33 protein-coding genes are annotated in these 53,610 nt (G+C 72.8%); 15 read left to right on the top strand and 18 right to left on the bottom strand.

The window, feature by feature from the left end:
- Positions 1–98: 98 nt before the first annotated feature.
- A complete protein-coding gene (locus tag ACFQ80_RS13970) occupies positions 99–1,610 on the bottom strand; it encodes a S8 family serine peptidase (protein WP_430564075.1) in 1,512 nt (503 codons plus the stop codon).
- A 303-nt stretch (positions 1,611–1,913) separates the two neighbouring features.
- Between ACFQ80_RS13970 and glf the strand changes: the two genes are divergently transcribed.
- From glf to ACFQ80_RS13950, 4 genes are all read left to right on the top strand, one after another.
- The gene (gene glf, locus ACFQ80_RS13965; protein WP_430548970.1) at positions 1,914–3,071 is read left to right on the top strand and encodes a UDP-galactopyranose mutase; all 1,158 of its coding nucleotides are present in this window, start codon (positions 1,914–1,916) and stop codon (positions 3,069–3,071) included.
- Entirely contained in the window at positions 3,068–5,029 is a 1,962-nt protein-coding gene (locus ACFQ80_RS13960) for a glycosyltransferase (protein WP_430564074.1), read from the top strand. Before glf ends, ACFQ80_RS13960 begins: the two co-directional genes overlap by 4 nt.
- A 52-nt stretch (positions 5,030–5,081) precedes the next feature.
- Positions 5,082–7,658, top strand: coding sequence for a polysaccharide pyruvyl transferase family protein (locus ACFQ80_RS13955; RefSeq protein WP_430564073.1), 2,577 nt, complete (start codon positions 5,082–5,084; stop codon positions 7,656–7,658).
- A gap of 80 nt (positions 7,659–7,738) precedes the next feature.
- The gene (locus tag ACFQ80_RS13950) at positions 7,739–8,977 is read left to right on the top strand and encodes an ATP-grasp fold amidoligase family protein (RefSeq protein WP_430564072.1); all 1,239 of its coding nucleotides are present in this window, start codon (positions 7,739–7,741) and stop codon (positions 8,975–8,977) included.
- Between the two features lie 10 nt (positions 8,978–8,987).
- On the opposite strand, the gene ACFQ80_RS13945 is transcribed toward ACFQ80_RS13950, so the two are convergent.
- Positions 8,988–11,096: an acyltransferase family protein gene (locus ACFQ80_RS13945; RefSeq protein WP_430564071.1), complete on the bottom strand. Its 2,109-nt coding sequence runs from the start codon at positions 11,094–11,096 to the stop codon at positions 8,988–8,990.
- A 444-nt stretch (positions 11,097–11,540) separates the two neighbouring features.
- Between ACFQ80_RS13945 and ACFQ80_RS13940 the strand changes: the two genes are divergently transcribed.
- Genes ACFQ80_RS13940 through ACFQ80_RS13925 form a run of 4 tightly spaced genes read left to right on the top strand, consistent with a single transcriptional unit; the run spans position 11,541 to position 18,501 of the window.
- Complete coding sequence (locus ACFQ80_RS13940) at positions 11,541–12,800, top strand: nucleotide sugar dehydrogenase (protein ID WP_430564070.1); 1,260 nt, start codon at positions 11,541–11,543, stop codon at positions 12,798–12,800.
- Positions 12,801–12,853: 53 nt separating this feature from the next.
- Positions 12,854–13,924 carry a class I SAM-dependent methyltransferase gene (locus ACFQ80_RS13935; RefSeq protein ID WP_430564069.1) on the top strand — a complete coding sequence of 357 codons (1,071 nt, stop codon included), beginning with the start codon at positions 12,854–12,856 and terminating at the stop codon, positions 13,922–13,924.
- A gap of 39 nt (positions 13,925–13,963) precedes the next feature.
- Complete coding sequence (locus ACFQ80_RS13930) at positions 13,964–16,075, top strand: acyltransferase family protein (RefSeq protein ID WP_430564068.1); 2,112 nt, start codon at positions 13,964–13,966, stop codon at positions 16,073–16,075.
- On the top strand, positions 16,072–18,501 hold the full coding sequence (locus ACFQ80_RS13925; RefSeq protein WP_430564067.1) for a glycosyltransferase family 2 protein: 2,430 nt from the start codon (positions 16,072–16,074) through the stop codon (positions 18,499–18,501). The genes ACFQ80_RS13930 and ACFQ80_RS13925 overlap by 4 nt, the downstream gene beginning before the upstream one ends.
- A 1-nt stretch (position 18,502) precedes the next feature.
- Here the strand turns inward: ACFQ80_RS13925 and ACFQ80_RS13920 are convergent, their stop codons facing one another.
- From ACFQ80_RS13920 to ACFQ80_RS13890, 7 genes are all read right to left on the bottom strand, one after another.
- A complete protein-coding gene (locus ACFQ80_RS13920; protein ID WP_430564066.1) occupies positions 18,503–18,859 on the bottom strand; it encodes a hypothetical protein in 357 nt (118 codons plus the stop codon).
- 94 nt (positions 18,860–18,953) lie between these two features.
- Complete coding sequence (locus ACFQ80_RS13915) at positions 18,954–21,167, bottom strand: CDP-glycerol glycerophosphotransferase family protein (protein WP_430564065.1); 2,214 nt, start codon at positions 21,165–21,167, stop codon at positions 18,954–18,956.
- A gap of 112 nt (positions 21,168–21,279) precedes the next feature.
- Positions 21,280–23,349, bottom strand: coding sequence for a CDP-glycerol glycerophosphotransferase family protein (locus ACFQ80_RS13910; RefSeq protein ID WP_430564064.1), 2,070 nt, complete (start codon positions 23,347–23,349; stop codon positions 21,280–21,282).
- A 252-nt stretch (positions 23,350–23,601) separates the two neighbouring features.
- Positions 23,602–24,630: a sulfotransferase family 2 domain-containing protein gene (locus ACFQ80_RS13905; RefSeq protein ID WP_430564063.1), complete on the bottom strand. Its 1,029-nt coding sequence runs from the start codon at positions 24,628–24,630 to the stop codon at positions 23,602–23,604.
- A gap of 16 nt (positions 24,631–24,646) precedes the next feature.
- Positions 24,647–25,960, bottom strand: coding sequence for a sulfate adenylyltransferase subunit CysN (gene cysN / locus ACFQ80_RS13900; protein WP_430564062.1), 1,314 nt, complete (start codon positions 25,958–25,960; stop codon positions 24,647–24,649).
- 3 nt (positions 25,961–25,963) lie between these two features.
- Positions 25,964–26,866, bottom strand: a complete 903-nt coding sequence (cysD, locus tag ACFQ80_RS13895) for a sulfate adenylyltransferase subunit CysD (RefSeq protein ID WP_430564061.1) — start codon at positions 26,864–26,866, stop codon at positions 25,964–25,966.
- Positions 26,863–27,750: an inositol monophosphatase family protein gene (locus ACFQ80_RS13890; protein ID WP_430564060.1), complete on the bottom strand. Its 888-nt coding sequence runs from the start codon at positions 27,748–27,750 to the stop codon at positions 26,863–26,865. The genes cysD and ACFQ80_RS13890 overlap by 4 nt, the downstream gene beginning before the upstream one ends.
- 130 nt (positions 27,751–27,880) lie before the next feature.
- Here ACFQ80_RS13890 and ACFQ80_RS13885 point away from each other — a divergent pair, with 130 nt between their 5' ends.
- On the top strand, positions 27,881–28,837 hold the full coding sequence (locus tag ACFQ80_RS13885; protein WP_430548954.1) for a sulfite exporter TauE/SafE family protein: 957 nt from the start codon (positions 27,881–27,883) through the stop codon (positions 28,835–28,837).
- Positions 28,834–30,135, top strand: a complete 1,302-nt coding sequence (gene cysC / locus ACFQ80_RS13880) for an adenylyl-sulfate kinase (RefSeq protein ID WP_430564059.1) — start codon at positions 28,834–28,836, stop codon at positions 30,133–30,135. Before ACFQ80_RS13885 ends, cysC begins: the two co-directional genes overlap by 4 nt.
- A gap of 24 nt (positions 30,136–30,159) precedes the next feature.
- Here the strand turns inward: cysC and ACFQ80_RS13875 are convergent, their stop codons facing one another.
- From ACFQ80_RS13875 to ACFQ80_RS13855, 5 genes are all read right to left on the bottom strand, one after another.
- The gene (locus tag ACFQ80_RS13875) at positions 30,160–32,796 is read right to left on the bottom strand and encodes a glycosyltransferase (RefSeq protein WP_430564058.1); all 2,637 of its coding nucleotides are present in this window, start codon (positions 32,794–32,796) and stop codon (positions 30,160–30,162) included.
- On the bottom strand, positions 32,789–37,873 hold the full coding sequence (locus ACFQ80_RS13870; RefSeq protein WP_430564057.1) for a CDP-glycerol glycerophosphotransferase family protein: 5,085 nt from the start codon (positions 37,871–37,873) through the stop codon (positions 32,789–32,791). The genes ACFQ80_RS13875 and ACFQ80_RS13870 overlap by 8 nt, the downstream gene beginning before the upstream one ends.
- Before the next feature lie 14 nt (positions 37,874–37,887).
- The gene (locus tag ACFQ80_RS13865; protein ID WP_430564056.1) at positions 37,888–38,226 is read right to left on the bottom strand and encodes a hypothetical protein; all 339 of its coding nucleotides are present in this window, start codon (positions 38,224–38,226) and stop codon (positions 37,888–37,890) included.
- 219 nt (positions 38,227–38,445) lie between these two features.
- On the bottom strand, positions 38,446–39,414 hold the full coding sequence (locus tag ACFQ80_RS13860) for an ABC transporter ATP-binding protein (protein ID WP_430548949.1): 969 nt from the start codon (positions 39,412–39,414) through the stop codon (positions 38,446–38,448).
- Positions 39,407–40,405, bottom strand: coding sequence for an ABC transporter permease (locus ACFQ80_RS13855; RefSeq protein ID WP_430548948.1), 999 nt, complete (start codon positions 40,403–40,405; stop codon positions 39,407–39,409). The genes ACFQ80_RS13860 and ACFQ80_RS13855 overlap by 8 nt, the downstream gene beginning before the upstream one ends.
- Positions 40,406–40,570: 165 nt before the next feature.
- Between ACFQ80_RS13855 and ACFQ80_RS13850 the strand changes: the two genes are divergently transcribed.
- Positions 40,571–41,839, top strand: a complete 1,269-nt coding sequence (locus tag ACFQ80_RS13850; protein ID WP_430564055.1) for a CDP-glycerol glycerophosphotransferase family protein — start codon at positions 40,571–40,573, stop codon at positions 41,837–41,839.
- Positions 41,840–41,945: 106 nt separating this feature from the next.
- On the opposite strand, the gene ACFQ80_RS13845 is transcribed toward ACFQ80_RS13850, so the two are convergent.
- Genes ACFQ80_RS13845 through ACFQ80_RS13835 form a run of 3 tightly spaced genes read right to left on the bottom strand, consistent with a single transcriptional unit; the run spans position 41,946 to position 45,471 of the window.
- Positions 41,946–42,641, bottom strand: coding sequence for an NTP transferase domain-containing protein (locus ACFQ80_RS13845; protein WP_430548946.1), 696 nt, complete (start codon positions 42,639–42,641; stop codon positions 41,946–41,948).
- On the bottom strand, positions 42,638–43,936 hold the full coding sequence (locus ACFQ80_RS13840) for a CDP-glycerol glycerophosphotransferase family protein (protein WP_430564054.1): 1,299 nt from the start codon (positions 43,934–43,936) through the stop codon (positions 42,638–42,640). Before ACFQ80_RS13840 ends, ACFQ80_RS13845 begins: the two co-directional genes overlap by 4 nt.
- Entirely contained in the window at positions 43,933–45,471 is a 1,539-nt protein-coding gene (locus ACFQ80_RS13835; RefSeq protein WP_430564053.1) for a glycosyltransferase, read from the bottom strand. The genes ACFQ80_RS13840 and ACFQ80_RS13835 overlap by 4 nt, the downstream gene beginning before the upstream one ends.
- Before the next feature lie 157 nt (positions 45,472–45,628).
- Between ACFQ80_RS13835 and ACFQ80_RS13830 the strand changes: the two genes are divergently transcribed.
- Both ACFQ80_RS13830 and ACFQ80_RS13825 read left to right on the top strand, forming a co-directional pair.
- Positions 45,629–48,091 carry a hypothetical protein gene (locus tag ACFQ80_RS13830; RefSeq protein WP_430548943.1) on the top strand — a complete coding sequence of 821 codons (2,463 nt, stop codon included), beginning with the start codon at positions 45,629–45,631 and terminating at the stop codon, positions 48,089–48,091.
- A gap of 79 nt (positions 48,092–48,170) precedes the next feature.
- Positions 48,171–49,292 (top strand): acyltransferase family protein, encoded by a 1,122-nt coding sequence (locus ACFQ80_RS13825; protein WP_430564052.1) that lies wholly within the window; start codon positions 48,171–48,173, stop codon positions 49,290–49,292.
- Position 49,293: 1 nt separating this feature from the next.
- On the opposite strand, the gene ACFQ80_RS13820 is transcribed toward ACFQ80_RS13825, so the two are convergent.
- Positions 49,294–50,148: a TylF/MycF/NovP-related O-methyltransferase gene (locus ACFQ80_RS13820; protein WP_430548941.1), complete on the bottom strand. Its 855-nt coding sequence runs from the start codon at positions 50,146–50,148 to the stop codon at positions 49,294–49,296.
- Positions 50,149–50,272: 124 nt separating this feature from the next.
- Here ACFQ80_RS13820 and ACFQ80_RS13815 point away from each other — a divergent pair, with 124 nt between their 5' ends.
- Both ACFQ80_RS13815 and ACFQ80_RS13810 read left to right on the top strand, forming a co-directional pair.
- Positions 50,273–51,289 (top strand): hypothetical protein, encoded by a 1,017-nt coding sequence (locus ACFQ80_RS13815; protein ID WP_430564051.1) that lies wholly within the window; start codon positions 50,273–50,275, stop codon positions 51,287–51,289.
- A gap of 133 nt (positions 51,290–51,422) precedes the next feature.
- Positions 51,423–53,534, top strand: coding sequence for an acyltransferase family protein (locus ACFQ80_RS13810; RefSeq protein ID WP_430564050.1), 2,112 nt, complete (start codon positions 51,423–51,425; stop codon positions 53,532–53,534).
- Positions 53,535–53,610: the final 76 nt, after the last annotated feature.

The following is a 53,610-nucleotide window of genomic DNA, read 5'->3' as shown; positions in this document are numbered from 1 at the left end:
CGGGGTTAATCCCCCGGCCACGGGCCGTGGGCGGCCCCCAGCTGGCTGCGGGCCGCCCTCGGCTCCCTTCGTGTTCCGTCGTGATCCGTCGTGATCGATCAGCCGAGCGTCACGGCGTCGAGCGCGTCGACCATCCCGTCGCCGAAGAACGAGTTCTCCTGCGGCGTCCCGACGCACGCCGGCCCGACGGCCGTCGTCCCGCAGGGACGGTCGTCCGCCTGGTCGCGCACGGCCTGCGCGAGCTGGGCCGGCGTCCAGCCCGGGTGCGCGGACTTCATGAGCGCGAGCACGCCCGCGACGTGCGGCGACGCCATGGACGTGCCGCTCTTGGTGTCCCACGTGCCGTTCAGCTCGGTCGAGACGATGACGCTGCCCGGCGCCGCGACGTCGATCTTGCCGAGGCCGCGGTTGGAGAAGGAGCTCAGCGCCCCCGTGCTGGTCACCGACGAGACCGTCACGACGCCGTCCGCCTCGGTGGGGATGTCCTCGCAGCCCGAGTTGATGGTGCGGGCCACGGGGGTGGAGTCGTTGGGGCTCGCGGTGTCGCGGGTGTTGTTCGCCAGGTCGGTGGACGAGTTGCCGGCCGCCGCGGCGTGCACGGCGCCCCGGTCGGTGGAGAAGTCGATCGCGCGGCGCACGGCCTCCTTCGCCGCCGCCTGGTCGGGCTGGTCGTCGCACCAGAACTCGAACGGGTCGATGTAGTAGGAGTTGTTGGTGACGTCCACGCCGTGCAGGCCCGCCCAGACGAAGCCGCAGACGGCGTACTCGGGGTAGATGAAGCCGTCGTCGTTGACGACCTTCACCGACGCCATCTTCACGCCCGGCGCGACGCCCACGATCCCCAGCCCGTTGTCGGCCGCCGCGATCGTCCCGGCCACGTGCGTGCCGTGGTCGGACGTCGTGGGCAGCCAGCCGGTGGGAGACGTGTCCGGGCGTCCCGCCGCCGTGCAGTTCACCGACGCCGCCGTGTCGACCTGCGTCGCGAGGTCGGGGTGCGTGACGTCGATGCCGGAGTCGAGGACACCCACCAGCACGTCCGGCGAGCCCGGGTTGATCTCGATCGCCTGGTCGGCCTTGATCATCGCCATGTCCCACTGGGTGGCCTCGCCCGGGTCCGGGACCGCCGTCGTGCCGGTGCCGTCCTCCGCGCCCGCGCCGGGCTTCTTGGTGACCTTCGACTTCCAGGGCCCGCCCTTGGCCCCCGGCACCTCGTCGGCGACGGCGGGCGTGCCCTCGCTCACCGGGACGGTGCGGGTGACCCCGACGGACTCGACGGCGTGCCCGCGCGCGAGACGGACGACGTCGGCGCGGAAGCCCGCTCGCGCCGCGTGCGCGACCACGACGCCGATCTCCGGCCACGACTGGACGACGACGCCGCCCGCCGCCTCGACGGCCCGCTCCGCGAGACGCGTCTGGCCAGGGTTCGCGTGCTTGGCGTTGACGACGTAGGAGAAGGTCTGGCCGTCGGGGGTGGCCACCGGGACCGGGGTGGACGGCGGTTCGGCCGCGGTGCCGGCGGCGACGGCGGCGCTGCCGGCGCCCGCGATCAGGAGGGCCGTGGCGGCGCCGACGGCGACCAGACGCGCGCGATGGGTGGTGCGCAGGCTCATGGTGTCCCCTTCGAGAGGTGCGGTCGCCTCGTTGCGACCGTCACCAGGTGACGTTAGAGCGCCCGGGCCCGTGGAGCCCGCCGAACGTGCCCCGGGTCGGCGTCGCGGGAGTTTCCTGACCTCCGGGTAACGCCCGGATGAACACTTTCCGATCATCAGGAGACAACGTTCAATTCGGGCCTTTGACGGCCTCCGGTGGCCCTAATCTCGAATCTCGTGACCAGCCCGGCACGCGCCTGGTGGTCATGCTCCTGCCGTGGACGTTCACGGCACCGCTGTCGTTCTTCTTGAGGAGGTCGTCGCATGACGGACGTTGTCGTGGTGGGCTCGGGGTTCTTCGGCCTGACCGTCGCCGAGAGGCTCGCCGAGCAGTACGGCGCGAACGTTCTCGTCATCGACAGGCGCCACCACGTCGGGGGCAACGCGTACAGCGCGCCGGAGCCCGAGACCGGTATCGAGGTCCACCAGTACGGCGCGCACCTTTTCCACACCTCGAACGAACGGGTGTGGGAGTACGTGAACCGCTTTACGGCGTTCACCAGCTACGTGCACCGCGTGTACACCACGCACCGGGGCGAGGTGTTCCCGATGCCGATCAACCTGGGCACGATCAACCAGTTCTTCCGCTCGGCGCACGGCCCGGACGCGGCCCGGGAGCTCATCGCCGAGCAGGCGGGCGAGCTCTCCGGCAAGGACCCCGAGAACCTCGACGAGCAGGGCGTGTCGCTCATCGGCCGGCCCCTCTACGAGGCGTTCATCCGCGACTACACGGCCAAGCAGTGGCAGACCGACCCCACGGACCTCCCCGCGTCGATCATCAAGCGGCTCCCCGTGCGCTACACGTACGACAACCGCTACTTCAACGACACGTACGAGGGACTGCCGGTGGACGGCTACACCGCCTGGCTCGAGCGGCTGGCCGACCACCCGCGCATCGAGGTCCGGCTCGAGACCGACTTCTTCGACGAGGGGCAGCCGGTCAACAGGACCGCGACCGTCGGACAGCTGCCCGTCGTCTACACCGGCCCCGTCGACCGCTACTTCGAGTTCTCCGAGGGCGAGCTGTCGTGGCGCACCCTGGACTTCGAGCAGGAGGTGCTGCCCGTCGGCGACTTCCAGGGCGCCCCGGTCATGAACTACGCCGACCTGGACGTGCCGTACACGCGCATCCTCGAGTTCCGCCATTTCCACCCCGAACGTGACTATCAGCGCGAGAAGACCGTGATCGTGCGGGAATACTCCCGTTTCGCCGAACGCGGGGACGAGCCGTACTACCCGGTCAACACCTGGGCCGACCGCGATCGGCTGCAGTTGTACCGCAAGCTCATGGAAGGTGAGAAGGACGTGTTCTTCGGCGGTCGGCTGGGTACTTACCAATATCTCGACATGCACATGGCGATCGGTTCCGCCCTCTCCATGGTCGACAACAAGCTCGGCGCGGTGTTCGGGGGTGCGGCATGACTCTCGTGGAAGAGCTCGAGGCGGCCGCGGAGGCCGCGGTGTCACGCCGCGTCGTGCACCAGGTGGTGCTGCCGCCGGACGCCGATCCGGACACGCTCCCGCTGTACGTGGACTTCACGATGGCGCGTGCGGCCGAGGAGGCGCACCCGGACGTCGCCCCCGCCGAGGCAGGAGCCGAGGTCCTGGGTCGCCGGTCGCTGCGTCTCGACCACGGCCGTGAGGCGTCGTTCGGCACGTACTTCGGCGCGTTCCCCGCCGGGTACTGGCGGCGCTGGACCGACGTCGCCGAGGTGCGGCTCAGCATCCGGCTCTCGGGCGCCGCGAGCGTCGCGGTGTACAAGTCGAACGCGCGGGGGAACCCGCAGCGGGTGCGACTGATCCACAGCGTGGACGGCGTCGTCGACGTCGACCTGACGCTCGCGTCCTTCGGCGACGGCGGCTGGTACTGGTTCGACCTGTACGCCTCCGACGGCGCCGTGACCCTCGAGTCCGCGGAATGGAGCGTCGACGGGGCGCACGCGCGCAAGCACGGCACGGCCTCCATCGCGATCACCACGTTCAACCGCCCCGACTACTGCGTCGCGCAGCTGCACGCGCTCGGCGCGGACGACGTCCTCAAGGACGTGGTCGACCGGATCTACGTGGTCGACCAGGGGACGAGGCTCGTCCAGGACCAGCCCGACTTCGCCGAGGCCGCGGCCCGGCTCGGCGGACGCCTGTCGCTCGTGCGGCAGGGCAATCTGGGTGGCTCGGGCGGGTTCTCGCGCGGCATGGCGGAGACGCTGCAGGCCGGCGAGTCCGACTACGTGCTGCTGCTCGACGACGACGTCGTCTCGGAGCCCGAGGGCATCGCCCGCGCGGTCGCCTTCGGCGACTTCGCCCGGACGCCCACGATCGTCGGCGGTCACATGTTCTCGATGTACGAGAAGTCGTGCCTGCACACCTTCGGCGAGCGGGTCAACCGCTACACGTTCTGGTGGGGCAAGATCGAGAACACCTTCGACCGTCACGACTTCTCGCTGCACCCCCTGCGCACGACGCCGTGGCTGCACCAGCGTGTGGACGTCGACTACAACGGCTGGTGGATGTCGCTGATCCCGGTCGAGGCCCTGCGCACGGTGGGCCTGTCGCTGCCCGTGTTCATCAAGTGGGACGACGCCGAGTACAGCCTGCGCGCCACCGACAAGGGCATCCCGACGGTCTCCCTGCCCGGTGCGGCGGTGTGGCACGTGCCGTGGGTCGACAAGGACGACGCGATCGACTGGCAGGCCTACTACCACCAGCGCAACCGGTGGCTCGCGGCCATGCTGCACTCGCCGTACCGCGGCGGCGGCGAGCTGCCGCGGGCGAGCTTCGTCGGCGACGTCAAGCACCTGCTGCAGCTGCAGTACTCGGCCGTCGAGCTGCGCCTGCGGGCCCTGGAGGACCTGCTCCGCGGTCCCGAGCACCTGCACGCGACGATCGGCTCCACGCTGCCCGAGGTGCGGGCGCTGCGGGCGCAGTTCCCCGATGCCGTGGTGGAGAAGGACCCGGGCGCCTTCCCGCTCACCAGGCGCCACCGCCCCTCCCGCAGGGGCAGGGTGCCGTCGGCTCCCGCGGGGAGGCCGGTCGCGGTCGCCTCGGCACTGACCGGCATGGCCAAGCAGCTGCGCTCGGTGCGCCCGGAGGCGCTCGACGTGCCCGAGGAGAGGGTCTCGACCTCCGCCGCCCGGTGGTGGCGCCTGTCGCACCTCGACTCCGCGGTCGTCACGTCGGCCGACGGCACCGGCGCCTCGATGTACGTCCGGGACCCGAAGAAGTTCCGCGCCTACCTGGTCCGCAGCCTGCGGCTGCACCGGCAGCTGCGCAGCCAGTGGGCGCCGCTGAGCCGGCGGTACCGGCAGGCCATGCCGTCGTTCACCTCGGTCGACGAGTGGCGCGCGACGTTCGACACCCACGGTGTCGACGAGAACGAGTGAAAACACGATGCCGGCACCACGCGGGCGTCACGAGCAGGCAGGGACACAGCGCATGACGGATCCGGCGAAGACGTACGACGTCGCCATCCTCGGATGGTGGTACGGCAAGAACTACGGTTCGATCCTGACCTACTACGGGCTGAACCGTGCCGTCGAGAATCTCGGCCGCTCGGTCCTCATGGTCCACGAGCCGCTCGGCTACAACGGCTACCGGGTGCACTGGCCCACGGACATCGTCTCCATGGAGTTCGCCCGGCGCGTCGGCTACGAGCACACCGACCAGGAGCACTACTCCGCGCTGCCGCGCCTGAACGACGTCGCCCGCACCTTCGTCGTCGGAAGCGACCAGCTGTGGAACCCGCTGATCGGGCGGGTGAACGACGACCTCTTCCTGGACTTCGTCGCGCCGGAGAACCACCGGGTGGCGTACGGCACGTCGTTCGGCAACCGCGGGACCGACAAGTTCAAGGTGCCGTTCGTCGCGAAGCACGCCGCGAACCTGCAGCAGTTCACCGCGATCTCGGTGCGCGAGGAGTACGCGATCGACACCGCGCGGGACGTCTTCGGCGCGAAGGCGGCGCTCGTCGTGGACCCCGTGTTCCTGCTGCCGAAGGAGCACTACGACGGCCTCGCCGACAGGGCGACGGTGGCTCCCGAGGGCGAGTACCTCGCGGTCTTCTACCTCGACCCCAACCCGGAGAAGGTGTCCGTCGCCCGGGCGATCGCCGACAAGCTGGGCTTCGACAAGATCCTGGTGATCCCCAACCCCGACGAGGGGCGCGAGAAGGTGACGTCCCTGTTCGCGGACGAGCCGCGGGTCGAGGTCCTGGCCGAGGACGCCCCGGAGAACTTCCTGCGCGCCTACCGCGACGCCGGCTATGTCGTCACCGACAGCTACCACGGCTCGGCCTTCGCGGCGATCTTCGAGAAGCCCTTCTCGTCGATCTACAACACCAAGCGGGGCGCCGACCGGTTCAAGAACCTCATGGCGGCGATGGGATTCGACGACCAGCGTCGCGTCCTGGAGACCGACACCGCCGCGACGATCGCCGAGAACGAGTACGTCACCCGGGAGATCGACTTCACGAAGGCCCGCGAGTACATCGGGTCCGGCCGGGCCTCGTCGCTGGACTGGCTGAGCACCGCGCTGGACCCCGAGACCGGGGGCTCCGCCGCGATCCGCCCGTTCCAGCGGTTCGCCCTCGACAAGCCCGCGTTCGCGGCCAACAGCAAGGCCTGGCGCGTCTCGCACCGGACGCGCGGCACTCGGCTGAAGGTCGCGCGGGACGGCGCGGCGGTCGGCCATCATGCCTGGACCGCCCTGCCGGAGCCGCTGACGCCGGGATCGGCGTACCAGCTGACGATCGACTGGACCCCTCGGACCGACGCGCCGGCCGTCAACCTCCACCTCCGCAACCCCGAGACCGGGCAGTTCCGCGCCGTCGGCAAGGTGAAAGTCGAGCAGGGCTCGGGCACGGCGCGCCGCGACGCGGTCACGTTCACCGTCTCCGACCCGGGCTTCTCCGAGATCATGCTGGGCGGGCTGCACTTCACCGGCCGCAACGCGGGCGCGGAGGTGCGCGGTATCGAGGTGGTCGAGGTGCCCGCAGCGGTCGCCGCCGCGTCACGACGCACGTCCTCGGGCAGGCCGCCGGCCAAGGGGTTCGCGGGGCAGGCCAGGGCGCTGGCGCTGGCGGACTACGAACGCCAGGTGCGTTCGTACGATCGCGCCCGTTCGGCCGACAGGATCTCCGGCGCCCGGGCGCGGATGATCTTCCACGCGCACGCGATCGAGAAGGGTCTGAGCCGGAGCAACTTCCGCGCGGGCTTCGGCAAGATCGCCGTCCCGGGGCTCGCCAAGGAGATGAACTCCTGGCTGGCGTCCGGGTTCAGCATCGACGATCCCTACCTGCAGAGCTCCGCGGCCGTGATGAAGACCTACTTCGGGCGGCACGCGGAGCTGAAGACCGACGTCTCGGCCTTCCGCCAGCTCTTCTCCGGCGCGGCGCAGGACCTCATCGACGCGACGCGGCACCAGGAGGGCGGCGTGCTGCCCGCCGAGCAGACCCGCGAGATCCGCCTCGAGGCGGACGACCGGCGCGGCTTCCTCGACGTCGTCTACGGGCGGCGCAGCGTGCGCGAGTTCACCGACGAGCCCGTCGCCGACGGGGACGTCACCCGGGCCGTGCAGATCGCGATGCAGTCGCCCTCGGTGTGCAACCGCCAGGCCGCCCGCGTGCACCAGTTCCAGGACCCGGACGTCATCAGGTCGGTGCTGGACATCCAAGGGGGGTTCAACGGCTACGAGATGCCGCCCCGCCTGCTGCTGGTCACGGCGGACCTCGACGCCTTCCTCTTCGCCCCGGAGCGCAACCAGCCGTTCGTCGACGGCGGGCTGTTCATGATGTCGCTGCTCCTCGGCCTGACCGAGGTGGGCCTCGGCTCCTGCTCGCTCAACACCGCGATGGGGAGCGCGAAGGACGCCGCGATCCGCAAGATCATCGACGTCCCCGACAACGAGGTGTTCATCTCGTTCGTCGCGGTCGGCCACTACGACCAGCAGGTCCTGGTGCCGCGGTCGAAGCGGACCCACGTCCAGGACGTCCTCGTCCGGCACACCGACAGCTGAGCGGCCGCCCGCGTCGCGGCGCCGGCCGGGCGGGGGGTGCCGGGATTGCCTCCCGTCGGCGCCTGTGGCATAACTCCGCCATGCCCTCCCCTCGTGCTGCTGTGGCCCGCGCGTTCGCCGGCCTGCCCCCGGTCGCGCGCCGCGACGCCGAGATCCGCCGCCTCTCCGGCGTGGTACGGAAGCGTGCGCGAGCGCTCCGCAAGCAGCGCGAGCGCGTCGCCGACCTCCAGGCGGAGGTCGCCGGCCTGCGGGCTCAGGTCCGGCGTGAGCGCGAGAAGGCGGTGGCCCACGACACGACGTCCCGGGAGCGTCTCGCCGCGCTCAGGTCGGCGAAGCGCCGGATCTCGCGCGGCGCCGAGCCGACGTTCAGCGCGCTGCTGGCGCAGCAGCGGTCGCTGTACGGTCGGCTCCGGGACACCGGCGGCCACGCCCACCACCCGATGGCACGCACCGAGTACAAGCTGCACAACGTCGCGTTCGCCCGGAGCCACGGGGTCCCGACCGCCCCGGTCTTCCAGGCGTGGGGCACCATCGACGAGATCGACCTCGGCTCCCTGCCGGACGAGTTCGTCCTGAAGGCGGACGGTGGTGCCAGCGCGCGCGGCGTCTTCCCGATCCGCCGCACGGGAGGCTCCCTCGTCAGGATCGACACCGGCGAACGGGTCTCGTGCGACGACATCAAGGACCGGCTGCGCGCCTTCGGCGACCGCATTCGCGGACCGTACTTCGCCGAGGCGCTCCTGCCGTCCTCCGGCGGGTCGCCCGTCCCCGACGACATCAAGGTCTACACGTTCTACGGGCAGCCCGCGCAGGTCCTGCTCATGCGTCCTGCCGGTCCCCGCCGTCGTGACGCCGGACGCCGCTACCTCGACCCAGTCACCGGCGCCGACCTCGGTGAGGTCCTCCCCGGGGTGACGTACCGACCGGACATCCCCGTCCCCGACCGCCTGCCGGAGATCCTCGCGGCGGCACGGCACCTCTCCCTGGCCACCGGGGCGGACTTCGGCCGGTTCGACTTCTACGACACTCCCGACGGCATCCGCTTCGGCGAGATCACTCCGGCCCCGGGCGACCCGCAGCAGTACCACCTCGACCACGACCTCGCACTGGGGTCCGCGTGGCTCGACGCCCGCGTACGGGTCCTCCAGGACGAGGCGGCCGGTCGTCCGCGCGGGCTCGTCTGGGGAGCGCATCCCTCCGCGTGGCTCTACCCCGCGGGCTCGGAGCCCGACGGCATGGAGAGCTGGCCGCGCACCGTCCCGGGCTGTGACCGGTGGTGCGTGCCGTCGTCGCCACGGGCGGTCGCGAGCCCGGTCTGAGGGGCTCCCCTCACGAGGAGGGCTTGGCCCGCAGGGCGGCCCGCAGGCCGTCGGTGACCTCGGGGGCGAGCGTGCGCGCGAACGTCGCGGTGAGGTGCCCGTGGTCGAAGTACGCGACGACGCCGCCGACCACGGGGTGGCAGACCTCGTCGTCGCACATGAGGTCGGTGACCTCGCGGACCGTGACCAGCCCGGAGCCGTCGGCGCGCCCGGCCGCGGCGAGGGGGTCCGGCTCGAGCGCCTGCGACGGCGGCGCCCCGCAGTCGTCCCAGGAGACGGGCCCGGTGGCGAGGCAGTCGGGGACGCTGTCCGGCATCGCGGGGGTGTCCCGCAGCACGAGCACCGGGATGCCGGCGTCGGTGAACGTGGCCAGCGTCGCGGCGTAGGCGTCCTGGGCGGCGTCCGCCTGCTCGCCCTCCGGGACGTCCGCCAGGAGCTGGTTGGTCCGCGCCGACATGACCACCAGGTCGTAGCCGCCCGAGACGACGGAGTCGACCGCCCACCGTGTCGTGTCGAGGCAGCCCTGCGCGTCCGCGGCGGCGTCGTACTCCAGGAGCAGCTCGACCGGGTAGCACGACGACTGCAGGTACGTGTCGACCTGCCAGTCCCCCGCGTCCTCCCCCGCCTCCAGGGCGGGGGTCCAGTGGCCCGCGTGCGAGTTGCCGAGCAGCGCGACCCGCACGGGGGCGTCGTCGGAGCCGTACGTGCAGCTGTGGCGGGTCGTGAACGGCGGGTCGTTCCAGCAGCCGTCGGCGTAGACGGCCGGCTTGTCCTGCGCGGCCGCCTCCGGCGGCGTGAGCAGGCCCCGGACGTCGCAGGACGGGTCGCGCACGGCGCCCGCCCCCGCGCACGCACCGGCGTCCGCGACCCGCGCCGGGGCGGAGGCGACCGCCTCACGGGTGCGCTCGTCGGCGGCCGACGCCGCCGAGACGCCCCAGACCGCGGAGACGCCGACGCACACCGCGAGCAGCCCGAACGTCGCGGCGCGCCGACGGACCAGCACCTGCTGGCGGCGCAGCGGGTCCTCGACCCACCGCTTGGTCAGGGCGGCCAGCACGAGCGACCCCACGACGACGGCCACCAGCTCGACACCGCCCAGCGCGCGGCCGAGCGCGTAGGGCACGACGACGATCAGCGGCCAGTGCCACAGGTACACGCTGTACGAGACGTCGCCCAGCCACTGCACCGGACGCAGCGCGAGCAGGCCGCCGGGCCCTCCGCGGGCGCCGTCGGCCGCCGCCGCGATCACGAGGGCCGTGCCCACCGTCGGCAGGGCGGCCGCGACGCCGGGGAACGGCGTCGTCCCGTCGAAGAGGACCACCGCCGCCACGACGGCGGCCAGCCCCGTCCACGCGGTCGCCGCCCGGACCGGTGCCGACCACCGCCACGGCCGCACGGTCACCGCCGCCGCGACGAGCCCGCCCAGCGCGAGCTCCCACAGCCGGGTCGTCGTGACGAAGTACGCCGCGGCCGGGTCGGTCGCCGTCAGGTGCACCGACCAGGCGAGCGACACGACGACGACCAGCCCGACGACCGCCGTCGGCAGCCACGCCGCGAGCCCCCTGCCGCGCCGGCGCAGGCGTACCGCGAGCCACGCCGTCAGCCCCACCAGGACCGGCCACAGCACGTAGAACTGCTCCTCCACGGACAGCGACCAGTAGTGCTGCACCGGGGACGCCAGCTCCTCGGCGGCCAGGTAGTCCGTCGCCGACCGCGCCAGCGCCCAGTTCTCCACGTACAGCGCCGCGGCCGCGACCTCCCGCGCCACGCGGGCGTGCACCGTCGAGGGCAGCCACAGCAGCGTCGCCGCCAGCGTGGCCACCAGCACCACGGTCGCCGCGGGGATGAGGCGGCGCACCCGCCGCGCCCAGAACTCCAGCAGGTCACCCACCCCGCGCACCGGGCGGCGCAGCAGGTGCGACGTGATGAGGAAGCCCGAGATGACGAAGAAGACGTCCACCCCCACGTAGCCGCCCGTCACCGTGCCCGGCAGCAGGTGGTAGACCAGCACCGCGCTCACCGCCAGCGCGCGCAGCCCCTGCACGTCGGTGCGGACCTCGGTGCGCGTCGACGTGCCCGCCGTCGAGCCGGCGGGAACGGGCGGGGACAGGGTGGTCACGCAGCGCTCCAGGGTCGGGTCGGTCCCGACGTGGCAGCTCGAGACGTGGCGGCTCGACGGGCCGGCGCACGGTCTCGCGGGGACCGCCTCGGAGGATAGCCCGACGACCGGTGACAGGCGCGGTCGGGCCCGTCCGCGGGCGCGGCGGGGCCGGGCCTTCACGACACGTCCCGGACGTCTCCACGCCACGTCCCGTCCATGGTCTCGCCGACCACGAGCAGTTCGTCCGCTTGGCGATGTTTCCGGGCGGACCGGGCCGGACGGGTGGTACACGGCGCCCCCTCGAAGGCGGGTATCCTCTCCTTCGACCTTCAGCCGTTCAGACGGCGTTCACCGGAGCTCCGCTCTGCGGTCCCCCGGCTGACCCACACATCGCCGTGGCCTGGTCCCGTTCGAGGATGCTTCCTCCCGGGCTCGACCACAGATCGAAAGGACCTGGGCCCCATGCCTCTCGACCTTGCCGTGATCGGCCTTGGTTATGTCGGACTGCCGTTGGCGCGTGAGGCCGTGCGCGCCGGCCTGCAGGTGCGTGGTTTCGATGTGACGACGCCGGTCGTGGATGCCCTCAACGAGGGTCGTTCCCACGTGGACGACATCTCGGACGCGGACGTGGCCTCGATGGTCGAGGCGGGTTTCCGTGCGACTGCCGACGTGGAGGACATCCGTGGTGCGGCCGCCGTGGTGATCTGCGTGCCGACGCCACTGGGCCAGGACGGTGGGCCCGACCTGGGTGCGGTGATCGCGGCGACCCGCACGGTGGCCGGTGTGCTCGAGCCGGGCATGGTCGTGGTGCTGGAGTCGACGACGTACCCGGGCACCACCGAGGAGGTCCTCAAGCCGATCCTCGAGGAGGGTGGCCTGCGGTGCGGTGAGGACTTCCACCTGGCGTTCTCGCCCGAGCGGATCGACCCGGGCAACCCGACGTACGGGATGAAGAACACGCCGAAGGTCGTGGGCGGGCTCACCCCGGAGGCGACCGAGCGTGCTGCGGCGCTGTACTCGCGGTTCGTGGACACGGTCGTGGTCGCCAAGGGCGCGCGCGAGGCCGAGACGGCGAAGCTGCTGGAGAACACCTACCGGCACATCAACATCGCGCTGGTGAACGAGATGGCGCGGTTCTGCCACGAGCTGGGCATCGACCTGTGGGACGTGATCCGGCTGGCCAAGACCAAGCCGTTCGGGTTCCAGGCGTTCTACCCGGGTCCCGGGGTGGGCGGGCACTGCATCCCGATCGACCCGAACTACCTGAGCCACAACGTGCGCTCGCGTCTGGGCTACCCGTTCCGGTTCGTCGAGCTGGCGCAGGAGATCAACGCGACCATGCCGTCCTACGTGGTGCGGCGTGCGCAGGACATCCTCAACGAGGACGCGAAGGCGATGCGTGGCTCGCGGGTGCTGGTGCTGGGCGTGACGTACAAGCCGGACATCGCCGACCAGCGTGAGTCGCCCGCGGTCGCGGTCGCCCGGGCGCTGGTGGCCCAGGGCGCGGAGCTGGTGTTCCACGACCCGCACGTGGCCCGGTGGCACGTCAACGGTGAGGTCCTGGACCGGGTCGCGGACCTCGACACGGCGATCCTCGAGGCCGACCTGGTCATCCTGGTGCAGAACCACAGCGCCTACGATGTCGATGTACTGGCAGAGAAGTCGGTGCGCTTCTTCGACACGAAGGGCGCGACGACGCACCCCGACGCCATCCGGCTCTGACCGGCGAGGGCCGGTCCGGACCGGCGCCGCACACCTGACGTCGAAGGAGCTCCATGCGCCCCCGAAGCCTCGCGGCCCTCTCGGCGATCGCCGTGGCAGCCGTGGTGGGCGTCGTCGCCGCCCTCCTGGGCAGCCTCGACGTCGCCCTGGCGGTCCTCGTCGTGCTGGTCGGCGGGGTCGCGGTGCTCGGTGTGCTGACCTACCGACGGGCCGGCGCGACGGCCGCCCGCGCGCACGCCGCCGACCGCCGGCTTCGGGAGCTCCGCGACGACCTGGCGCGCCAGCACCAGGCCACGTCGACGGCGACCGAGCAGATCCGTCGGCAGGTCGCGCGCACCGACAGGTCGGTCGCGCTGTGGCAGTCCGACCTCGAGGCGACGGTGCACGCCGGTGTCGCGCCACCGCTGGACAAGGTCTCGGCCAGGCTCGACGGCCTGGACTCCGACCTCCGGCACCTGCGGAGACGCGTCGAGACCGTCCGGAACCTCGTCAACGCCGCGCGGCCCGGGCCCCTGCTCACCCAGATGCAGGCGCTCGGGCAGCTCCGGGCCAAGTTCGACGTCTCCGGTCCCCTGCCGGACGTCGGGGGGTGGGCCCTCGATCCCACCGCGCTCCTCTGGCTCGTCGACGAGATCGAGCGTCGGCGTCCGGAGCACGTCGTCGAGTGCGGGAGCGGCACCTCCACCTTCTGGATCGCCATGGCCCTGCGCCAGAACGGCCGAGGGCGGGTCACCGCGCTCGACCACCTGGACGAGTTCGCCGGGCGGACCCGATCCACCCTGGAGCGGCACGGCCTGTCCGAGGTGGCCGAGGTCCGTCATGCACCGCTGGTCACGACGCCGACCCCTCGCGGCGAGTTCCCGTGGTACGACGTCGACCCCGCGACCCTCGGGCCGATCGACCTGCTCGTCGTCGACGGGCCGCCCGAGGCGACCGGTCCGCTCGCCCGGTACCCCGCGCTCCCCGTCCTGCACGGGGCGCTGCTCCCCGACTCTCACGTCCTGGTCGACGACGTGCACCGCGAGGACGAGAGGCAGGCGATCGAGCACTGGCTCGACGAGCTGCCGCGCCTCCGCCGCGCCGGCTACAAGAACGATGTCTCCGAGGTGCTGACCTATGAGTAACCTCGACTGCCCGCCCGTCCCCTGCACGAAAGCCTCCGTATGACCGTCGACTCGCGCGCCGTCCCGGACGTCGCGGCCTCCGCCGCGGCCTCCGCTGCTCCGCGCGCCACGCGCTTCCGCCCCGACGTGGAAGGACTCCGCGCGATCGCGATCGGCAGCGTGCTGCTCTATCACGCCGGGATCGTCTTCATCCCCGGCGGCTTCATCGGCGTGGACGTCTTCTTCGTCATCTCCGGGTTCCTCATCACCGGCCAGCTCGTGCGCGAGCTGGAGCGGAGCGGGCGCGTGTCCATGATCCGCTTCTACGCCCGTCGAGCACGACGCCTCCTGCCGGCCGCCGCGCTCGTCCTGGCCGTCACCGCCGCCCTGGTGTTCTTCGTGGGCAGCATCGTCGACCGTCGGGTCTTCGGCGGCGACATCGTCGCCGCGGCCGCCTACGTGGAGAACTGGCGCCTCGCCGGTCGCGCCGTCGACTACCTGGCGGAGGGTGTCAGCGTCTCGCCGGTGCAGCACTTCTGGTCGCTGTCCGTCGAAGAGCAGTTCTACATCGTCTGGCCGCTGCTGCTCGTCGTCGTCGCCTTCCTGGCGCGACGGTTCCACTGGCCCGCGCGGATCGTGATGGCCGCCGGCCTGTGCTTGATCGTGGTCCCGTCGTTCGTCTGGTCGATCGTGATGTCCACCGCGAGCCCGGCGAACGCGTTCTTCGTGACCACGACCCGACTGTGGGAGCTCGGGATCGGCGGCCTCGTGGCCGTCGGCGTCGCGATCTGGCCCCGCGTGCCGCGCGTGGTCGCGCTGATCCTCGGCTGGGGCGGCATCGCCGCCATCCTCGCCGGTGCGCTGCTCCTCGACGAGACCGCCGTCTGGCCGGGCTCCCTGGCCCTCGTCCCGGTCCTCGGCACCGCGGCCGTGATCATCGCGGGGGCGAGCAGCTCGGCCCCCGGGTTCCTCGGCAACAAGCTCATGGTGTGGCTCGGCGGGCTCTCGTACTCGCTGTACCTGTGGCACTGGCCGCTGCTCATCGCCGCGACCTGGGTGTGGGGCGAGCTCGGCCAGAAGCGCGGGCTGCTCATCGTGGTGCTCGCCGTCATCCCCGCGTGGCTGTCCTACAAGCTCGTCGAGAACCCCATGCGGCGGATCGCCCAGGAGCGCTGGTCCCCCCGGATGACGCTCTCCGTGGGTCTCAACCTCACCGCCCTCACCGTGATCGCCGGGCTCCTCCTCACGAGCAGCACCCCCTCGAGCGCCCCCGCGAACGCCAGCGTCGAGGGCAAGGGCGCGCAGAGCCTCGAGATGAAGGACGGCGAGGCCACGGGGATCCCCAACCCCGACTCGGTCGAGAGCTTCACCCCGCTCCCCCAGGACGCCGCGGCCGACAAGCCGGACGCGTACGACCGCGGCTGCCAGGTGGACCAGAAGGTGGCGGTGCCGAAGCCCTGCGCCTACGGCGACCGGGAGGGCGACACGCACCTCATGCTCCTGGGCGACTCCAAGGCCCTCCAGTGGATCGACGCGCTCGACCCGATCGCCAAGGACCACGGGTGGAAGCTCGACGTCGCCACCAAGAGCGCCTGCGGCTTCTCGAGCGCGCAGATCAACGACGGGCAGGGCGACCCCTACGTGAGCTGCACGCAGTACAACGAGGCGCTGCTCCAGATGGTGCTCGACGAGAAGCCCGACGCCATCATGGTCTCGCAGACCACGAGCTACTCCTACGACAGCTCGGGCGAGCGGACGCAGGAGGCGATGGTCGACTCGCTCGAGTCCACCTGGAAGACGATCGAGGACGCCGGGATCGACGTGATCGCCATCGCGGACAACCCCGATCCGGTCGATCTCCCCGCGGGCGACGGCGAGGTCTACAAGTGCGTCGCCGAGTACATGGACTCCCTGTCCAGCTGTGCCTTCTCCAAGGAGGCCGGCCTCGACAAGAGCGGCACCCCGGCGATGCTCGCGGCGGCCGACCTCCTGCCGTCGGTCGACGTCGTCAGCATGAACGACCTGGTCTGCACCGACGTCTGCCCTCCGGTGATCGGTGACGTCCTCGCCTACCGCCAGGGTTCGCACCTCTCCCGCACGTACGTGAAGTCCGCGACCCCGATCCTGGACAGCCGCCTGACCCCCGTGATCGAGGAGGCCCGCGCGTCGTGAGCGCCACGGCGTTCGTCACCCACCCCGACGTCGCGCTCGCCGCCGCGCGGCACGCCGAGGGCCTCGGCGGCACAGGTGGTCGGGTCACGTCCTTGGCGCTCGACATGCAGGCCGTCACCGCACGCGAGATCGTCGCGCGGATGATCGCCCCGGACGCCGACTACGCCACGGTCGTCGCGGCGGCCCTCGAGCCCTCGTCGTCCGACCTCCTCGACGCGAGGACCACGCGGACCGCAGAGCTGCTCTGCTCGCTCGCCCGGATGGTCGGGCACCAGCAGGGGGCCGAGGACGACGTGCCGCACGCGCTCGCGCTCTTCGCCGCCGCGCGGCGGTGCGCCCCCGTCGGCCGCTGGTCCGTCCCCGACCGCCGTGCGTTCGCCCAGCTCCTGTGGGCCCACGGCGACCGCGACCGCCTCCGGCGCGACGCCGCCCTGCTGAGGTCGCTCGAGCCCGGGACGCGAGCGTTCCTCAAGCTCGACCTCGAGGGGATGGACCACGGCGTCGGGTCGGACTCGTGGCTCGACACCCTCAACGCGTGCCTGCGGACCTACGGGGTCGCCCCCGTGGGACTGGCGCCACGGGGCGCCACCCCCTTCGACCGCCTGCAGCCCGGAACGACCCGGACCGCGGGCCCTGGCCCGCTGATCACCGTGGTGATGCCGGCCTACCGGCCCGGACCGGAGTCCGTCACGGCGGTGCGGTCCGTCGTGCAGCAGACGTGGCAGGACTGGGAGCTGCTCGTCGTCGACGACGCCTCCGGAGACGAGTTCGAGGACGTCTTCGCGCAGCTCGAGGGTCTCGACCCGCGGGTGCGGGTGCTGCGTCAACCCGTCAACAGGGGCACCTACGCGGCACGCAACCGCGCGCTGGAGGAGGCGCGCGGGGACTTCGTCACCTTCCAGGACACCGACGACTGGTCGCATCCCGAACGGCTCGAGCGGCAGGTCCGCCCCCTTCTCGAGGACCCGACCCTCGTGCGGACGCTCAGCCTCTCGCTGCGGTGCGGCGACGACCTCGTCTTCCAGCACCTGGGCAACAGCCCGGTCCACGCCAACGCGTCGTCCCACCTGTTCCGCCGGTCGGTCCTCGACACGGTCGGCCGTTTCGACTGGGTCCGCAAGAGTGCCGACACCGAGTTCGACCGGCGGCTGGAGGCCGTGTTCCCCGGCCGCCGGCTGGAGCTGCGCGAGCCGCTGGCCGTCGTGCGCCTCCAGGCGGACTCGCTCTCCCGCAACGACGTCCGGCCCGGCTGGATGCATCCGTCCCGCATGGAGTACCGCGCCGCGATGATCCACTGGCACCGGCAGATCGAGGCCGGTGCCAGCCCTCGGATCCCCGCTGACGTGACGCAGCGCCCGTTGACCGCCCCTCGACCGTTCCTGCGCGACATCGGGCTCCCCGTGCAGCCGATCGACGTCGCCTTCGTCGCCGACTGGACGATGGACGGCGCCACCCAGCGGTCCGCGGTCGCCGAGATGGAGGCGCTCGCGCGCACCGGGCTGCGTGTCGGTCTCCTCCACGTGCGCAGCGCGTTCAGCGACGCGCCGCGCCGAGCCCCGCTGTCCCTGACCGTGCGCGGTGCGCTCGCCGACCGCACGCTCACGTTCGCGTCGCTCGAGGAGTCCGACCACATCCCCACGATCGTCGTGCGTCAGCCCGACGTGCTCGAGTTCCCCACGTCTCGCCCCGTGTCGCTGACCACGGACCGTGTCGTGATCGTCTCGGACGCGGGAGGCGGCGCCCGCGAGGGCTCCGGCGTGCGCTGGGTCGCCGAGGACTGCGACCGGAACGCCGAGGCGCTCTTCCAGGTCGCCCCGGAGTGGATCACCCCGGACGACCTCCCGCGCGTCCTCGACGTGCCGTCGGGACCCGGCAGGCAGCCCCGGCGCTTCCGGAGCGACCGGCCCGTCGTCGGCTGGGTCTTCGGCGGCGAGGAGCCGACGACGACCGACGGGGCCGAGCGTCTGCGGCGTGTCTTCCCGGTCGACGGCTCGGTCGACGTCCGGCTCGTCGGCTGTCGCCGCGTCCTGGACGGCGCCCTCGGCGGGATCCCCGCCGACTGGCTCGTCTACGAGACGGGCGAGGTCGCCGCCCGCCAGTTCCTGCACCAGCTCGACGTCGTCGTCGCCTTCCCCCGGTCGGCGACGACCGGAGCGGTGCGCACGGTGGAGGAGGCGCTGGCCGAAGGGTGCGTGGCCGTCGTCGCGCCGGAGCTCGCGCCGTTCTTCGGCGACGCCGTGCTGACCTGCGCACCGGACGAGGTGGCCGGCCTCGTCGGTCGGCTGCGGGCGGACGAGGCCGCCTTCCGCGACCGGTCACGGCGCGGATGGCAGTGGGCGCACGACCGGTTCGACGGTTCCGGGCAGCGGTTCGTCGAGGCCCTGGGCACCGCGGCCCCCTCCTCCGGCCTGACCGCCCCCTCGTAGGTCAGCGGACGCCGTCGTGCCCTCGCTCGGCGGCCTCCAGGCGGGCGGCGCCGACGTCGGCGACGATGCGCCGCGCCATCGCGTCGGCGTGCTCGGCGTGCGCGGCAGCGGCCCGGTCGCTCTTCTTCTGCCCCGCCAGGACGAGGTCGGCCTTGGCCGTCAGCCGGTCGGTGCCCTCGTCGATCCGGGTGGCCAGGGTGCGGCCGACACTGTGCACCAGCCCCGCCAGGAGGACGACGGCCACGCCGAGCGCGGCACCGCCCACCTCCGTGCTGGAGATCGCGAAACCGACGGCGGCGACCACCCCGGCGAGCGCGGTGAGAGACGTGAGGACGTTCGTCCTCGAGAGCTGGGGCACGATTGCTCCTCGAACTCGGTCGACAGGGACTTCTGCTGGTGGTGCTGAGCGGACGCGGGGGCCACGCACCCGACGGGGGCGCGGCCCCTCGTGGTCATCGCGGCCGCGCGGGGATGCGTTCCTCGATCGCCGCCACGGTCCGCGCGCAGTTCCGCTGGTCCCGTACCGGGAACGCCGCGTCGATGCGCTTCTGGTAGAAGGGGTCGGGCCGGCAGTCGCGCTCGAGCAGGTCCTGCACGGCGTCGAGCGTCTCGTCGAGGGTGTGCACGACCGGGCCGAACCCGTCCCGCTCGTAGTCGAACCACGTCGGCGACGAATGCTTGCTCTCGAACTCGTCCTCGTCGAAGCGCGCGTACACGATCGGAGTTCCCAGGTACGCCACGTCGAACTGCACCGAGGAATAGTCCGTGACGAACGCGTCGCACCCTCGGATCAGGTCCTGGAACGAGACGGCGTTCGTGTCGGCGATCTCGATGCGGTCTCCCGCCACGGTCGCCCCCTCGAACCGGGACGCCATGTTGTAGTGGGGCAGGAAGGTCAGCCTGTAGTCGTACCTCTCGAGCATCTCGTGCAGACGCCGGCTCTCCAGGAGACCCGACATGAACCGCTGGTAGGTCGACCCCTCGTAGGGGACCTCGCCGTCCTGCGACCCCTTGAGCGCGGTCGTCGCGAGATAGTTCCGCCAGGTCGGCATGAAGAGGATGGTCCGGCTGGGCGGGGTCGGCGTCAGGGCGTCGTACCGAGGCATCCCGGCCTCGACGAGCTGCCGGTCGTACCCCGACGCGGCACGCAACGCCTCGGTCTCCCGTGGCGTCACCGTCAGGCAGATGTCGTAACCCGTCGTGCCACGCTTCACGGCGTAGGGGCTGAGGTGGACGCCGTGCTTGAGATACACGCGCAGCGCCCCGACCCGCCAGACGATGTGCCGCGTGTAGTCCCGTACGTCCCACCCGTCCGGCACCAGGTAGCCGATCATGTAGGCGTTGGCCAGGACGGTGGCGTGCAGCAGGAGCAGCTGATGCCGCCACGACGAGTGGGCGACGACGTGTCCGTACGGGGCCACCCGGTCGTACTGGGGACTCGAACGATCGATGACGTAGTAGGCCCGGCGCCGAGGATCCGACTCACGGATGTGCCGGAACAGGTGGATGCCGTTGTCCTGCGCCGTGTCCTTCCGCTCGCCGATCAACCAGATCTCGCGACCGGCGAAGAACGGTCGGGTCACGAGCCTGAGCAGGCGGAGCAGCCGCATCCGACGGGCTCCGGGCCCCCTGGCGATGAATCCCGCGTCCTTCTTGAGCAGCGTGCCGGCCCACCGCAGGCGCGCCCCGAGCCCCGCGCCCTCCTGGGTGGTGAGGAAGGCCGCGGTTCCGTCGCCGACCGTGTGCAGGAGGTACCTGACGGTGGTCTGCCGCGACCTTCCGGCGGTCTCGTCCGCCTCGGCATGCATCCCGACCGTCCGCGCGCTGATCAGCGCGCCCACCCGCGGCCGCAGGTTGCGGCGCAGCCGCAGCTCCGGCACCTCCGTGTCGAGCTCGAGGACGAAGCGCCGGTGGCCGCTCCCCGTGCCGACGAGCGGGAGGCGGGTCCCCAGGCCCGCCCACTGGGCCTCGCCGCGGTTGCCGACCCGCGGGGTCAGCGGCACCGGGCCCGAACGGGCGACGTCACCCGACGGGCCGGTCAGCGCGAGGCGATACCGCCACGGCGGCTCGGACATCTCCGGGACGAACGCGACGGAGAGGAATGCCAGGATCTCGATGTCCCCGCCTGCCGGGTCCACCGCCTCGAGCCACGGTGTCGCCGCGGACAGCGCGAGGCGCCCCAGGAAGTCGGCGAGCAGCGACCCCCGCTCCACGTCGTGCTCGGCGAGCATCCGGTGGACGTAGCGGGCCACGCTCAGCTTCGTCCCGTGATCCGTCCAGAGCAGGAGGGGCATCGGGCTGGTGAGCGGGAGCTTGTCCAGCCGTTTGACCTCGTGCCACAGGTGTCGGGTCCACTCGTCGAGCCGGGCGGGCCGCAGAAGGGTCGCGATGGTGCCGTAGCGGGCGCCGGAGGCCAGCAACCAGTCGCACGCGGCGTCGTTCCGGTCCTTGCTCAGGCTCGACGCCGCCTCCACCCCGGAGACCTTGTGGCGAGCGAGCACCGCCCCGACGTCCATGCCGGGGTCGTGCACGACCGCGATCGGGGCGCGGCGGAAGCGGGGCAGCTTCCGGAGCTGGGCCAGGGCAGGCCCGAGGCTCCCTGCCCGGCCCTCGCCGACGACGAAGACGATGGCGAGGTCCGGCCGCGGCGCATCCACGTCGCTCACATGCACGTCGTTCACCAGCCGCTCACTAGGAATCGTGGCCCGGAGAAGGGGAGGTCCGGCCCTTTTCTACCAGAGCCGGAGGGCGTCGGGGCGTCCTCCGGTCCGGATCGTCTCACGACGCTCCCCCGTTCCCCGGGGCCTTCCGGTCGGACCGTCGCCGGTCCGTCCATCGCCACCACAGGACCCTGAGGCCGCCCGCCGTGCGCACGGACTCGGCCGCCCGCTCGCAGTTGTGGCGGTCGTGGTATCGAACCGACCGCTGCGCGCGGGCCCAGTGCTCCTCCGGCATCGCGAAACCGTCGGCAGCCGTCGTCTCGACCTCCTCGACCAGCCGGTCGACGTCGGTGACGATCGTCCCCGGGAGGTCCGCGTCCAGGTCGAGGAACGACCCCTGGTCCCCGAAGAACCGCGCCTGGTCGAACTGGAAGTAGAGGACCGGTCGCCGCTGCAGCGCGAAGTCGAAGGCCACGGACGAGTAGTCGGTGACGAGGCCGGCGTGCTCCCGCAGGAGCGTCTGCACGTCGACCTCCCCCTGCTGCAGCACGCGGACCCCCTCCACGTCGAACAGGTCGACGTAGTGCCGCATGTTCGGGTGGAGGATGAACGTCACGCGGAGGCCGTCGCGCATCGCCCGCGCGAGGCGCGGGTGGCCGAGGAACTCCTGCCACCGCGCGCGGTACTCGCTGTCCAGGAACCGGTCGCGGTTGCCCAGCCACTCTCGCCAGGTCGGGATGACGAGCAGGCCCTCCGGGTCCCGGTCGAGCGGTGCGAGCAGGTGGTCGAACCGCGGCAGCCCCGTCACCCGCACCTGCGCGGACCGGTACCCGAACGCGTCGACGGCGACGCGTCGCTCCCGGTCCGAGCTGACGTGGAACCGGTCGGTGGCGAAGCCCGGGGCGAAGCGCCCGTAGTTGGCCGTCATGTTCTTCGTGCCGGAGATCCCGTGGCGCAGGAAGACGCGCACGGCCCGCACCCGGGCGACGACGGCCGGGTGCCGCGACGGCAGGAGGTACTCGGCGTGGTGCGTCCCGGCGATCCGCGAGGCCAGGAACGCCACGCGGACGTGCTCGCGCGAGCCGTGGAGCACGACGTTGCCGAGGCCGTCGAGCCTGGCACGGTCGGGGGCGTCCTCGGCGACGACGTAGTAGGCGCGTCGCCGCGGCTCGTGCTCCCGGAGCCACCGGAAGAGGTGGTAGCCGTTGTCCTGCGCCTTGTACGGCAGCTCCCCGATCAGCCAGATCCCGAGGAACGGGCGGACCAACGGAAGGATCCAGGCGAGGCGGGTCCATCGCCGCAGGTACGCGTCGGCCTCCGGCGACATGCGCTCGACCCGCACGGACACGTTGGACCCGCGGAAGGTCTCGTAGGGAAGCAGCTGCGTGACGACGCCCCCGACGACGGCTCGGCCTGGCCGGAGCACGACCGGGTGCGCCCTGGTCCCGATGCGGCGGGCCTGGACACGGCCCTCCGGGTCCTCGACCTCGACGCTGAGGTCCAGCGTCTCGTCCCGCGCGTCGAGACGGGTCACGAGCGCGGACACCGGCAGCGCGAGGGCCCCACGGTGGACGAACCGCCCTCGATCACGACGGGACTCGTCGGGCATCTCCTCGAGGGGCACGTCGAAGTCGTACCGTCGTCCCGTCTCGCGGGAGGCCGCCACCAGCCGGGCGGCACGGGCACCACGATCGGCGCCGCGGACCCGCAGCCGCAGGGCCACGCCGTCGGCGCCCAGGCGCAGCCCGTCCACGTCGATGAGGAACTTGCGCGCCGGGGCGCCTCCCAGGAGCACGCTGAGGTTGCCGTTCTGGGTCACCGCCAGGCGGTCGTCGGCCGCGCCGGCTCCGGACGACCGCGCGACGTCGACCCGCGTCGTCGACCGGAAGTTGCCGAGCCGGACGGGGGCGGGCGCCTCGGCGGTGCCCCGGCGCGAGGCCGCGCCACCCCCGGTCGGCACCGGGTGCAACCACAGGTCGGCGACGTCGTCCCCGGGCACGGAGCGGCGCCGCAGCTCGTCCAGCGACAGCCGCGCCGAGAACGTCTCGAGACCGCTCGCCGGCACCCGGACCTCGACCCCGCTGCCGCGGAAGACCGCCGACAGCTCGCCGACCTTCCAGCCGGGACGCACCGCGGTCCCCTCGACGACGACGTCACCGTCGCGGAGGCCCACCTCGAGGCGCTGCATGCCCGACCCCGCGACCGATGCCGGGCGCAGAGCACGTGCCGTTCGACGGGCCCATCGACGGAGCCCCCCTCGCCTCACCGCGGCCGCGCCGCGCGGACGACGAGCGCAAGCCTGCACGCGTCGGGGCGCGACGGCGTGTCGCACCCGCGCTCCAGTCGAGCCATCGATACTCCCCACGACTACCCGCGGACACACCGCGGCGGCCACGACAGTCTAGGTCGTCCCCGGCCCGCGTCGGGCGCCCCGGCACCGCTAGTCGCCCGAGCGCGTCACCATGCGCTTCGCCCTGGAGGCGACGCGCCTCAGCGGCGTCCGCGTCGCCTGCGCGAGGCTGAGCTCCAGGTCCCTGTTGGCGCGGACCAGCCCGGCCCTCTCCTGCTTCAGGTCCTTGATCTCGTCGCGCTCGTCCTTCGCGATCCCGTACAGGGTGGCGATCCGCTCCCCGAGGCTGCGGCGCGCGGCGATGTCGCGGAAGTCCGACGCGGACCACCGCGCCGGCTCCTGCATCACGGGGTCGAAGTCCCACCGGTCGCCGAAGCGGTCGACGTCGGCCGCGTAGATCTCCTCGAGCGCCTCGCGCACGCCGCCCTCGAACACCTCGGACGCCGCCTTGAGCGGGGTGTCGTTCTCCCGGCCGAGGGACACCTCGTGCGGGCGCCCGACCTCGTCGAGATGGGCGCTCAGGTCACCGAGCAGCGTGGGGAGCTCGCTGATGTCGTAGAGACGCGAGTACGGGATCGTGTCCTCGTGCAGCCGCGTCGACTGGGGCGCGAAGTGCGTGTCGCGGACCGGGCCGCGGGGGTCGCGCAGCACCTCGACGAACCGCGCGAAGTCGCGGACCACGTCCTCGACGGAGCCCGGCGCGTCCGGCAGCCACTCGGCCCCGGCGAACTTCCGCCCCGTGTACACGGGGTCGCCCACGAGGAACTTGGACTGCCACGCCGAGAACGCCCGCAGGCGCGGGTCGCGCACGACCGCGAAGACGAACCAGCCGTTGGCGGGGGAGATCTCCGCCCGCTCGGCCGGCTCGAGCTGCTTGAGCGACCGCACGCCGCGCCAGAGCCGACGGTGGTGGATCATCATGCGCGGCGTCGCCTCGCAGCTCAGCACGCTGGTGAACTGCTCGGGATCCTGTCCGCTGAGCTCCGCGACGAGCCACTTCAGGCTCGTGCACGCGTTCTTCGCCAGGTGCGTGAACAGGACCTTGTGCTCCGGCAGCACCCAGGTGTTGGGCGCGGTCGCGTGCTCCGCCGTCAGCGGAGCGGTCGCGGTCACGGCCATGTCGATCACCTCGTCCTCAGGCGGTGTGCGGAAGGGTCCCGACCATCCCCGCCGCCACGGTCTTGTTCGTGGCCTCGTCGACCAGGATGAACGCGCCCGTGCGCCGGTTCTGGCGATAGGGGTCGACGAACAGGGGCTGCGTGACGCGCAGCTGGATGCGGCCGATCTCGTTGAGGCGGATCTCGGTCGCGTCCTCGTCGCGGTGCAGCGTGTTGACGTCGACGCGGTACTTGACGTCCTTCACCACGGCGCGCGCCCACCGGGTGGTGTGCTTGATCGCGTACTTCTTGCCCTGCACCAGCGGCGCCGACTCGTCCATCCAGCAGATCTGGGCGTCGATGTCCTGGAGCGCCGCGGGCGAGTTGTTCGGGCGGCAGATCATGTCGCCCCGCGAGATGTCGATCTCGTCCGCCAGCCGCACCGTCACGGACATCGGCGGGAACGCCTCGTCGACCGGGCCGTCGGCGGTGTCGATCCCCTCGATCGTGGTCTCGAGCCCGGACGGCAGCACCCGGACCTTGTCGCCCTTCTTCAGCACCCCGCCGGCCACGGTGCCCGCGTACCCGCGGTAGTCGCGTGCGTCGTGCGACTGCGGCCGGATGACGTACTGCACCGGGAACCGCACGTCCTGCAGGTTGCGGTCGCTCGCCACGTGCAGGGACTCCAGGTGGCTGAGCAGCGGGCGCCCGTCGAACCAGGGCATGTTCTCGCTGCGGTTCACCACGTTGTCGCCGTCGAGCGCCGAGATCGGGATGAACGTGAGGTCCGGCACGCGCAGACGCGAGGCGAAGTCCGTGAAGTCGCGGCGGATGCTCTCGAAGGCCTCCTCGGCGTAGTCCACGAGGTCCATCTTGTTCACGCAGACCACGATGTGCGGCACGCCCAGGAGCGTCGCGAGGAACGTGTGCCTCCGGCTCTGCTCGATGACGCCCTTGCGCGCGTCCACGAGGATGAGCGCGACGTCCGCCGTCGACGCCCCGGTGACCATGTTCCGCGTGTACTGGATGTGGCCGGGGGTGTCCGCGATGATGAACTTGCGCCGGGGCGTGGCGAAGTAGCGGTACGCGACGTCGATCGTGATGCCCTGCTCCCGCTCGGCCCGCAGGCCGTCGGTGAGCAGCGCCAGGTCGGTGTAGTCGTTGCCGCGGTCCTTGCTGACCTGCTCCACCGACTCGAGCTGGTCCTCGAAGATCGTCTTGGAGTCGAACAGCAGGCGGCCGATGAGGGTGCTCTTGCCGTCGTCGACGGAGCCCGCGGTCGCGAAGCGCAGCAGGTCGGCCGAGGTGTCGATCGCCGGGGAGGCGGTCTCGGTAAAGGTCTCGGTGCTCATGGCTTAGAAATAGCCCTCTCGCTTGCGGTCCTCCATCGCGGCCTCGCTCACCTTGTCGTCGCCACGGGTGGCGCCACGCTCGGTGAGGCGCACGGCGGCGACCTCCTCGACGATCTCGGCACGGGTCGCCGCCGTCGACGCGACGGCGGCGGTGAGGTTCGCGTCCCCCACCGTGCGGTAGCGGACGGACCGCAACTCGGCGGTCTCGCCGTCCTTGAGCGGCGTGAACTCGTTGACCGCGAACAGCATGCCGCCCCGGTCCACGACCTCGCGCTCGGCCGCGAAGTACAGGTCGGGGAGATCGATGCCCTCGGCCTCGATGTAGGCCCAGATGTCCAGCTCGGTCCAGTTGGACAGCGGGAACACGCGGATCGACTCGCCCTGGTGGACGCGCCCGTTGTAGAGGTCCCAGACCTCGGGGCGCTGGTTCTTGGGGTCCCACTGGCCGAAGTCGTCGCGGAAGGAGAACACGCGCTCCTTGGCGCGCGCCTTCTCCTCGTCCCGGCGTCCGCCGCCGAAGAGCGCGTCGAAGCCGTTCTTCTCGGCGGCCTCCAGCAGCACGGGGGTCTGGATGCGGTTGCGGGAGCCGTTCGGCTCCTCCTGCACCAGCCCGCGCTCGATGGCCTCCGGCACGGAGGCGACGACGAGCTGGACGCCGAGCCGCTCGACCCAGCGGTCGCGCGTCTCCAGCACCGACGGGAAGTTCAGGCCCGTGTCCACGTGCATGATCGGGAACGGGATCCGCGCCGGCGCGAAGGCCTTGGCGGCCAGGTGGAGCATGACGATCGAGTCCTTGCCGCCCGAGAACAGCAGACAGGGGCGCTGCATCTCCGCGACCACCTCGCGGAAAATGTGGATGCTCTCCGCTTCGAGGCTGCGGAGCTGGCTCAGGACGTGAGACGTCACGGCTGGGCACCTTCCTTGATGTCGACCCCGACCTCCGTCAGCGCCGCACGCAGGTGCGCCGCCACGGCCGGGTGGCTGACGAAGAGATCGGGGAGCCAGGGGTCCTGGCGGTTGTACTCGAGCGGGGTGCCGTCCAGGCGGGTGCACTCGAGGCCCGCGGCGAGGGCGACCGCGACCGGTGCCGCCGAGTCCCACTCGTACTGGCCGCCGGCGTGCACGTACGCGTCCGCGGTGCCGTCCACGACGGACACGACCTTCACGCCTGCCGACCCCATGGGCACGAGCTCGACGTCGGCACGGGCGGCGAGGTCCTGCACGAACTGCGGCGGGCGGCTGCGGCTCGCGGCGAGGCGCAGCGGGCGGCGGCCGGCCAGGACAGCGTCCGTGTCCGTGGCCGTGTCGCCGGCCCGCCGCGGCCCGGCGTCGGTCGTGACGGTGCTGAGGACGGCGTCGCGGGCGGGCAGCCCGACCGCCCCGGCGGCCAGCCGGTCGGAGCGGGCGACGCCGCGGTCCCAGAGGGCGACGTGCACCGCGAAGTCGTCCCGCCAGCGGGCGCCGTCGCCGGCGCGCTCGGCGAACTCGCGGGTGCCGTCGAGCGGATCGATGATCCACACGCGGTCCGCCGTCAGGCGAGCGGCGGAGTCGGCGGCCTCCTCGGAGAGGACGGCGTCGGCCGGGCGTGCGTGCGCGAGCGCGGCGGCGAGCCACGACTGGCTGGCCGCGTCGCCCGCGTCCTTGAGCTCGCCCGCCACGAACGCTCCGCCGGCGGCGTCGACCTCTGCCCGCAGGCCGCGGAGCACCTCACCGGCCCCCTGCGCGAGCGCGACGGCGAGCTCGCCGTCGGGCAGGCCCGGGTCCGGGAAGGACGGGGCGGACGCGGACATGGGACTCCTCGGCTTGAGGCTCTGGACGGGGGCCCGGGCGGGCCGCGGCCGACGCTACCATTCCGAATTGGACGATTCCCCGAGAGTTCACATTGTTGAATTCTGTTTTTCCGATAGGAATGGTGCACTTTTGAGCCTCGACCTCCCGCTGATCGTCGGCGGACTCGTCGTGGGCTTCGTCGTGGGCCTCACGGGCATGGGGGGCGGCGCCCTGATGACGCCGATGCTCATCTTCGTCTTTCGCGTCGACCCGCTCACCGCCGTCTCCTCCGACGTCGTGGCCAGCCTGTTCATGAAGCCCGCCGGCGCCGTCGTGCACCTGCGCCGGCGCACCGTGAACCTGCAGCTCGTGCTGTGGCTGTGCATCGGTTCGGTGCCCGCCGCGTTCTCCGGTGCCCTGCTCATCCGCTACCTGCCGTTCGGCGACGGGTTCGACGAGGTGCTCAAGCAGATCCTCGGGGTCGCGCTGCTCATCGCCTCGGCGGGGCTGGTCGTGCGGGCGGTGCTCGGCATGCTCCAGCGCCGCACCGCGCTCGGCGAAGGACCCGCCGCGCCCAGCAGCCCGGACGTCGTCGTGCGCAAGGTGCCCACGCTGATCCTCGGCGCCGTCGCCGGGCTCATGGTCGGCCTCACGTCCGTGGGCGCCGGCTCGATCATCATCGTGGTGCTGCTCCTGCTCTACCCGGCCCTCAAGGCCTCCCAGCTGGTGGGTACCGACCTGGTGCAGGCCGTCCCGCTGGTCGCGGCCGCGTCGCTGGGCCACATCCTCTACGGGGACTTCGAGCTCGGACTGACGACGTCGCTGCTGGTCGGCGCCGTCCCGGGCGCCTGGTTCGGCGCCCACGTGTCCAGCCGCGCCCCGGGCGGCATCATCCGCCGTGCCCTCGCGATCCTCCTGCTGGCCTCCGGCCTCAAGCTGCTGGGCGCCTCGCTCGGCGTCGTCGTCGCGGCCGCGGTCGGCGCCCTCGTCGTCGGCAACGTGCTGTGGATCGTGGTCCGGGAGCGCATCAAGCGGCTCCCGCCCAGGCCGACGCCGCCCGGCACCGTCCCGAACCCCGAGAAGAAGGACACGACGACGCGATCATGACCGAGCCCACGCCCGTGCCCTCCGACCTGCCCTCCGACCTGCCCGCCGACCTGCCTTCCGTGGCCCGCGTCCTGTCCCCCGACGAGCTGGACCTCCTCGAGCTCGCCCTCGCCGGCGGCCCCTGGGTCCCGCCCGCCGGGCTGCCCGCCGGCCCGGCGACGCTCACGGACGCCGAGAACACGCCGCTCGCCGTCGTCGGCGTCCCCGGCGACGAGGCCCCGCGCGCCGTGCGCCCGTTCGCCCGGGCCGCCGGGCCGCACTGGGACCCCGCCCTGCGTCGCACGGCCCGCGCGGTGCGTGACGACGTGCCCGACGGCGTCGCACCCGTCGCCCTGGTCGTGTCCGAGCCGCCCACGCGCTCGGAGGTGGACGCCCTGCCCGCGCTCGTCGGCGACGCCGGGGCCGTGCTGCTGCTCGTCCCCGCCGCGCGCCGGTCCCCCGCCGCCGGGCAGGTGGGAGCCCCCGGGCTGGTGCGCGTCGCGCGGGACCTCGCCGACCGGCTCGCCGACGGCTCGCGCCACGCGAGCGTCGTCGTCGTGCCCTGGCCCGCCGACGCCCCGGACGCGCTGCGCTGGACGGACGTCGGCACGCGCTACGGCGCCGTGCGGACGGAGGTGCTCGTCGCGCACCGCTCCCCCGCCGCGGGCGACGCCGTCGCGGGGCTCGGCACGCTCTGGTCCGACGCGGTCGCCGGGCTCTACCCGGAGGTACCGGCGGCCGAGGTGGTGCGCGCCGCCGGCACGGCCCGGTCGCGGGGTGCGGTGGTCTTCTTCACGGGCCTGTCCGGGTCCGGGAAGTCGACCGTGGCCCGCGCGCTGGCCGCCGAACTGGACGACGAGGGCCTGCACACCACCCTGCTCGACGGCGACGAGGTGCGCCACCACCTGTCCAAGGGCCTCGGCTTCGACAAGGCCTCCCGCGAGCTCAACGTGGAGCGCATCGGCTACGTCGCGTCGCTCGTCTCCTCGCACGGGGGTGTCGCCGTGGCGGCGCCCATCGCGCCGTTCGCGTCGGGCCGCGCCCGGGTGCGCGAGCTCGCCGAGGCCGCCGGCACCTTCCTGCTGGTGCACGTCAGCACGCCGCTGGAGGTGTGCGAGGCCCGCGACCGCAAGGGCCTCTACGCCAGGGCCCGGCGCGGCGAGATCCCCGACTTCACCGGGATCTCCTCGCCGTACGAGGCACCGACCGACGCCGACCTGGTCATCGACACCGCACGGGTGAGCGTCGAGGACGCCGTGGCGCGGGTCCGCGCGGCGCTGGACGCGGCGGGCGGCGACCGGTCCGGCCTGCCCCGCTGACCGCGGAAGCCCGCCGCCGGGGCCTCAGCCGCGCAGCGCCGCGAGGATCCGGTCGCGCGCCTTGCCGTCCCGGTAGGCGAACGCGCGGTCGATGCGCTCCGCGTACAGGTCGGGCAGGGCCCCGAGGACGTCGGCGACGGCCCGCTGGGCCTCCTCGGGGCTCGTGACGACCGGACCGAACCCGGACGTCTCGAACCCCGCCGCCCGGGAGCGGGCGCTGTCGGGGGCGCCGAGCACGGCCTCCCGGTCGACCTGGAGATAGACCGTCGGCCGCCCGAGGTAGGCGAGGTCGAGCGCACGGGCGGAGGAGTAGTCGGTGACGAGGACCGCCGCCGAGGCCAGGGCCGCCAGCAGGTCGTCCTGAGGGACGACCTCCACCCCGGGCGGGGGTGAGAAGACCTCGGGGCCGACCCCCGACGGGAGGACCAGCCGGACGCGGCGCCCCTCCCGGGTGGCGAGAGCGGCGAGCTCGGCGGACTCGAGGAGCTGGCGCCAGGCGGCGACGAACGGCAGGGCGCGGAACTCGTCGACCGCCCGCCCGGCCGAGGCCGGGTCCGACGGCCGCAACGTGTCCGCCCGCCAGCCGGGCAGGACGACGATGTGCTCGGCCGGCGCCCGCAGCTCCTCGAGCCGGTCGTGCGAGGGCAGCCCCGTCAGCGCGACCTCGCTCGGGAGGTAGGCCTGGTTCCCGTAGGGGCCGCCTGCTCGGACGAGCTCGATCGCCGACGAGACGGTGATGAGGTCTGCCTGCGACGCCCAGGAGTCCCGGTGGAGCAGCCTGCCGACCCCGCCGGCGGGCAGCAGCGCCACGCGCCACTCGCGCGGGATCCCCTGCCCCGGCAGCGGGGTGTGGGCGCGCCGTGACATGCGGGACGTGACCAGGAGGTCCGCCCGGCGCAGGAGAGCCGCGTGCTCGGGCGAGCCGGCGGTCACGCACCCGACGTCCGCCCGGCGCAGCCGCGACTCGGCCTCCGACCCCGCCTCGGTCACGAACCGCACCTCGACGTCGGACACCTGCTCCCGCACGTACTCGTAGAGCAGCTCGCTCTGCGACGGCGAGGCGTCGGCGTCGTCGCCCGTGACGAACACCCAGGTCTCGCCGCGCGTGGCCGCCGGCCCGGCAGGCACGCCGGCCTGCGGCGGCACCGCGGTCCGCGCGGATCCCGTCACGGCCCGTGCGAGGCGCCGCCACCGCGCGGCGGCGGGCCTGGGGGCCGAGCCCGGCGCGGGGGTCGGGGCCGGCGACGCGGCCGTGGTCGTGGCCGGACCGGCCTTCGGCGCCGCGGGCTTGACGTCGATGGGCGGCCGCCTCCCGGCACGCTCGTCGACGGCGCCGGCCTTCAGGATCGTGCCGTCGAGATCGAGCGTGAAGCGCGGGTCGGTCGAGGCCAGGCCGACCTCGTCCCCCCGCTCCATCCGCACGAGCAGCACCAGCTGGTACAGCCAGGTCTTCCCGAGGAACTCGATCCCGCGGCTCCTGGTCTCGAGGACCTCGGCGTCGCCGACGACGACCTGGAGCTCCGGAAAGTCGCTGGCGCTGCCGTAGACGGCCGCGCGCCACGCGCCCCTCTCGGGGTGCCAGCGCAGCCGCTCCACGGGCGAGGACGTGACCTCCTCGACGGCGGCGAGCCACGCGAACCGCATCTCCAGCGGCACGGCGAAGACGTCGAAGCCCTGGATGTTGGCCGCGCCGATCTGCCGCAGGTTCTCTGTCAGACGCTCACGGATGAGGGCCAGCTGCTCCTCGGAGGCGAGGTCGACGGGGGTGTTCACGCGTCGGTTCCGCCGGAACAGCATGAACACGAAGTACAGCAGCAGGTTCGCCAGCCACGGCGGGCACTCGTCGCCGGCACGGTCGAGCATGCCGCGGTGCGAGATCCCGAACAGCGACGCGTAGCGGGACATGTTGCCGCTGTGCTTGGACACGATCGAGGACGCGTCGGCACGGCGGAGGTAGAAGTACTCCGCCCCCGGGACCAGCACGTACCGCGCGCCGTTGCACAGCAGGAAGTGCCCGATCATGTCGGTGTCGGAGGACTGCAGGATCTGCTCGTCGAAACGGAGGCCGTGGCGAACGATCACGTCGTGGCGGAAGAACGCGACCCCACCGAGCGTGTGGATCTTGCGCGGCTCCCGGTGCAGGTCGACGACCGAGCTGGGGGCGCCGACGTACCGGGCGTCCAGCGTGTGCCCGATCGTGGAACCGTCGGGCGAGGTGAGGATCGCCCGACCCACGTACATCGTCTCGTCCGGGAACCGCTCCCGTGCCTGCTCGATCTCGAGCAGGTACCGGGGGTCCAGCCGGTCGTCGGGGTCCGGGTGCGAGACCCAGGTGCCGCGGGCCCAGGCGAGGCCCGTGTTCCGCGCCGAGGCCACGCCCCCGTTCTCCTTCGTGACGACCCGGACCGCGTAGTCGGTGGTGGGCATCCACGCCCGCACCACCTCCTCCGAGTCCTCGGGGCAGCCGTCGATGACGAAGATCAGCTCGTAGCCCGCGTGCGCCGCGACCTGCTCGTCGAGCGACCGGAGGAACGCGGGAAGGTACGGGCCGACGCGGTAGCAGGCGATGACGAGGCTCGTGTGGGGTGCCAGGCCGTCCCACTCGCCCTCGGGGCGATTGATGTCCGTCCTGTCGATGTCTGTCCTGTCGATGTCAGTCATCGCGGCCCTTCCGCTCCTTCAGGCCTTCGATCTCCAGCCCGACCTCGTAGATCCGCCTCGAGTTCTCGTGGTCGAAGTAGGAGAAGAACGTCTCGACCCGCTGCTCGAACTCCGGCTCCGGCGCGCAGCCCCGCTCCAGGTAGCGCTCCAGCAGGTCGAGCAGGTCCGACTCCTCCTTCGCGACCTCGCCGAACGCGTCGGTCGCGTAGTCGAACGACGCGGCGGGGTAGTGGGGCGGGATCGAGTCGGGCTGGTAGTACAGCACCGGCTTGTGCATCTGCGCGAAGTCGAACTGGACCCCGGAGTAGTCGGTGATCATGAGGTCCGACCCGGTGAGGAGCTGCTCGTAGCTGACGTCCTCCGTGGCGGCACGCACCTCGACGAGCTCGCTCTGCGAGACGAAGTCCGTCAGCTGCGTCCCGGTGTTGGGGTGGAGGAGGAACAGGAAGCGGTAGCCGTGCTTCTCCAGGGCCGCGTGCAGCCTCGGGCTGTTGATGAGCGAGTGGAAGACCTGGAAGTAGTCGGTCTTCCGGAAGGCGCGGTGGCTGAGGGTCTGCTCGACGCCCCGTTGCGGGCTGTGCAGGTACGTCCGCCAGGTCGGCGCGAGGAGGATCGTCCGCTCCGCCCGGGAACGGAGCCCGTCGTAGCGCGCGAACCCCGTGACCTCGACCTGGTCGGCCTCGTAGCCGTAGTTCGGCTGGAGCAGGTTCCGACGCTCGAGCTCGGAGACCACCAGGACCCGCTCGAAGTTCGAGTACCCGATGTTCAGCAGGTTGTCGAGCTTGTCCACGACGAGCCCGTGGTTGATGTAGACGACGCGCGCGTCGAACAGGTCGCGGAAGTACGTCTGGTCGAGCTGGAACCCGAAGGTGTTGCTCGTCCCGATGCGCGTGGCGAAGACGATCGACGCGTGGAGGTAGTGCAGCCGCTGCCGGTCCGTCCCGAAGGCGAGGTACTCCACGCCGTCGGCGTCGAGCTGCGCCGCGAGGGCCGTGCCCGGCTGGGCCACGTAGTGCGTCTCGGCCCCGTCGCGCTGTGCCTGCGCGTAGCGGTACGCGTACTCGCCGTTGTCGCCGCCCTTGACGATGCGGTCCGCGTACATCCAGATCCTGCGGCCGCGGTAGGCGGGCAGGGTCGAGAAGTACTCGCCGCGGAGCCGTGCGGCCTCGATCCGCACCGGGTCGCCGGACTCCCGCAGCGACCGCTGCAGGTTCTGCTCGGCCGCGTCCCGGGCCGACTCCGAGTAGGGCGCGATGTCGATCCCGCGGCGACCCACCGTCAGGATCCCGAGTCCGGGCACGGCCCAGTACGCCGCGGGCTCGCCGCTGAGCTTGGCGGTCGCCCGCGTGAAGCGGAGGCGCAGCGGGGTGTACCACGCGTCCGACGACGCGTACCGGAACTCCAGCCGCTCCGTGGCCTCGGCGAACGGGACCGACGCCGTGAAGGTGAAGGCGCGGTGGAGCGCGACCCCGTGCAGCGAGGTGTCGGCGTAGCGCTGCCGGTCGGCGAGCGGGATCGAGCGCCCGCCCACGTGCACCTCGAGCCGGTGCCCCGGGTGGTTGAAGGCCAGCGGGATCCGGCCCCTGACCGTCAGGACGCCGTCGCGGGCGGCCATCGAGTCGATCGAGACGGTCACGTCGTCCGGACGCTCCAGCTCCAGCCCTCGGAACTCCGCGAACGGGCCCTGTGCGTCGTGGCCCAGGGCCGGCTCGAAGGCCGCCCCGTGCTTGAGCCGCAGCAGGTGCATGCGCACGATCGGGGACGGGATCCGGGTGGGGCGTCGGGGGGACCAGATCAGCTCGTCGGCCGTGTGCCGCAGCGCACGCGAGAGGACGCGCTCGTAGGCGGCGAGGTCCTCCTCGGCGAAGATGCGCTTCGGCGTGCCGCCGGTGTTGTGCCGGACCCGCCCGGCGAGCAGGTGCACGAACAGGCGCTGGAGGTAGGTGTGGCTCGCGCCGAGAGCGTCCGTCGCCTCGAGGAGGTCCGCCCAGTCCCGCGCGAAGTCGAGGTACCAGTCCCGGGTCAGCACCTCGGCGGACTGCTCGGCGCCGTCGTCGAGCACGCCGTGGGAGCGCACCTCGCCGAGCACGCCGAACCCGCCGCTGATCGACAGCGCGGCGGCGAAGGCGAGGCCGCGCGTGCGCGCGGCCGGGTGCTTCCGGACGGCGGCCCAGAGGATGTCCGCGCGGACGAGCACCGGGCTGGAGCCCACCCACAGCGGGGCGTGCTCGGTGAGGGGCACCCGTCCGCCGAGGTCGACCTTCGCGTGGAGCGTGTGGCCCGCGGTCGCGTCGGTGAAGACGTGCAGGTCCTCGGCCGCGTCGGCGTCCAGGCGGTCGAACGAGTCCGCCTCGAACTCCACCCCGGCGTCGACGAGGCACAGCCTGTCGCCCGGAGCCAGGCCGGCGAAGACCCCTGCCTCCACGAGCGCGCCGAAGGAGCGGTCCTGCACCGTGCGGAGATCCGCGTCCCGCTCGACCTGCGCGACGGAGAGCCGGGTCCGCAGGTGCGCCAGCGTCCCGTCCTCGCCGACGACGACGTAGCGGATCTTGGTCGTACGGCGCGGTCCCTGGTTCGTCGTGGGGCCGGCCGTCCCCGTCGTGGGGCCCTCGACGCGCGCGTCGGTCGCCCCCGCGCCCGGGAGACGCCGGGCGAGGTCGGGATCGGCGGCCAGGGCCGAGACCACCTCCCCCGCACCGAACTCGGAGTACCGCAGCACCGGGACCTGCTGCACCGTCTCGAGCCCGTCCGGCAGCAGCGGCACCACGTCGTGCTCGCGCGCGAGCCACAACCAGGACTCGGCGGCATAGAGCCGCTGACCCAGCATGTCGGGCACGAGGACGTCGATGCTGTCCAGGAACTCCGCGCGGTCGAGCTGGTCGCTCGGCACCACCGTGATCCCCGCGGCGTCGGCCCGCTCCGCGGTCAGCCGCCGTCCCTCGTCGTAGAACACGACCTGGGAGGCGCCGGAGCCGACGAACACGGACCGCAGGACGTCGAGGTTCCAGTCCGCGAGGTCGACGTGCCTGGGCAGGACCACGCCGATCCTCGGGTGGTCCCCAAGGGCGCTCCGCTCGGCCGCTCGTCCCTGGACGAGCGCGACGTCGACCCCCTTGCCCTGGAGGTACCGGAACAGCTCGGGCGACGAGACCATCCAGCTGACGCGCGCGCCGAAGACGGTCCGGACCTGCTCCTCGCACCAGGCGACCGGCGGGAGCAGGGACTCGTCCGCGCGTCGCACGGTCTCGTCGAGCACGACGTGCACCCGGTCGACGACGATCCCGACCTCGGGCTCGGCGGGGAGCGCGAGGAGGTACTCCGGGTTGTCGACGATCAGGGTGTCGACGTGGGTCGTGTCGCGCCAGCTCATCCACCGGAGCTCGCCCTGCTCGACCGCGTCGGTGATCCGGCGTCGCGACTGGACGGTGCGGAGGCTGCGGCTGGACCGGGGACGGAACCCGCTCAGCAGGCCGACGGGGCCGTCCGTCCCGGGCAGGAGGGCCCGGATCCTGCGCAGGCCGTCCCGCGAGCCTTCGAGGGCGGAGCTCCAGTCGGCCAGCACCGCGTGCGACAGGCGCTGCGGCGGCTGCTCTCCCCGGACCCCCGGCGGCGCCCAGCAGATCGACGGACGCGAGTCGTCGAGCTTCCAGTGCTCGGAGCCCGCGGCCTTGATGCGGCTGTGGGCGGCGCCGAACTGCTTGCTGTAGGCGAACCGCGCCCCCGCCATCCAGTTCGGCCGGAAGTCGGAGCGCGAGAGCGAGCCGACCTTGAGCTGGACCAGACAGAGCGGCTCGCGCACGTTCACCACGGAGGACTTCCCGAAGGCCCGCTTCAGGCGCTCGGAGAACTCGCTGTCCCCGGCCTTCCGCACGTCGTCGAACCGGCCGAGCCGGTCGAGCACGGCCTCCCGGCGGAACAGGAGCGACGACTCGTTGGCCCGCTCCGGCAGATAGCCGAGATAGGTGACGCCGCCCGTGCCCAGCACCCGCTGGCTCTTCGACGCGGACGCCATCTTGCGCGGGTCCGCGAGCAGCGGGAGGAGCTGCCGCTCGATGCGCTGCGTGTGGGAGACGTCGTCCGCGTCCTGGAAGGTCACGTACTCGCCCCGCGCCTCCCGGAGCCCCGAGTTCCGCGCCTGGTAGGTACCGCCGTTGTGCTCGCGCGCGACGACCCGCACCCGGGGGTCCGTCGCGGCGGCGGCGTCCAGGTGCTCCCGACCGCTCGTGGAGCAGTCGTCGACCACCAGGATCTCGAGGTTCGACCACGACTGGCGGACCAGCGAGTCGATCGTGTGGCGGAAGCCGCGGTCCGGGTTGTAGGTCGGCACGACGACCGACACCAGGGGCTGCTCGTCGCGCGGCACGCTGCACGGCGCGGCCTCGGGGGCCTCGATGCTCGCGAAGACCTCGCCGGCTCCGCCCAGGTCGTCGACGGCGAGCACGAACGGGGCGAGACCGCGGTCCGTGAACGGCTTGTTGAACTGGGCCCACCAGCGCTCGAGCCGGTCGCCGTCGACCGGGGCCGGACCGGCGCCCGTGCGGTCCGCCAGACCGGGCGGCCGCAGCAGGTCGGTACGGCCCGCCCACGCGATCCTCTCCTCGGCGGTGGGGAGCGAGGCCAGCTCCTCGAACAGCGCCTCGGCACGGGTGATCACCGCGACCTGGGTGGCGAGCCGCAGCGCCGCCGACGCGTCGGGCTCCCACAGCTGCGAACGGTCGAGCGCCGTGAGCAGCACCTTCGTGACGGCCTGGAGGTGAGCCTCCTCGGGCTCGAGCACGCAGGCGAGCAGCGCCGCGCAGAGCACCCGGGGGACGTCCCAGCGCAGCATCTGCTCCCGGGAGACACCGGACTCGATGGCCTGGCGCAGCGCCTCCCAGCGATGGGTGGCACCCGTGCCGTCCAGCGCGAGGAGGTCCAGGTAGGCGGCGGAGCGCATCCGGCTGCCGACGGCGAGCGCACGCCAGGGCGACTGCCGGTTCCGCACGAGGAACTCCTCGGGCGTGAGCTCCTGGAACGCCGGTGCGGGAACGTCGGGGTGCGCGTGCGCGAACGACTGAGGCGCTGCGGGGAGGGACATGTCGGTGCCGCGTCCTAGAGGTCGGCCGAGCCGGACGCCCGGAGGCCGGACGAGTCCCGCTCAGACTGCGTGAGCTCGAACGCGATCCGTGCCGCCAGCCGCTCGGGGAGGTGCTGCTCGATCCGCTCGAGACGCTCGTTCACCAGGGCGAGCTCGCGCTCCGTCGCCCGGGCCGTCGAGCGCGACGCCTCGGACTCCTTCCGTGCGCCGTTCTGCCCGAGCCGGTAGACGGCCGAGAGCACCTTGCGCAGGAACAGCAGGACGATCGCCGTGCAGACCCCGATCGTGACCAGCACGGCGACGAGGCCCACCCGTACCGGGGCGAGCAGGCACACGAGCACGGCGACGACCATGCACACCGCCATCAGAGCGACAGCGGCGATCTGGCGAGGCGAAAAAGACATAGTGGAAGACACCTAGCATGCGGTGGACGGTTGACGGACGCTGGCGCGCCATCCCTGTCGAACGGCTCTGACCCTGATCGGCCGACACCGACCGCGGCAGGGGCCGCTCGCGGGCCCATGGTAACCGGTGGGTCCGCCGGCCTCAGCGACCGGGCGGCCTGCCCGAGATCACGGCCCGGCCTGCTTCTTGGCACGTTGCTTGGTGCGGGCGCGCGGACCGACCCCGCCGGCGCGTGCGGACGAACGGGCCAGGCGGTGCGCGCGGACGAACTTGCGGTACTCGGCGAGCACGTCCTCCGTGCCGCCGTCCATGACGAGCTCCCCCTGGTGCACCCAGAGGACGCGGGTACACATCGCCTCGATCGTGCTGATCGAGTGGCTGACGAGGAAGATCGTGCCGGCGTTCTTGCGCACCTCGTCGATGCGGGCCTTGGAGCGGGCCTTGAACGCCGCGTCACCGGTGGCCAGCGCCTCGTCGATCATGAGGATGTCCGGGGTCGCGGCCGAGGAGATCGCGAACCGCAGCCGGGCGCCCATGCCGGAGGAGTACGTCTTCATGGGCATGTAGACGAAGTCGCCGATGTCCGCGAACTCCACGACCTCGTCGAAGCGCTCCTCGACCTGCTTGGGGGTGAGGCCGAGAGCCAGGCCGCCGATCCAGATGTTCCGCTCGCCCGTGAGCTGCGGCATCAGCGCGGCGTTGACGCCGAGCAGCGCCGGCTCCCCCGCCACGTACACGCCGCCGGACCGCGGCGGGATGAGGCCGGTGATGGCGCGCAGCAACGTGCTCTTGCCGGAGCCGTTGATGCCGACGATGCCGATGGACTCCCCGTGCCGGGCGACGAAGGAGATGCCGCGCACGGCGTGCACCTCGCTCACCGCGCCCACGTGCTGCGACGTCGAGCTCACCAGGCGGCGCAGGAGGGAACGCTTCGGCGCCTTGGCCTCGCGCACGTTGTCGGCGCCCTTGGCGGCGACCTGCTTCGCCTTGCCGCCGAAGACGCGGTAGACGATGTGCAGGTCGTCGACGACGAGCACCGGGTCGCCGACGGTCGCGACGGGCTTCGGGCCCTCGAGATCCTCGGGCTCGAAGTCCTCGTCGAGGTCGACGTCGAGATGAAGGTCGGACTCAGTCACGGCCGTACCGCTCCTCTCCGCGCCAGAAAACGATGAACCCGACCACGAAGGTCACGATCGCCCAGCCGGCCGCCCACAACCACATCCACGGGTCCTGCGGCATGGACGGCTCCTGCGTGAGGATCGAGCGGGCCACGTAGAGGAACACGCCGATCGGCTGGTACTCGAGGATCGGTCCGACGATGGCCGCCGCCTGGGCGGGCAGGTCCTTGACGTAGTGCATCACCGGGAAGATCACGCCGGAGGCGTACATCACGAGGCGCAGCACGAAGCCGATGATGTTGTCCAGGTCGGGAGTGATCGCCACGGCGCGGGCCACGATGAAGGCGATGCCCGTGTTGAAGATCCACATCAGCGCCACGATGGCCGGCAGCAGGAGCCAGCTCCACGTGACGTGCACCGTCGGGTACGCCGGGAGCAGCCCGCTGAGCAGCACGATCGCGCACATGACCACCAGGGCCGGCACGAGGGTGGTGAGCAGCGAGACCACCTGGGCGATGGGCAGCACGGCGCGCGGGAAGTGCAGCGACCGGATGAGGTTGGTCTTCTGCGCGATCGACCGCGACCCGGCGTGCACCGACTGCTCGAAGAACCGGTACAGGAACGTCCCGATGGTGATGAACGCGATGGTGTTCTCCACACCGCGGTTCGCCCCGAGCAGGATGCCGAAGATCAGCACGTAGACGGTCGCGTTGAGGATCGGGTTGAGGACGGCCCACAGCTGGCCCAGATAGTTGTTCTGGTTCTTGGAGTAGGCCGTCGCGGTGCCGAGGACGCGGATGAACGCCCAGCGGGAGGCGACGTCGCGGATGTACTTGCCGAGCGGCGGGCGCACGCCCATCTGCTGCAGCCCGAACTGCTCCGCGATCGCCCGTCGCTCCTGCGACGTCGTGGCCGGCACGAGCGGCTCCGGCGGGCGGAGCGGGTCACGACCGGGCTCCGGCTTCCCGCGGTCACCCGAGGTGGCGTCCGTGGTGGTGTCGGTGGTCACGTAACTTGCATACCCGTCTTTCGAGGTACGGCCAGCGGCTGCCGGGCCCTGTCGATAGTACAGCGGCGAGGTGTGCGCTCCTCTCGCCGACGCCCCCTGGGGAAGGCCCCAGGACGCCGTGGAATACTCGTCGCGCCACGGGACCCCGCCACCAGGAAGGCACGGATGTCGCACGTCACCCCACCGCAGCAGCCCACGATCACGGACCGCGTGCGCAAGCTTGCCGCACAGATCTTGCTGAGCGCGGGTTCGCGCGTCAAGCGGGTCGTGACCAGCACGATCGCCGGTGAGGAGCCCGAGCACTCCCCCGAGCTGGACGGCCTGCCCCGGTTCCCCGTGGTGGCGTACTTCGCGGACACCCCGAACCAGGCCTACCAGCTGCAGCAGTGGCTGCCCGTGCTCGAACGCGTCGCCGCGGAGCACCCCGTGGCGATCGTCACCCGCCACTGGGAGCTCACCGAGCAGCTCCGCGAGACCACCGACCTGCCCGTCCTCTTCGTCCGGCGCCTGGACGGTCTGCGCCGGCTCTACGAGCAGATCGACGTGAAGACGGTCGTCTACGTCAACAACGGCTGGCGCAACTTCCAGTCGCTCATCTACCAGCGGGCCCTGCACGTGCACGTCAACCACGGCGAGTCCGACAAGGTCTCGATGGTCTCCAACCAGGCCAAGGCCTACGACCACGTGGTCGTCGCCGGCCAGGCCGCGGTCGAGCGCCACCGGCGCGCCCTCATCAACTTCGACCTCGACAAGCTGGTCGTGTGCGGTCGCCCGCAGCTCGACCTCGACGTGGCCTCGGCGCTCGCGCCGGCCGAGGGCCGCCGGACCGTGCTCTACGCCCCCACCTGGTCCGGCGAGGACGAGGCCAACAACTACACGTCCCTCGACCTGTACGGCACCGCCGTCGTGCGCGCGCTCCTGGACCGCCCGGACGTCCGGCTCGTCTACAAGCCGCACCCCCGCGTGCTCACCGCGGAGGACCCGGCGGTCGCCGCGGCCCACGCCGAGATCGTGCGGCTCGTCACCGCCGCGCGGGAGGCGGGCGCGCCGCACGAGCTGCCGCTGGAGGCCGACATCCTCGGCCTGTTCGAGGACACCGACCTGCTCGTCACCGACATCTCGTCGGTCGGCCTCGACTTCCTCTACCTGCGTCCGGGCGTCCCGATCGTCCTCACCGACCGCCGCACCGACCGGGCCCGGATCGTCGCCGAGGCCCCCGTCGCGAGCGCCGTCGACATCGTGGACGGCGACACGGTGGGCGACGTCGGCACGCTCCTGGCCGCCAACCTCGCCCAGGATCCCCACCACGACGCCCGCGAGCGCGTGCGCGACCACTACTTCGGGTTCGCGCGCGGCGACAGCAGCCGCCGGTTCCTGGAGTTCGTCGCGGACTGCGTCGCACGCCGCGACGCCATGGTCGACCAGGCCGGCTGAGCCTGTCGGCACCCCCGACGGGGGGACGACGGAGGGGCGACGACCTGCTGGTCGTCGCCCCTGCACGGAGCCGGGCCCGTCGAGCCAGGCCCGTCGAGCCAGGTGCTCAGAGCTCCTGGTTCGCCCGCTCCAGGTCCTCGGCGAAGTCCACCTCGACCGCGTACAGGTCGGAGATGTCCACCGGCAGCACCTTCACGCCGTCGTGCGCGATGGCGAGCTCGAGGCCGCCCTCGAAGTACTCCTGGTCGTCCACCTCGTCGAGGCGCTGCAGCAGCTTCGCCTTGTCCTGGGCGGCGACGTAGTTGATCCCCACGGCCTCGCCGAGCGCACCGTCGCCGACCTTCTTCGACAGCTCGTTGATGTAGCCGTCGTCGTCGACCGTGTACTTGACCTCCTCGTCACCGACGGAGGACGTGTTGACGCACACGAACGACCGGCCCTCGTCGATGAGGGGCTGCACGCGGCGCAGCACGTCCGGGTGGAAGACGACGTCGCCGTTCAGCCAGAGCACGCCGCGGTCCCCGGTGACCCGCAGGGCGCGCAGGAGGCTCTTCGACGTGTTCGTCTGGTCGTACACCTCGTTGTACGTGAAGGCGACGTTCGGCGCGGCCTCGAGGATCATCTCGAGCTTGAAGCCGACGACGATCAGCACCTCGGCCTCGCGGCCGTAGACGGAGCGGAGGTTGCCGAGCTGCTGGGCGAGGATCGTGCGACCGTCCCGCAGCTCCGTCAGCGGCTTGGGGTGCGGCCGGCCCAGGCGGGTCCCCATGCCCGCCGCCAGGATCACTGTCTGGATGCTCATCGCGTTCCTCTCTCGTTACCTGTCGGTGCGGCGCTCGGCGCGCCGTGGGCCTCGACCCGGGCGACCTCGCGGTCGCGGATCTGCATGAGGCGCTCGCACGCGGCGACGAACCGCCGCGTGGAGGCGCCGGGAGTCGTGTCGCCGAGGTAGTGCTCGCGCAGCGCGTGGCGCCGGTCGCGCGTCGGGTCCTCGGTGAGCTCGCGGTCCACGGTGGCCAGCACGTCGCCGAGGGCGGCGACAGGCAGCGACGGCGCGAGCTCCAGCAGCGGGCTCGCCGCGATGATCACGTCGCCGACCGGCCGGGTCACGACGATCGGCTCGCCGGTGGCGAGCCAGTCCATCGCCACGCCGGACACGTCGCAGACCAGGAGGTCGGCCGCCGCGAACGCCGGGGCGACGTCCCCGTGGGTGTCGGTGCCGTGGGCGGGGCCCTCGGCGGGGGCGGGCGCGCCGGCCAGGTACGCCCTGATCGCCTTGTCGGCCTCGCCGTACGCCGCGACCCGGACCCCGGTGAGCGGGTGCGGGCGGTAGAGCACCCGGTACCGGCCCGACTCCACGAGGGCGCGCACGATCGCGAGCCCGTGCGTGGCCACCGTGCCGTACTCCGCGGACGGCTGGCCGCCCTCCCACGTGGGGGCGTACAGGACCGTGGGCAGGGGCCCGCGCGGAGTCCTCGCGCGCAGGCGCAGCTGGTCGTCGAGCTGCGGGCGGCCCACCGGCACGCACCGCTCGTGCGCGTCGTACAGGGTGCTGAACCGCGCCATGCGCTCGACCGCGGCCTGCCCGGCGACGAACGAGAAGTCGTACGCCTTGGTCTGGTTCGACACCGTGACGAGCTTGTCGCTGTCGCCGTGCATCAGCGACGCGTGCACGAGCTGCCCGAAGCGCAGGCAGGTGAAGTTCTGCGGGTTGTGGTTGACGTAGAGCGCGAGCTTCGTCGGCGAGCGGCCGAGGACGTCGTCGAGCGTCGTGTAGTGCGCCACGGTGCGCACGTCGAGCCCGCTGTCGCGGCGGATCGCGCGCGCCGTGCGGGAGTCCTGGGTCACGACGACCACGGGGTGCTCGGCGTGCAGCGCGCGGAACGTCTCGTACCACTGCTCGATCTGGTAGAGCGCGTCGGGCGTGTCGGCGAAGTACACGAGCACCTCGTACGGCCACGACGTGCCGAGGAGCTCCTGGTCCTCGCCCAGCCCGTCCGGCATGCCGCCGGGCAGCAGCCCCAGCCGCCGGATGGCCTTGCCCCCCAGGGACCGGATCCGTCGGCGCCACGTGGCGCCGCGGGGTGTGGCGGTCAAGGCCCCTCCTCAGGGTGTAGGTGTGCGGTCCGGTGTGGTCGGCGACCGGCGCGTCGCAGCATACCGGCCACCTTCCGCGCGGCCCGGGACAGCGCGGAGCGCCGGTACCGCGGCGGGCCGGCAGGCCGGCCTGCGGTCCGCGGAGACACCGGCCGACGACGGGCGACGTCCTCGAAGACCTCCGCCCAGCGTCCGACGACCGCGACGTCGGAGTACCGCTGCGCGGTCGCGACCGCGGCCTCGCGCATGCGGCGCACGACGTCGTCGTCGAGCGACACGAACCGCACGATCGCCGCGGCGAGCGCGTCGACGTCGCCGTCCGGGACGAGGAAGCCGTCGACGCCGTCGGTGATGATGTCGGCGGGGCCGTAGCGGACGTCGAACGCGATCGGCACGCAGCCGCGCGCCATCGCCTCGGCGAACACCAGCGGCAGCCCTTCCGCCCTGCTGGTGAGGAGCAGGAACGAGGCGTCGGCGAGGCGGTCCGCCGCGCCCGTGACGTACCCGTGCAGCGTCACGCCGGGAACCTTCGCCGCGCGGGGCTCGAGACGCTCCCGCTCCGGTCCCTCGCCGTAGACGTCGAGGGTGAGCGGCAGGCCGCTGCCGGCCTTCGCGCGGCGCAGCCCCGCGATGGCGTGGCCGACGCGCTTGCGGCGGCTGAGGCTGGCGAGCATCACCCCGCGGTAGCGGTCGGCGTGCGCGGGCAGCGCGCCGTCGGGCAGGTCGGTGCTGTTCGGCACCACGTACGTGTTGTCCCGTGCGCCCACCCGGTCGTGGACGTCGCGCCGCTGCCCCTCGGTGAGGAACACCACCGCGTCGTAGTCCCCCACGTGCTCGATCATCGGGGCACGCGTCCCGGCGAGCGGCCCGTGCGCGTCAGTGGCCGCAGCGGTCAGGTGCGCCCCGTGCACCAGGTGCAGCGTGTAGATCCCCTTGATCTCGAGGTTGGCGAAGAACTTGGTCAGCGCCTTCGAGTCGACGACGACGTACGTCGGACGCTCGGGCAGGACGGTGCCGACCCAGTGCCGGTACAGGGCCCACACGGTGGACCACCGGTGCCCCGGGCGCCCGTCGCCGGTGTAGAACCTGACCTCGCGACCGGTCGGGGTGCTCTCGTCCACCGCCGCGACGGAGCCGTCCGGCCGGAAGTGCAGGTGCCGCGTGGTCTCCCCGCTCCTCTCCAGCCGCGCCCGCTCCCCCGGCGCTCCGCGCGGGAGGTCGGGGCGCGCGGCGGCGCCGGCGCGCGCCCCGACCTCCTCGTCCGACATCGCGCGGACGTCGGCCCACAGGTTGTGGAGCGTCACGCCCGGCACGAGCTGGCCATGCTCCTCGAGGCGGGCACGAGCCGCGTCGAGGTCGAGCGCCGGGTCGAAGGTGAGCACCCGCACCGGCGCCCCGCCCTGCTCCACGAACGCCCGGGAGCGCCGGAGCAGGGCCGACGTCATCCCTCCGAAGTCCGCGGGGATCGACCAGGTCGCGGCGGCATGCCCGCCGTCGGGCAGGCGGGTCGTCGTCGGTCCGTGGCTGTGGGGCACCGGCCCATCGTAGGGTCTGAGGTTCGCTCGGTCCTTCTTCCGCGGCGCCCCTCCGGACACGGGGCCGCCCGCGGTGGACGGACGAGACGAGGCCGCTGTAATCCGAGTCGTCCGATGTAGTATCGGCCGGCCCGTCGTCCCGGAACCGGAAGATCTGATGCCCTCTCGCCCGCTGCACCCCGCCACCCTGCTGCGCGGCGCCCGCCGCGCTCTGCGCGCCGCGCTCGGACGGCCGGAACCCTCCGCCCGGGAAGTCTTCGCCCGGACGCACCCGGTGGTGCACGAGGTCCGCGGCCTCCTGCACGCCAAGGACCTCAAGGGCGCGCAGTCGCGCGTCGACGAGGCCCTGGCCGCGCCGTCCCCCGGCCCCGACGCGCTCGTCGCGGGCGGCCTGGTGGCGCACCGCCGCCACCTGCACGAGCGGGCGCTCGACCTCTTCGACCGCGCGGGCGACGCACTGGCCGTGGCGCCCGTGCCCTACGTCGAGTCGCTCTTCCGCGTCGACCCGCAGCGCGGGCTCGCCCTCGTGCGCACCTGGCTCGACGGCGCCGGCGCGGCCCCGGGCGCGCGGACCTGGCACGCGGCGCTGCGCTACGTCTTCGCGCACGGCGACGACGCCCTGCGGCACGCGGTGCACGACCGGTTCGTCGCGGCGTATCGCGGGAACGAGGAGCAGTGGCCCGGCGGCGCCGCCGAGGTCGCGTGGCTCGAGCGCTGGCGCGGGGCCGACCGGCACACCACCGCACCGGCTCCCGGCACCCGCGTGCCCTTCGCGGTGATGGACTACGTGCAGCCGGGCAAGGGGAAGTCGTCGCAGAACATCGGCGACCACGTGCAGACGCTGTCCTCCCTCGGGCACGTCGTGCGCCGCCAGAACCTGCGCTTCCACGGCCGGGACGACCTCGTCGGCCTCGCCCAGGACATGCAGGAGCGGGTGCGCCCGGAGCTGCGGCTCGACGGCGAGGCGACCGACGTCGAGCTCTACCGGGTGGACCGCGACGGGTCGTCGTTCCAGTCGTTCCCGGAGGGCACCTGGCTGCTCGAGTTCGGCTGGCACTCCCACGACCTGGCGGGCACCGGCGTCTGGGACTTCCCGATGCACGAGAACCTGCGGCCGATCTTCGTCTCCTTCCACTGCAACAAGCGCGGGCTGCTGACCCCCGAGGTGCTCGACTACCTCCGCGCCCACGGCCCGGTCGGCTGCCGCGACTGGACCACGGTCGACCTGCTGCTGTCGCTCGACGTGCCGGCCTTCTTCTCCGGCTGCCTCACGACCACCGTCAGCACCGTCTTCCCCGAGCTCGACCAGCGCCCGGCGCCCGCCACCGTGTACGTCGACGCCGTGCGCGAGCCCGTGCCGGACGGGCACGACAACATCAAGCAGAGCTACCGCGAGGTGAAGGACCGCACGTTCGTGGAGAACATGCGCGAGGCGGTGCGGCTGCTCGAGTGGTACCGCACGTCGTTCACGCACGTGGTGACGAAGCGGCTGCACTGCTACCTGCCCACGACGTCGTTGGGCCTGGACGTCGACTTCCAGCCCGCGAACTTCGCCGACGTGCGCTTCAGCGGTCTGCACCCGCTGGACCACGACGGCTTCGAGGCCATCCGCACCGGCATGATCGCGCGGCTCGAGCCCGTCCTCACGGCGGTCTTCGAGGGCCGCGACGCCGAGCACGTCTACGCCCTGTGGCGGGAGACCGTCGCACCCGAGGTCGAGGCGGCCCGGGCCCGGCACGCCGCGGCGACACCGCTGCCGGCGCTCCCCGCCGCTCCGGCGACGGTGGCCGCCCCCGCCGCGGTCACGGCCCCTGCCGTGGACGGCGCCGTCGACGTCGTCCTCCTGCCCCGGCGCCCCCAGCTCCCCCACGTCGCGGAGGCCGTGCGGGCGCTCGACTCGTCCGCGTCCGTGCCGCTGCGCGTCTGGCTCGTGGGGCCGGGCGTCGCCACGCTCAGCCTGCCGGAGCTCTCCGAGCGCACCTCCGTGCACCGGGTGCCCACCACGGCCCTGGACGTCGGCTCGCTCGGCCTGGACTCGTCGCAGCGGGCGCACCACGTGCTGCTGCCGCACCTGCTCCCCGGCGTGGACCGCGCGGTGGTGCTGCCCGTCGACGCCGTCGTGCTGGACGACGTCGCGGAGCTCGCGGCGGTCGACCTGGGCTCCACGGCCGTCGCGGCCCGGCACACGTCGCACGCCGACCCGAGCGGCTTCGGCCTGCTGTACCGGGCGGCCCGCCGCCTGGACGACGCACCGGCGACGGCGTACGACTTCTACCGCCGCATCCACGCCCGGCACGTCTTCGACTTCAACGCGTTCGACGCCGACGTGCTGGTGCTCGACCTCGCGCGGCTGCGGGCCGACGGGTACGCGGCGGAGTCGCTCGTCGCGATGCGGGAGTTCCGGATCGACGCGCGCGAGGCCCTGCACCTGTACGTCGGGCCGCACCGCACCGAGCTCGACGCGGCCTGGGACCACGTGCCGACGCGGGACCTGCCGGACGCCCCGGCACGGCTCGTGCACTGGGCCGACCCGACCAAGCCGTGGGACGACGCCTACGTCGCGCGTCAGGAGCTGTGGCACGAGCGGGTGACAGGGTCCGTGCACCCTGCCGCTCGGTAACCGCGCCGCACCACCTCTCGTCCGAGCTCTCCTCCCGGGATGGTCGCCCAGGTCACCGGACCAGGTATCGTCGCCGCCCATGTTCTCCCTGCCGACCACGTCCGTACCGTCCGCCGGGAGCTCCGCCCCAGCACGGGTGGGGTCCCGTCCGCGCCTCCGCGGACTGGACGGGCTGCGATTCCTGGCCGCGCTCCTCGTGCTCGGCTACCACTACACGGGGATCGGCATGCCGCACTGGGGCGCGGCACCGTCCGACGTCTTCCCCGGGCTCAACCAGGTCACCCGCTACGGGTTCCTCGGCGTCCAGCTGTTCTTCATGATCAGCGGGTTCGTCATCCTGATGACGGCGTACGGCCGCCCGGTCAGCGCCTTCGCCGCGTCGCGCGTCGCCCGGCTGTTCCCGGCCTACTGGGCCGCCGTCGTCCTGACGGTGATGCTGCATCTCGTGTGGCACGACGGGCGGGACGCCTCGGCGGTGGACTCGCTGCTCAACCTCACGATGATCCAGAACGCCTGGGACGCCACCGACGTGCAGGGCCCGTTCTGGACCCTCTGGTTCGAGATGCTCTTCTACCTGATCGTGGGGGCGTTCATCCTCGTGGGGGTCACCCGCCGCCGGGTCATCGCCCTCGCGGTCCTGTGGCCGCTCGTCGCGCAGCTCGCCAGGGCGAACGACGCCGACCTGCTGAGCGCGTTGCTGATCCCCTCCTACGCGCCCTACTTCGCCGTCGGCATGCTGCTCTTCCTCGTCTACCGCGACGGCGGCGACCTCGCGGTGTGGCTGGCCGTCGCCCTGACGAGCGTGCTGTGCGTGCGCCAGGCGTACCTCTATGCCGACCGGGCCTCCGAGCTGGTGGGCGCGCCCGTCTCCGCGGTCGTCTGCGCTGCCGCGGTGGTCGCGATGGTGGCGCTCCTCTGGGCGCTCAGCGCAGGGCCGCTGCGGCACCTCGACTGGCGGGTGCTGTCGACGCTCGGCGCCCTCACCTACCCGCTGTACCTGGTGCACGGCCAGTTCGGGTTCGCGGTGATCGACGTGCTGCACGACGACGCGCCCCGCTGGGTGGTGCTGGGGCTCGCCACCGCGCTCTCCCTGGCCCTCGCGGTCGTGCTGCACCACCTCGTGGAGAACCGCGTGCACGACCGCCTGCGCCAGGGCGTCCGGTCCGGGCTCGAGAGAGGGCTCGACACCGCCGGGCGCTGACTCAGCCGGCGCGCACCAGGTGGAGGCGCGCGTGCATCTCGCGCACCAGGCCGTACCTCGCGCCGTCGCGCGCGAGGAACTCGTCGACCGCCCTGCGGCAGCCCGACCACGCGAAGTAGTCGTCGACGACGACCCGGCCCGACGGGACGAGGCGCGGCACCACGCGCTCCAGGCAGGTGCGGGTCGACGCGTACCAGTCGCCGTCCAGGTGCGCGACGGCGACCGGGTCGTCGCCCGTCAGGGTGTCCTCGAACAACCCCCGGACGAGCGTCACGCCGGAGCTGTCGACCGGCAGACCGTGCCGGGCGAACGAGTCCCGCACCTCGCCGTACAGGTCGTCGCGGTAGCCGTAGTAGGTCTCCCCGCCACGACCCTTCGCACGCCCCTCGACGATCGTGGCGTACCGGGCGTGGACGTCCGCGCCGTCCTCCTGCGTGGGCGGCGGGATGAGGCCGAAGACGTCGTGGACGAAGAGCCGGCGCCCGGGCGCCTTGGCCGCCGCCATCACGACGGCCGAGCCACCGCGGGCCGTGCCGCACTCCATCAGCACGCCGGGCAGCGCCCGCGCCTCGGCGTCGAGCACGGCGTGCGCGAGGTCGTGCAGCGGGCGGGCGCCGAGCAGCGTCAGGTGCTCGGCGCGCACCGCGCGCGCGACGGCGCCGACCTGCTCGGGCAGGTCGTCGAGCAGACCCGCCTCCAGCTCGCGGACCCGGCGGCGCAGCCGGCGCACCTCGGCGCTGCGCGCGTCCAGCTCCGCGCGGAGCGCGGCGGCGTCCTCGTCACGGCCCGCCCGGTCCGACGCGGACCGCCCGCGCAGCGCGGCCACGAACCGGTCTCGCACGCTCCGTCCGGACATGTACCCATCGAACCTCAGGAACTGCCGGGCAGCCACGGGTGCGCCCCCGGACGAGCACCGAGCGTTCATCCCCCGGCCACGCCGACGTCCCCTGCTCGTCGCCCGACGCGGTGACAGTGGAGAGGTGACCGCGTTCGTCGAGTCCCCGCTCCAGCTGCTGTGCGCCGTCGAGGCGCACGCCGCCGGGCACGCCGGTCCCCGCACCCGGGTGCTGGCGCGCGCCGACGTCCCCGCTCTCACCGCCGGGGTGGACGCCGTGCGTGCCCTCGGCCTGCCCGGCGACCTCGACGTGGACCTGGCACCCGTGCCGCGGCACCTGCCGCACGACGTCGTGGTGGTCGGGGACCCCTTCTCCGGAGCCTTCCAGTCCGCGCTGGTCCGGACGCTGCGGCCGCCGACGCGAATCGTCGTGGTGGACGACGGGCTCGCCACCCTCGACCTCGCCCACCGCCTGACGTCCGGCAGCTCGTTGGTGCGGATCGGCGCCCCGCCCGGGTCGCTGCGCTTCGGGCTCGGCGCGCTGGCGGCGCTCCGGATGCGACGCGTGGCCGAGGCGGGCGGGCTGAGCCTGTGCACCGCCCTCCCGCTCGACCCGGACCTGCGCGCCTGGCTCCGCCTGCTGGGCATCGACGTGCTCGAGCACGGGTTCGAGTGGCTGCAGGGCAGGCCCCCGGCCGAGGCGCCTGCGGAGCAGACGGTGGTGGTCGGGTCGGCGCTGGCGGCCGACGGCCTGCTGCACCCCGACCGGTACCTGGCGTGGGTGCGCGGCGTCGCCGCCGACGGACCGGTGCGCTACGTGCCGCACCGCCGCCACGACCCCCGTGTCACGGCGCTCCTCGAGCAGGTTCCGGGGATCGAGGTGGGCGCACCCGGCGCGCCGGTGGAGATCCGGCTGCGCGGGCTGCGGCCCGGCCAGCGCGTGGTCACGCTGCCGTCGGCCGCCGCCCTCACGCTCTCGCGGCTGCTCGTGCCGCGCGGCGTCACCGTCACCCCGCACGCCGTCCCCGAGGCCTGGTGGACCGACCGCGCGACGCCGGAGCAGCGTCACCGCCTCCGTGCCGCGCACGAGCTCGCGGTGCACGCCGCGGCCGCCCCCGTCGCCGGCCCGCCCCCGCGCGTCGTCCTGCCCGCTGCCTCGTGACCCGCGGGGCCCACCTCGGTCCGCGCCCGGCGTCTCCCGAGGCCCCCGTGCGCGAGCCGGCTTGCCCTCGGCATCGGGTTCGTGGTTAGCCTTTCCGGCCCTCCGCCCCCGATCTCCACGGTGACCCCTGCGCATGACGACGCTCGTCCGCGACCAACCGTCCGGCCCGCCCGCCGCGGCGGACGGCGACACCCGCCGCCCGCCGCGACGCTTCCGCCCGGAGATCCAGGCGCTGCGGGCGCTGGCCGTGGGGCTGGTTGTCCTCTACCACTTCTGGCCCGGCCGCCTGCCGGGCGGCTACGTGGGCGTCGACGTCTTCTTCGTCATCTCCGGCTTCCTCATCACGGGCCATCTGCTGCGGGAGGCGGAGTCGACGGGCCGGATCCGGCTGGCGCGGTTCTGGGCGCGCCGGGCGCGCCGCCTGCTGCCCGCCGCGTACCTCGTCCTCGCGGCGACCCTCGTCGCGACGGTGCTGTTCGCCCCGCAGTCGCTGTGGCAGCAGTGGTTCCGCGAGACCCTCGGCGCCACCCTGTACGTCGAGAACTGGGTGCTCGCCGGCGACGCCGTCGACTACCTCGCCTCGGACGGCGACCCGTCGCCGGTCCAGCACTACTGGTCGCTGTCGACCGAGGAGCAGTTCTACCTCGTCTGGCCCCTGCTCGTGGTGCTCGGCACCGTCGTCGCCGCCCGGCGGGGGGCGACCGTGCGCCGCACGACGTCGCTGCTGCTCGTCGCCGCGACCGTCGCGTCGTTCGCGTACTCGCTGTGGCTGACGTCGGCGAACCCGGCGCCCGCCTACTTCGCCACGACCACCCGCGCCTGGCAGTTCGGCGCCGGCGCGCTGCTCGCCCTCTGGCTCTCGCGGCCGGCACGGCGCCCGACGGGCGACGGTGCCCGCACCGTGCTCAGCTGGGCCGGCCTGGCCGTCCTCGTCTCGTGCGCCCTCGCCTTCGACGACTCCACGCCGTTCCCCGGCACGGCGGCGCTCGTGCCGGTGCTGGGCACCGTCGCCGTCATCGCCGCCGGCGCACCGTCCGGGCGGCTCGCCCCGACGTCCCTGTTCGCCTGGCGGCCCGTGCAGCAGACCGGCGAGATCTCCTACGCGCTGTACCTGTGGCACTGGCCCGCGATCGTCCTGGCCCCCTTCGTGCTGGGGCACGAGGCCGGCCTGCTCGAACGGGTCGTCCTGCTCGCCGGCGTCGTGCTGCTGGCGGCGGCGACCAAGCGCTGGGTGGAGGACCCGGCGCGCTTCACGGAACGCTGGAGCCTGCACGTCCCCCGACGTGCCCTCGGCGTCACCGCCGCCGGGACCGCCGCGGTCGCCCTCGTCGCCGGGGGCGGGCTCGCCCTGGCACAGCACCACGCGCAGGAGCAGGAGGCGATCGCCGACCGGATCGTCGCGGACCCGCCGTCCTGCTTCGGCGCCGAGGAGATGGACACCGAGCAGCCCTGCGACAACCCCGCCCTCGACGACGTCGTCGTCCCCGCGCCCGTCGCGGTCGCGGACGACGTCGCCGGGCCCCGGGACTGCTTCGTCGACGTCGACGGGACCGCGCTGGCGGACTGCTCCTTCGGCCCGGTCGACGACCCCGACGTGCCGCACGTCGTGCTCGTGGGCGACTCGCACGCCCGCGCCCTGCTCCCCGCGTTCCGGCAGCTCGCCGCCGAGGGGCGGCTCAGCGTCACCGCTCACCTGAAGAACTCGTGCGCCTGGACGACCGGGCCGGTCGACGCCGACGGGAAGCGCGCCCGCACCTGCGAGGAGTGGCGGGACAGGCTCGAGCCGTGGCTGGAGCGGAACGCCGGGTCCACGGACGCCGTCGTCACCACGGGGTACCTCGACTTCCTCTCAGGCAGCCCGGACCGGCAGGCGTCCGACCTCGCCGCCGCGTGGCGGCCCGTCGCCGAGCGGGGCGTCCCCGTCGTCGCCCTCTCGGACAACCCGCAGCACGACCAGGAGCCGTCGCAGTGCCTCGACGGCGGCCTGGCCGCCGACCCCACCCGGTGCGACCTGCCCGAGGACCAGGCGTTCCCCGACCCGCAGGTGTACGAGGAGGCCGCCGACGAGGTGCCCGGCGCCTCGTTCGTCGACCTCACGTCGCTCTACTGCGACGACGGCACCTGCCCCGCCGTCATCGGCGGCGTCAACGTGTACCGGGACACGCACCACCTCACCGCCACGTACGCGCGCACCATGACGCCCTACCTCGAGCGCGAGCTGCGCGACGTCGGCCTCCCGGTCTGACCGGCCTCCTCCCCCAGCGCCGAACAGGCGGTTGACACCGTGATGGACGCTCCTCGGCGCCCATCACGGTGTCAAC

Source organism: Isoptericola sp. NPDC056578, assembly GCF_042793275.1.
In the GTDB taxonomy this organism is placed as follows: Bacteria; Actinomycetota; Actinomycetes; order Actinomycetales; family Cellulomonadaceae; genus Isoptericola.
The sequence above is the reverse complement of the archived record's forward strand: the minus strand, read 5'-3'. Positions and strand labels throughout refer to the sequence as shown.

Excerpts from the sequence above, each read along its gene's own strand:
- ACFQ80_RS13970 (WP_430564075.1), bottom strand. The coding sequence starts at position 1,610 with ATGAGCCTGCGCACCACCCATCGCGCGCGTCTGGTCGCCGTCGGCGCC.
- glf (WP_430548970.1), top strand. The coding sequence starts at position 1,914 with ATGACGGACGTTGTCGTGGTGGGCTCGGGGTTCTTCGGCCTGACCGTC.
- ACFQ80_RS13960 (WP_430564074.1), top strand. The coding sequence starts at position 3,068 with ATGACTCTCGTGGAAGAGCTCGAGGCGGCCGCGGAGGCCGCGGTGTCA.
- ACFQ80_RS13955 (WP_430564073.1), top strand. The coding sequence starts at position 5,082 with ATGACGGATCCGGCGAAGACGTACGACGTCGCCATCCTCGGATGGTGG.
- ACFQ80_RS13950 (WP_430564072.1), top strand. The coding sequence starts at position 7,739 with ATGCCCTCCCCTCGTGCTGCTGTGGCCCGCGCGTTCGCCGGCCTGCCC.
- ACFQ80_RS13940 (WP_430564070.1), top strand. The coding sequence starts at position 11,541 with ATGCCTCTCGACCTTGCCGTGATCGGCCTTGGTTATGTCGGACTGCCG.
- ACFQ80_RS13935 (WP_430564069.1), top strand. The coding sequence starts at position 12,854 with ATGCGCCCCCGAAGCCTCGCGGCCCTCTCGGCGATCGCCGTGGCAGCC.
- ACFQ80_RS13930 (WP_430564068.1), top strand. The coding sequence starts at position 13,964 with ATGACCGTCGACTCGCGCGCCGTCCCGGACGTCGCGGCCTCCGCCGCG.
- ACFQ80_RS13910 (WP_430564064.1), bottom strand. The coding sequence starts at position 23,349 with ATGCAGCGCCTCGAGGTGGGCCTCCGCGACGGTGACGTCGTCGTCGAG.
- ACFQ80_RS13905 (WP_430564063.1), bottom strand. The coding sequence starts at position 24,630 with ATGGCCGTGACCGCGACCGCTCCGCTGACGGCGGAGCACGCGACCGCG.
- cysN (WP_430564062.1), bottom strand. The coding sequence starts at position 25,960 with ATGAGCACCGAGACCTTTACCGAGACCGCCTCCCCGGCGATCGACACC.
- ACFQ80_RS13890 (WP_430564060.1), bottom strand. The coding sequence starts at position 27,750 with ATGTCCGCGTCCGCCCCGTCCTTCCCGGACCCGGGCCTGCCCGACGGC.
- cysC (WP_430564059.1), top strand. The coding sequence starts at position 28,834 with ATGACCGAGCCCACGCCCGTGCCCTCCGACCTGCCCTCCGACCTGCCC.
- ACFQ80_RS13875 (WP_430564058.1), bottom strand. The coding sequence starts at position 32,796 with ATGACTGACATCGACAGGACAGACATCGACAGGACGGACATCAATCGC.
- ACFQ80_RS13870 (WP_430564057.1), bottom strand. The coding sequence starts at position 37,873 with ATGTCCCTCCCCGCAGCGCCTCAGTCGTTCGCGCACGCGCACCCCGAC.
- ACFQ80_RS13865 (WP_430564056.1), bottom strand. The coding sequence starts at position 38,226 with ATGGTCGTCGCCGTGCTCGTGTGCCTGCTCGCCCCGGTACGGGTGGGC.
- ACFQ80_RS13850 (WP_430564055.1), top strand. The coding sequence starts at position 40,571 with ATGTCGCACGTCACCCCACCGCAGCAGCCCACGATCACGGACCGCGTG.
- ACFQ80_RS13845 (WP_430548946.1), bottom strand. The coding sequence starts at position 42,641 with ATGAGCATCCAGACAGTGATCCTGGCGGCGGGCATGGGGACCCGCCTG.
- ACFQ80_RS13830 (WP_430548943.1), top strand. The coding sequence starts at position 45,629 with ATGCCCTCTCGCCCGCTGCACCCCGCCACCCTGCTGCGCGGCGCCCGC.
- ACFQ80_RS13825 (WP_430564052.1), top strand. The coding sequence starts at position 48,171 with ATGTTCTCCCTGCCGACCACGTCCGTACCGTCCGCCGGGAGCTCCGCC.
- ACFQ80_RS13820 (WP_430548941.1), bottom strand. The coding sequence starts at position 50,148 with ATGTCCGGACGGAGCGTGCGAGACCGGTTCGTGGCCGCGCTGCGCGGG.
- ACFQ80_RS13810 (WP_430564050.1), top strand. The coding sequence starts at position 51,423 with ATGACGACGCTCGTCCGCGACCAACCGTCCGGCCCGCCCGCCGCGGCG.